Here is a 57,671-nt window from a genome sequence, read left to right on the forward strand (position 1 = left end):
GTTCGACTCCGTACTTATGAAGCACGCCGCTCTCAGCTAAGGCCACGGCGGTGTTCAGGCCGGTCTGACCACCAATGGTGGGAAGCAAAGCATCCGGTCGCTCTTTTGCGATTATCTTCTCGATGATAGCAGGGGTTATCGGCTCAATATATGTCTTATCCGCAAATTCTGGATCCGTCATGATGGTCGCCGGGTTGGAGTTGATCAGGACCACCTCGTATCCCTCCTCCTTTAGTGCCCGGCAAGCCTGAGCTCCGGAGTAATCAAATTCACAGGCTTGGCCGATTATAATGGGGCCCGAGCCTATTATGAGCACTTTTTTTATGTCATCTCTCTTCGCCATTAAACCCCTCTGGATGTTATCAAGTTTTTTGTCTCTTAAATTCTCTCATCTCTTTCATGAAATCATCAAAGAGGTATTTTGAGTCATGGGGACCAGGAGCAGCTTCGGGATGATACTGAACGGAAAAGGCATGGGCTCCATTGCACCTTATGCCCTCAACCGTCTGATCGTTCAGATTTATGTGAGTTATCTCAACCGGTCCATGGGAGCTGGTTGATCCATCTCCCCCTTTGCTAAAACTATCTTTATCGACCACAAATCCGTGATTCTGTGAGGTAATCTCAACGCGTCCGGTTTCAAGGAATTTCACCGGGTGATTCCCCCCCCGGTGACCGAACTTCAACTTAAAAGTATCTCCGCCGAGCGCTAAGGATAGAAGTTGGTGGCCGAGGCAGATCCCGAAAATTGGCCTCTTGCCTATCAATGATTTTAGAGTCTCTATCGCATAAGTAACTCCCTTGGGGTCGCCCGGCCCATTAGAAAGGAAGATGCCGTCATATGAACCCCTTAAAACCTCATCGCTGGTGGTGGTCGGAGGAAGGACGTCGACCGAACAGCCAGCCTGGACCAAGTAATCCAGAATGCTCCTTTTCATTCCAAAATCTATGGCGGCAACCTTAAAGAGTGAATCGACGCCCTCATGATAGGTATACCTATTCTTTGTGGCTACATTTTTGATCAGATCTTTTCCCACGAAACTTGGGTGGGCCTTGACCATTTCGGTCAATTCTTTTAAATCAGACGATTCGGTTGATATAACACCGCGCATGGCCCCAGCGCTTCTGATGTGTCTTGTCAGTGCCCGGGTGTCGACACCCTCGATACCTACGACACCGAATCGAGTTAAAAAATCTTGGAGTGAAGCAGTCGCCCGCCAGTTGCTGTAATATTTGGAATACTCACGAACGATGAGCCCTCCGGTCGACGGTTTCGGCGACTCCATGTCTTCGTCGTTTATTCCGTAATTTCCAATCAGGGGATAGGTCATGGTTATGAGTTGCCCGAAATATGACGGGTCGGTCAATATCTCTTGATACCCCATCATGCTCGTGTTGAAGACAACTTCGCCGAAGGCTTCTCCCGGATAGCCAAACGAGCTTCCGAAAAAATGCTTGCCATCCTCTAAGACCAGAATTGCTCTACTTTTCATATGAGACCCTCTTTAAAAACTCCGGATAAAAGTCACACTATCTCTCTCCCGCCGATAATGACTTTTATGATTTTGCCATTTAATGACCAGCCGGCGAAAGGAGTATTTCTGCTCTTAGATATGAACTTATGTGGCTCAACCTTCACCTTAGCCCTAGGGTCAAAAATTACTACATCGGCATCGGCCGATATCGATAGGCTGCCTTTATCGATCGATAGGATCCGCGCCGGAGCGCTGGCCATCTTCTCTATCAGCTCGGCCATCGTAAGAATCCCTTCACCCACTATCTTCGTCACCATCAAGGGCAGCGTGGTCTCTAGGCCGACAAGTCCAAAGGGAGCGTTTTCGAATTCGACTTCTTTTTCGTAATCCGCATGGGGAGCGTGGTCGCTTGCAATGGCGTCAATGGTGCCGTCTGTCAAACCTTCTTTTAGTGCTTCAAGATCGGCTCCCGACCTTAAGGGCGGATTGACTTTAAAGTTTGGATCATAACCCTTCATGTCCTCATCGCTCAAAATCAGGTGGTGCGGAGTGACGTCGCAGGTGACCTTAGCGCCGTCGGCTTTGGCTCGTCTTATGAGTTCAACCGAACCTCGGGTCGAGATATGTGTAAAGTGAATATTGGCCGCCGCCTCCCTTGCCAAGATGATATCCCTTGCGACCATCACCTCTTCGGAGAGACTTGGGATCCCTTTTAAACCCAGGCGAGTCGAGACTATACCTTCGTTGATTTGACCGCCAAGAGATAAGGATGAGTCCTCCGGGTGGACTATGAGAAGCGCATTAAGCATCTTGGCGTATTGCAGAGCCCTTCGCATCACCGAAGCTTCCTTCACTGAACGACCATCGTCGCTAAAGGCTACAGCCCCGGCTTCTAGGAGGAGGGCCATATCCGACAGTTCGACGCCTTCAAGTGATTTTGTGATTGCGGCAACTGGAAGTACGTTTGAAAAACAGGCCTCTCTTGCCTTTGAGAGTATCGCTTGGGTTACCGTTGGAGAGTCATTTACTGGAGCCGTGTTGGGCATGCATGCAATGGAGGTGAAGCCGGAAAAAGCAGCCGCCTTGGAGCCAGTCTCAATCGTCTCTTCATCTTCTCTGCCCGGCTCCCTTAGATGAACGTGCATATCGATAAGGCCGGGAAGAACCACGAGCCCCTTTGCGTCGATGACTCTTGCCTGACCTTGGCTAATGCCTTTTTTGAGGTCAGATATCTTGCCCTCTTTGACCAGTAGATCCAATTCCTCATCTATACCGTTAGCGGAGTCTATCACATGGCCGCCCTTGATCAGTGTTTCAGACAAGCATCTCTCCTCCCCCCAAAGCGTAATAGAGAACAGCCATTCTGACGGCCACACCATTTGAGACTTGACTCCAGACAGTGCTTAGGCGCTCATTAAGCGCGTCCAAGGATATCTCGACGCCGGCGTTCATGGGGCCGGGATGCATTATCACGGCCCCCTTCTTCATCGAGCTAACCCTTCTCTGATCCAAGGCGAACATTTTTGAATACTCCTTGATTGAGGGCATGAGGGCGAAGGTCTCTCTCTCTCTCTCGCTCTGGATTCTTAGCATATAGACTACGTCTAAACCCGCAATCATCGAGTCGAAATCGTGGCTTACCGTGACTCCGAGTTCTTCGATTCTTGGAGGCATCATGATCGAGGGACCAATTGCTACCACATCTGCACCCATCATCTTGAAGGCAAGGATGTTGGATCTAGCAACCCGGCTGTGAGCGATATCTCCGACAATGCCGACCTTGAGGCCAGAAAGGGAGCCAAATTTTTTCTTTAGTGTATAAAGATCAATGAGAGCTTGGGTCGGATGTTCATGGGCGCCGTCTCCAGCGTTGATGATGGCGGGCGTAATCTTTCCCGCAAAAAGCTCGGCCGATCCGGCAAGCGGATGCCGGATAACAATGGCGTCAGCCCCCAAAGCTTCTATCGTCTTGGCCGTGTCAATCAGCGACTCGCCCTTAGCCAAGCTGCTGGACTTGGCAGTCATATTTATCACATCTGCGCTGAGTCGTTTTGCGGCAAGTTCGAACGAGGTCCTGGTGCGTGTGCTCGGTTCCACAAAAAAGTTTATCACGGTCCTACCTCTGAGGACGGGAACCTTTTTGATCTCCCTGGTAATTACCTCTTTGAAAGATTCGCTAAGCATAAGGATCTTCTCTATTCCATCCCTATCGAATTGAGCTATGCTGAGAACATCTTTCAACCTATTTTTCCACCTCTTCTTCTGGATGGCCCTCGCCCCTTATCTCGACTGAGTCGACACCGTCCTCTTCTAAGAGGTTGACCCAGACCCGTTCCCGTCTAGATGTTGGGATATTCTTGCCAACGAAATCAGCCTTTATTGGAAGTTCCCTATGGCCGCGATCAACCAGAATAACTAGCTGTATGCTCGTTGGTCTACCAAAATCCATGATCGCATCCATGGCCGAGCGGACCGTCCGGCCGGTATATAAGACATCATCTACCAATATGATATTTATGTTGGAGGCATCAAAAGCAATCTCGGTTTTATTCGCTTTGCTTAGCGAGAGATTTGCGGCCACATCGTCTCTATAGAAGGTCACATCCAGAGTGCCGTAAAGGACCGCTCCCCCCTCAATCGACTCTATCTTCTTTGCCAGCCTCTTGGCCAGATGAACGCCGCGTTTGCGTATGCCGACTAGAGCTATCTCCTTGGCTCCGCGATTCTTCTCGACGATCTCATGGGCGATCCGCTTAAGTGACCTCTCGATCGCCTCTGCGTCCATTATCAGCTTCTTCTCGATATCATTCACAATGGCTCCCTGTTGGCATAAAAAAACACCTAAGCTACGCGCTTTAGGCGTCTTGGTTCAAATATTGATCTTTTGACCATCTCGATCTTCTCCTTACCGACTTCACTGAGTCGATTTAAAGGTTTATTAATATTAGCAAGCCGCTCCTTTAATGTCAATAAAGTGTAAGCGTCCATAACATATTGGACTTTTGGGCTGGTATAAAGTTGTTAACATAATAAGCGAGTGGGGAGAGCTTGATCCCATGGTCCCTTTCCAGGATGACCGCCAGCCTGTATTTGCTCCAAGCGGGATAGGAAGACGATCCCTTCCAGCCTTTTCTGATGAGGAAGCCTGGTTGTATGGACCGACAAAGAAGTAGCTGTTGACCCCTTCATGGACACCTCCTTTGTTATTCCTCCATATTATATCGAGGTGTCCACCATGTGTCTGAACCTAGGCATAAACGATCCTGAAGCCTTCCTCCATCCTAGCTTCCTCCATCCATTCTATGGAGACTTGATCGACTCGAGCCTGTTTGGGTCCCTTTCTGGCCCAGGCTATAACGGTTTCGACGTCTGGACGCTCTCCTTGCAATATCGCTTCAACCGAACCATCAGAGGCGTTCTTCACCCAACCTCTAAGACCGCTCGCCTTTGCCACCTCGGCTAGAGAAGCTCTGAAGAAGACCCCTTGGACTTTGCCAAAAACCTTAATCTTAGCCTGTAAATTTGAGGACTTGCCGTTCACCTCGGATATCTCTCTACGGTAAACGATAGCAATTCAAACTGGTCATCCTCCGATATATTCCCCTTCGATTTTGCGATCAAAATCTGTTTTTCTACCGTATCGACGCCTTCCAAGTCAGGCAAGAGGAGCCCCCTCCTCTTGCCTGACACAATAACGATCCCAAAGATCTTGGGATCGAGTTCATTTATATCTTTAACCGGGAGCGGCTCGGTCAAGATATCGACCGAATACTCAAGCCCGTATAGATCGGTCTCCTTTACGGACAGAAACCTCGGATCACCGGTTGCAGCCAAGATGGCATTCTCGATTATCTCCTCGGCCACGTTTCGTTTGGTTGCAAGAAACGTCCCCATGCACCCCCTGAGGCCGCCCTCCTGCTTGATGCAGACGAAAACGCCAGCCTGCTTGGTCATAAGGGAATCACCATCAGCAAGCTCAGCCCCTATAATCCAGCCTTCTTTTATGTATGTCTCTACCGCCCGTTTGGCCAGGTCTTTCGGATTGGATCGCCGGCCGGCCTTATCTAAAGGACCCTCACTTTCAAGCGGGGTCAAGGAGGCTACCAGATATCCGACGCCAAACGGCCCTTCGTATGAAAGAAAGTGGGATTTGAATAAGAGACCGCTGAAGACTCCCGCCAGGACCGCAAAGGATCTTAGTCCGCACTCGCCGGCCGCTTCAATCAAATCATCATCCAAACTCAACAACCCCTCAATATCTCCAGAGGCCACCAAGTCTCTTACTTTAAGGTCAAATTCCTTGCCCCTGGGATCGAATGATGCTGGGGCGCCGGGGATCAACCTGTGTGAGAGATCTCCGCTGGCGATGAAGGCGATCCGTTTATCTGGATCATGACAGACGTCGGCTATCACCTTGCCGAGGTCGAAATGGGAATCGAGGTCACCGTCGGATATCGAGAGAGAAACGATGGGAAGATCTTCTGAGCCTGCCAAAAAGTGGAGGGGAACCATGACGCCGTGATCTAGCAGCCCTAAGTGAGAATAACCCGCGTCCTCCAAAGAGTAGAGACCTATTCCCAGCCCTTTGGCTCTGGCGATGATGGACGTGGCAAGGGAAGTGTCGTTGTTTACCTTAAAAGAGATATCGGGGTAGCCGAAATCCGCAAACGAGCCCTTCAGCACCTTATCCGTCTTGATGGCAAAGGCATTATGGATAATTGGGCTATGTGGTGAAACGAAGAGAAGCGTGTCGGGTTTGGCATCAGCCACATCCTTTGCCAGCTCCTTCATGGCCTTCTCCGTATTTCTGACATGCCTTAAATTGCCCTTGCCTATTTCGGGCAGGAGCAGTGGCGGATGGGGTACTATGGCTCCGATGACGACTGGCATATCTCATCTCACCTTGTCTCGATGACCCTTCCCTTTAGCGACCACGATCTCGCTTCTTCAATCTTTACACGGGTGAATTGATTTATCAAGTCACTTGGGCCAGGGAAATTGACGACCCTATTGCAAGCTGTCCTCCCGGTCAGGATCGCTCCATCTTTCTTGCTAAATCCATCGACCAGAACCTCGAAGCTGTCACCGACCATCATTTCGTTTAGTTGTAACCCCATGTCATTCTGAAGATTAAGCAGCCTGTTGAAACGATCCAATACCACCTCATCGGTAGAATTTACCTCCATATCAAAAGCTTTGGTCCCCTTGCGAGGCGAATAGATAAATGTGAAGGCATTACCAAATCTAGCCCTCTCAACGAGTTCCAAAGTCTCAAGAAAGTCATCCTCGCCCTCGCCAGGAAAACCGACCATTATGTCGGTGGTTATATTGCAGCCTGGAAGATTGGAATTGATGCTCTCGATTATCTTTAGGTAATCGCCCCGCAGATATCTCCTTCCCATCATCATTAAAATTCTGTCTGAGCCGGATTGTAGGGGGAGGTGGATGTGCTTGCAGATCTTCTTCGAGCCACTCATCGCCTTGATTATGTGGTCATCGAAGTCTTTAGGGTGGGAGGTGGTAAACCTTATCCTTCTTATGCCGCTTATGACGTCCAATCTCTCTAAAAGCTCGTGAAATCGGGGCCCGTCATACAAGTCGCTTCCATAGGAGTTGACATTCTGGCCGAGGAGGGTTATCTCAAGTACCCCCTCCTCGGCCAGCCGTTTTACTTCTGAAATGATCTCATCCATCGGCCGGCTGATTTCAGGCCCCCTAACATAAGGGACTATGCAGTAAGTGCAGAAATTATTACAACCGGTCGAGATGGTAACCCAAGATTTTTTCTGATTTTCGCGATCGGTCGCAAGAACATCGCTCTGAGCAGATGAGACATCCGTCTTAGCCAGACCTTGGCCGAGATGTTCGACTTCGCTTAAGAGGCTCAGAATATCCATATAATTACCTGTGCCAAAGACCAGATCCACGTGATCAAATTTTGATAAGATACGCTCACCCTCGCTTTGGGCTAAACACCCGCCTATGGCGATTTTAAGCCCCGGACGAGACTCTTTGAGCATCTTTAGGGTTTGGACTTGACCATAGAATTTATTTTCGGCATTCTCCCTTACGCAACAGGTATTATAGATGATGAGGTCCGCATGGGAGGGTCTATTGGTTCTGGTGAATCCGCTTAAGCTTAAGATGGTCGATATCTTCTCGGAATCATGTAGATTCATCTGGCAACCGAAAGTTTTAATGTAAAATGTCTTATATCCCTTGTTGATCAAAGAGGTCCTATTCTGGCTCAAACTCCGCTCCCATTTTTGTAGTAGATTATATCCTAAAAATTTTGGCCCAAAAGTCCTTTGTGCTTAAACCTGATAAATGCTAAGATTTTTCCATGATCGAGCAGACGAAGCGCCGAATCGACCTAGAAATATCCTCCTTTATCGAATACATCGATGAAAAGTACGATCTTAAAAACCTTTCTCCTCTGATGTTTGAGAGCATACGCGAATACCTCTTAAGAGAAGGAAAGAGGGTACGACCTCTCCTCTTCATCTTTGCTCATATGGGCTATTCAACCAGACAAGATGAGCCTAAAAATCTATTTAGGGCAGCAATATCCACCGAGCTCCTCCACGACTTTCTCCTCGTTCATGACGATATAGTCGATCGCTCCGACACCAGACGCGGGCTTCCATCCATGCACAAAATGCTGGGAAAAGAGATCGAGGGGCATCCTTTCGTAAGTTTTAGTGGAGAAGATTTGGCCATAATCATCGGCGATGTAATCTACTCCATGGCCCTCGAGGCTTTCCTCTCGGTTGAGGAAGAGCCAGAGCGAAAAGAGGCAGCCTTCTTAAAGTTCATAGAGTCGGCCTTCTATACCGGTTGTGGAGAGTTTATAGAGATCTTGACCGGCTCAAAGAAGCTCCTCGAGATATCTAAGGAGCTCATATATAAAATCTATGACTACAAAACAGCTCACTACACATTCGTCTCCCCGCTTCTGGCTGGAGCTATGCTTGCCGGCGCCCAGGGCGAGGATCTGGCCCATTTGAAGCAATTTGGCATCTCGCTCGGCCGGGCCTTTCAGATCAATGATGACATCTTGGGCGTCTTTGGGGATGAGAAGTCTACCGGCAAATCATCCTTGACCGATCTTACCGAGAAGAAGAAGACCCTGCTCCTCTGGCATGCTTATGAGAATGCCGGGGCCGAAGCGAAAAGAGACATTCAGCACATACTTTCAAAAGATCTGGTCACCAAGACAGATCTGGATAAAGCAAGGAAGATAATGACCGAAGCCGGCTCCCTGGGATATGCTAAGTCCGAGATTTTAGCCCTTTCTGAGCGGGCTGCCTTCTCCCTCAAATCTACCACCATGAAAGATGAATATAAGGCCGAGATCGCCACCCTAATGAAGATGATTTTAGGAGCTTAGCCTATCCCCCCCTTCCTGTCCTTGAAAAATTCGAAAAAATTTATCGCACAGAGTGTCATGCTGAAGCCGAATAAGAAATCCTCTATCGGAATCCTTCCAAGCCTTACCCCCATAAAGAACTTGGGATCATACATCACTATGTAACTGGTCAAATAGCCGTTTAAGATGAGCATGAAGACGAATAGGATCAGGAGGAGCAAGTGAAATTCGCCCTTCTTGATGAGTTTGGCCCCGAATTTGAGATCGAGGTAAGACGATAGAACGACCGAAAGGATGGCAAGGATGGTATATTCTTTCACCCTCCCCTCCTCGCCTTTATAAAGTTTATCGCTTCCCAAGTAAATATCGAACAAAAGGGAACGACTACAAAAAAGAGCACCTCTTCAAAGGGCAAGTTTATCAGTCTTAAGCTCCAGACGAAATCCGGCTCGAACCCCCAGTGCCCCCTTGCCGTCGCAAGGATATCCCAGAGACCGAATATTAAGATCGTCATTAGGGTGGATTTTGCCAGAGCCTTTCGGCTTCTGTAGAATTTTAGGGGGATAGAAGCTTAGGATGAGTGGTATTATTATGGTCAATATCAAAACCAGCATATACTTAGACATAACAAAATTCTATCTTTTTTGTTGGCCGGTTTCAATCGAGGCCATAAACGGGAGACCACTATGACCGATCATTTGCCAAGAGCTGGCTATAATATGGCTAAGGCTATTACCAAGGAACACGCAAAGACCTTCTACTTCGCCTCACTTTTTCTAGACAAACCAAAAAGAAGGGCCGCTTATAGCGTCTATGCTTTCTGCCGCCTGGTCGATGATGCGGTCGATGAGAGTCAAAACGGCGTTGACCGACTGTGTCAAATGGAGTCCTTCCTCGATATGGCTTATGAAAATACGCCCACCTTAGACCCCCTGCTTTGCGCCATCCGAAAAAGCATACTCGACTACAAAATAGACCGTTCCTATTTCGATGACCTTATAAGCGGCGTTAGAATGGACCTTGAAAAGAATAGATTCCTCAACTTTAATGAGATAAGAGATTATTCACACTACGTTGCTGGAGTGATTGGGCTGATAATGCTTCAAATTTTTGGTTTTTCAGATGAAAAAGCTAAAGATTGCGCAGTTGATATGGGAATTGCCATGCAACTGACTAACATACTTAGAGATATCCACGAAGACTTCTTGATGGATAGGATATATCTTCCAAAAGATGAGATGGAGATGTTTGGGCTTACAGAGAGCGACATCAGGGATTCTAAAATGACTCCCAAGATCATCCAGTTTCTTCAGTTTCAGATCGAAAGAGCGAGATCGATCTATGTTGTCTCTGAGAAAGGAGTCTGGCTTATCGACGGCAAAAGATCGAGGTTGGTGGCCCTTGCCATGTCACGGATATACGCTCAAATACTCGGAGCCATAGAAGATAATGATTACAACATCTTCGAAAAAAGAGTCTCCGTCGGATCGGTCAAGAAGTTGATAATTTTGACAAATGTTCTTCGTGAGGTAATGCTGTCATCAAAAAAGCCAAAATAGCCATTTATTTCAAAATTGTGTCCGAGGCTATCCTTAAGGAGGCAATGACGGGCGGAAGTCCCCCACCGGGTTGGGTGCTGGCTCCAACATAATAGATGCCCCTTCTCTTCGAATCGATATTGGCCGGCCGGAAAAAAGCACTCTGCATAAAATTATGAGCAAGACCAAAGGTTGCACCGTACTTGATGTTATAGCGATCTTCAAAATCACTCGGATAAAAACTATGTTCAACTTCTATCAGGCTCTCAATATCGACCCCGCTAATCCGGCCAAGCTGGTCCAACGCTAACCTTCTAATGGTCTCTTTTGACTCTCTAAAGTCTGTTCTGGAAATCTTTAGGTTCGGAACCGGTATTAAAAGGTAATATACGTCTTTCCCCTCCGGCGCAAGCCCCTCATCAGTGACGGTTGGAACGTGAAGATAGAAGGAGAAGTCGTTGCTGGTAATTCCCGATTTAAAAATATTATTCAAATTCTTCTTCAAATCCTTGGCGAAAAAGAGGTTATGATGCTCAAAGCACCCCAGTTTTTTGCTCATGCCAAGATAGATTAGGTATACGGAACAGGAGTATCGATAATCTGGGATCTTATCTCCAAGAAGCTCGGTCTTTGCGTAAGGATAATCGGCATTTATCACCAAACTGTCAAACCTCTCTTCTCCCTCATCAAAAGATATGACTAACTCACCACTAGAGCTCTTGACCGATGAGACTTCACATCCATAGTTGAAGGAGGCGCCAGACTCCCTTGCCAGCCTTTCAAGTGCTTTTGGGACTTCATAGATGCCGCCGATGGGGTGAGAAATCTTTTGAATGTGATCGCTGTAGGTGATTATGCTGTAAAACCCAGGGGTGTTAAAGGGAGAGACGCCCATAAACATCGCCTCGAAGGTGAAGGCGTAGGCAAGTTTATCCGTTTTGAAGTGCCGCTTTGCTAGCTGCCAGTAGCTCTTTCCAACTTTTAGATCGAAGAGGAGATTGAAAAGATCTGATTTTTTAAACGATTTATAGAGTAGCGAGCGGCTCGACTGCCTTGTAGATTTTTTCCGTCTCTAAGATAAAGGCTCGATAGCCAGACGAGCTGCCGTCGCAAGACCCCCAACCCCAGCGCCGACGATTCCGACTCTCTCCACTTGATCCTCCGATCTATAGAAATTATCCGAATGCCACATCGAGTATCATCATGATGATGAATCCGAATAGAAGCCCGATGGTGGCCAGATCTGGATAGCCTCCCGATTGGGCTTCTGGAATAAGCTCTTCGGCAACGACGTATATCATGGCGCCGGCCGCAAAAGATAGCGCGTAAGGCAGAACGGGTCTGGCCAATAGTACCGCAGCCGCCCCGAGTAGCGAGGCAACAGGCTCTACCATCGCAGAGAGCTGTCCATACCAGAAGCTTTTAAGGGCGCTCATACCCTCGCGCCTTAAGGGGGCGGCAACGGCCAAGCCCTCCGGAATGTTCTGTATCCCTATGCCAAGGGCCAAGGCCGTTGCCGCCATCAAGGAAGCAGAACTATCCCCCAGAGCATAGGCGCCGAAGGCGACACCTATGGCCAGCCCTTCCGGTATGTTGTGTATAGTTATGGCCAAGATTAGCAGGGTCGATCTCCGCCAAGAGGTCTCTGGCCCCTCAGACATCTCCATGGGAAAGTTGATGTGGAGGTGGGGTAGTATCTTATCTATCAAGCCGATGAATAGCCCGCCCGTCATGAAACCGACAGTGGCTGGAAGCCAGGCCGGGACGCCTCTGCCTTCACTCATCTCGATGGCCGGAGCAAGAAGTGACCAGTAGCTTGCGGCCAGCATAATTCCGGAGGCCAGACCGAGCATGAAACCAAAAGACCTCTTGCTAAATTCCCTCTTGATGAATATCGCGCTTGCTCCCGCGGCCGTCAAAAACCAAGTGAAGATTCCGGCAAGGAGAGCCTGAGCTAAAGGATTAAGAGTCAAGAAGTAGTTCAAACGATAAGCCTCCTAGGCTCGACCAGAAAACCTCTGACGCTGTTGCCACTCTTCTTTCAACTCAAAATAGAGTTCATCTGGAACCTCGATTGAGCCGAGCGAGAAATTCTTTGTTTCTCCGTGGTAATCCGAGCCACCAGTCTTCAAGATGCCAAGCTCGTCGGCAACCCTTCTATATTTTCCAACGTCAGCTTTTGTGTGTTCACTGTGATATATTTCAATTCCAGCAAGACCGACGTCAACAAAATCTGGTAGATCTTTATCTACTTTGGTTATGGCCGGATGGGCTAAGACGGGAAGGCCGCCGATATTGAGGACCATCTCTATGACCTCGGCAGGAGAGTATATGTACCTCTCAACATAGCAAGGAGCGTTTCTGCCGATGTACCTATCGAAAGCCTCTTGAATGGATGAGACATATCCCTTGGCCAGCATTACTCTGGATATATGAGCCCTGCCCCAAGATGATTCGTTGGTGACCACCTTGGACAAATCTTCGAGCGAAACATCCACCCCCCTCTTATTAAGGGCCTTTATCATTTTGATCGCCCGGTCTCTTCTCGTCCTCCTTAGAAGCTTGAGATGGGAAAGAAATGAGCGATCTCTGTGATCGATATAATAGCCGAGGATGTGAACGTCTCGTCCATTTAAGTCTGAGCTGAGCTCGATTGATGGCACTACGTCCAAACCGATTTTTGCCCCATAACTTAATGCCTCATCAACGGAATCGACACTATCGTGATCGGTTATAGCGACCGCCTTAAGCGAGGCTTGTTTGCACTTATCCAAGAGCGTCTTTGGACCATAAAAACCATCCGATGCGGTGGTATGAATGTGTAGATCTATCAACTTGCCAACCCCAAGCTATTCATCATCCTGGTCGATCAGCTCCAACACGAAGTTTAACCTATTCTTTTCCCTGCGGACCTTGGGGGTGCCAAGCGACTTTACAAAGTATTTTTCGGAGATACTCTCAAACTCCGCTTCAAGCGCCCGCGCCAGTTTGTCTAAATCATCCCTTTCTATATAACTAGCAAGATTTCTGTTGTTGAATAAAATTGTATCGGTTCCCAACTCGGGCAGCCTTCTTCTGTGCCTTTTGAAGAGAGAGGATCGAATATCGGACAAGGGCTCTATTTCGCCCGCAAAGACTCGGTGGATGTTTCGCAAGGAGACGCTTAAGCCGTAGGAGTTGAGAGCGGCGTCCATCAGGCTCTTTGAGTCTCCAATCATTCCAAGACATTGCCACAGGGGAAGCTCGCCCTTTGAGAAGGAGTCATAAAAGATTGACTCACCGCACTTTTGATGGGTCAGAAGATTTTGGCTCAAATCATAAATGGTGGCCAATATTTGCGACGCGGTTCCAAAAAAGAGGTTTATCTCTTGATGCTCCAGCGCAAACTCGATGACCGTCCTTGAGATATTGCGCGGGCCCTTGACCACTACAACTTGTCCATTTTTTAGCCGGGTTAAGGGTAGTGTGGATTGATCCTTCTTTTCGGGCAATTTCTTAATATCGTTAACCACCCTAAAGAAGGTGCCCCTGCCTAAACCTGAGGCCAGGATGTCAATTTCGCTTACATTGTTTCTGATCGAATAAAGGGCCATTCCACGGCCGTGAATACCGTACTTGTCCTCTACTATAGTATCCAGCTTCGAAGTGACCCTGGGCTCGAAGACGAGGTTTAAAAGATCAGGGGGGATACCGCAGCCGTCATCTATTATGACGAGTCTTCTTTCATTTCCCTCCCGGTTAGAGGAGATGAAGATGTTTTTGCTTCCCGAATCTCGAGAGTTCCTTATGAGCTCTATCACCACATCCTCGAAACAACGGATGTCATGTTTGGCCTGACGCTTCTCTGCTTCAGATACGTTGAGGCGGACAAAGCCGCTTCCCAAATCCTCCTCTATCTTGAAGCGGCCGTCTGCGGATACATCCTCTACAAACTCCAAAAGATCGTCGTCATTCACGAAAGTCGCCTCGCCATCAATAACCTATTTTGCGTACTCTATCGACCTTTGTTCCCTTATCACTGTGACCTTTATCTGGCCGGGATAATCCATTTCGGCCTCTATTTTTTTGGCCATATCTCTGGCTAATATCGAGACCTCGTCATCTTTGAGTTCTTCTGGTTTGACCATAACCCTAACCTCGCGGCCGGCCTGCATGACGAAGGTCTTCTCAACGCCTTTATAAGAATCTGCGATCTTCTCCAGATTTTCGAGCCTCTTTATGTAACTTTCCAAGGTCTCTCGCCTTGCGCCTGGCCTTGCCGCCGAAATCGCATCGGCCGACTGGACTAGGACCGCTTCGATGGTCTTTGGTTCGACGTCCAAATGGTGCGCCTCGATCGCATGACATATTGCAGGCGACTCTTGAAACCTCTTAACCAGATCGGCTCCAATGACGGCGTGCGAGCCCTCTACTTCATGATCGATTGCTTTACCTATATCGTGCAATAGGCCAGCCCTTTTTGCAAGTTTGATGTCAGAGCCAAGCTCAGCAGCCATTACCCCGGCAAGATGAGACACCTCTATCGAGTGGAGAAGGACGTTCTGTCCATAGCTTGTCCTATACTTAAGCCTTCCAAGAACTCGCACTAGTTCGGGATGCAGGTTTTGGACGTTGGTATCGAAGGCCGCCTGCTCTCCCCGTTCCCTAATCTCAGCCTCCACTTCTTGCTTGGCCTTCTCATACATCTCTTCTATCCTAGCAGGATGTATCCTTCCATCGGCGATCAGTTTTTCTAGGGCGATTCTTGCGATTTCACGCCTTACCGGATCGAAGCACGATAAAACCACAGCTTCTGGTGTATCATCGATGATTAGATTTACCCCAGAGACATTTTCAAAAGCGCGGATATTCCTTCCCTCCCGACCGATGATCCTTCCCTTCATCTCATCGCTTGGGAGTGCCACCGTAGAGACAGTGGTCTCGGCGACATGTTCGGCCGCGCAGCGCTGAATGGCAAGTGATACTATGTTTCTAGCCCTCTTAGACGATTCTTCCCTGGCTTCATTCTCTATTGTCTTAACCAAGACGGCCATATCGTGACGGGCTTCATCCTCTACCTTCTTGAGCAATAGGTCCTTGGCCTCTACTACAGTCATTTTAGCGACCTCTTGGAGGACCTCTTTCTGTTTACCTATTATTCCTTGCAGTTCCTCCTCGCTCTTCTCAAGCTTCTTTTTTGCCTCAAAAAGATTCTTCTCTTCGTGGGCCAAGTTTTCCCTTTTAACATCCAGAGCTTCTTCTTTTTGAACTAGCCTGCTTTCAATCTTTTGTATCTCAAGCCTACGATCTTTTGTTTCCTTTTCCGACTCCACCCTAAGAGAGTGAATGCTCTCTTTGGCCTCGAGCATCGCTTCTTTTTTGATGGTATCAGCCTCTTTGGCCGCATCGCTGATTATCCTCCTTGCTTCGGTTTCTGCGGAATCTATCTTCGTTTCAGCCAAATATCGCCTGATGAAATAACCTACTACGCCTGCCAGAGAGATTGTCAAGATCGCTGTAATAACATTGCCAGCTTGCATTGTCCGATCCTCCTTAAAATAAAATAAAATAAGCTGAGCATTGCTCAGCTTATAAATATTACTTAAATAAACTCAAAAACGCCTAACTTAAACCCCTGCGTTCATGAGGTCAATTTTTCTAAACTATATAGATACTTGGCCAGATGACCTTAAATCTATAGATAAAAAAATAATTTAAGTAAATTTAAAGCATAAGCAACTTTAATACATCTTTTTTCAGTTATGTAAAACAAAATCTAACTAATGATGAGTATACTATTTGAAAACGGGTTAGGTCAATCCGAGCCATGATCGAATTCGTAAATTTCTTTTGAGACTCTACTAGCCACTTCCAGTGAGAAGCCTCTTGAGATTAGGTAATCTCCCAGCCTCTTTCTTTGTCTGATCGGATCCTTGGCCGTTTTGTCGAATCGTTTAGCAAGAGAGGCTGCAAGAACCCCCTCCTCATCTGCCGAATAGAATTCATCAAGGCAACCATCAATCATCTCTCTTGATATGCCCTTTTTCGTCAACTCAAACCTTATCCGGTTGGGACCGACGGGCCGGCCACGCTTCTTAGACTCTATCCAATCACGACAAAATGTCCTATCGTCTACTAGGGCTGACCCTGCAAGTCTGACCAGAATATCAGATATGGTATCTTCATCGTGCCCCTTCTTTGCCAAATAGTCTGATATCTCTCTTCGGCTTCTATTCCTGAAAGATAGATATTTAAGAGCCTGACCCATTGGCTTGGACAGATTATCATTATCCAAAAGAGCCTACTCTTCTTCGACTAAGGATCCGGCTTCGGTCCCTACCTCTTTCTTGCCAATGCCCAACGACTCTTTTATCTTGGATTCGATTTCATCGGCGAGCGCTGGGTTGTCTTCGAGAAACTGTTTTGCGTTCTCGCGCCCTTGACCCAACCTCTCCTCGCCGTATGTGTACCAAGATCCACTCTTTCCGATTATGGCGGTCTCGACGCCCATATCAACGATACCGCCTTCTCTGGATATCCCCTTGCCATAGACGATATCGAATTCTGCCTGCCTAAAGGGTGGTGCAACTTTATTCTTGACTATCTTTGCCCTAACCCGGTTACCGACGACATCTACGCCCTGTTTGATCGACTCTACCTTGCGTATGTCTATCCTTACTGAGGAGTAGAACTTAAGTGCTCTACCGCCCGGAGTTACCTCTGGATTTCCAAACATGATGCCTATCTTCTCGCGAAGTTGATTGATGAATATCATGACCGTCTTCGATTTATTTATTGATCCTGAGAGTTTTCGCAAAGCTTGGGACATCAGTCTGGCCTGGAGTCCAACGTGAGAGTCGCCCATCTCCCCTTCTATTTCGGCTCTTGGAACCAGCGCTGCGACAGAATCGACGACTATTATGTCAATGGTGCCGCTTCTGATCAGCATCTCAGATATCTCAAGAGCCTGCTCCCCGGTATCAGGCTGAGATACGAGAAGATCCTCGACGTTTACGCCTAGATTCTTTGCATAATCGGAGTCAAGGACATGCTCGGCATCTATGAAGGCGGCCAAGCCCCCCATCTTTTGGGCTTCAGCAATTATCTGAAGGGCTAGCGTAGTTTTGCCCGATGATTCGGGGCCAAAGACCTCGATTATCCTACCCCTTGGAACGCCCCCAACGCCGAGCGCTATATCCAGGGCCAGCGAACCGGTTGGTATGGTTGAAAAGTTCAATTTGGTCGGCTGATCGCCCAATCTCATTATGGCACCCTTGCCGTATTTTCTCTCGATCTGCTCCCTGGTCAACTCCAAAACTTTATCCCGTTCCATACACCCTCCTCATGTCTGTTCGCTAAATCTTATACGAACCTATGTTCGATTGTCAATCGTCAATCCGACTTCAAATATTTTCTCATAAACGGGGCCGTTTGGCATCAATTTACTTTCATAAATATTTACCGATCGCACCGTTTCGGTCGCCCCGAGTCTATTTAGCGAGCTTGTCTTGGCTATAATCTGAGATAAATCGACTTTTTCCTTGGTGCGACAGATTGTAATGTGTGGTTTAAGTGGCGGTATATCTTCATCGTTTTTATGCGAGAGAGCCGCATTTATAATATCGCCTATTTTAATAAGCTCATCAAGTCCCTTATCGATTCCCATCCAAATGACGTGGACTCGCTTAGTGCTGGGAAAAGCTCCAAGACTCTTAAGCGATAGGTCAAAGACGGTCTGCCCCATCAAGACGGTTGAGAGCGCCTTAGAAATATCATCGACCTCACTTGGATTTATTTCGCCCAAGAATTTCAGGGTTATATGAAGGTTTTGATTTTTGACCCATCTGGCAGATGGTAGGCTTGGTAATAGCTTTTGCTTTAAATCCGCAAGATCATCCTTTAGACTATCTGGAAGATCCGCCCCAATGAATACCCGCATATGTCGAATCAGCCCCCAAGGAGAAAGTCTCTTAGCATCCTAAGGGCCGCCTCTGATGATTTGAGTCTTATCTCGCCTCGGCTGCCGGAAAAATGGTGCCTATCCGTTAAATAACCGTTAAGGTGCCAGAGGGCGATATCGACCGTGCCGACCGGTTTGTATTCGCTGCCTCCCGATGGTCCAGCGATACCGGTTACCGATAAACCGATATCTGAGGAGATGGCTTTGGCCACCCCCTTTGCCATATCCAACGCCACCTCTGGGCTTACGGCGCCAAGCTCTTCAATATGGCGCTTGGAGACCTTCAATACTCTCTCCTTTGCCTCATTAGCGTAGGAGACAACAGCGCCTAAAAAATATTTTGAACTCCCGGATACATCCGTAATCCTTTTTGAGATCAGGCCGCCCGTGCATGATTCGGCGACAGCTAGGGTGAGCTTCCTCGCTTCAAGAAGCATTCCAATCGACTCCTCCAAAGAGACCCCGTCGAAACCTATGAGGTGTTCGCCGAGCATTTCTTGAAGACGACGGGAGGCCTCGTCAAGGATCGTCCTTCCACCGTCGCCATCGGCCATAAGGGAGAGGTGTATCTCTACGCTCTCTGGATGAGGTATCAAGGAGATATCAAGCATGAACTCCTCTTCAAGTCCTCGTATCCTCTCTTCGACCTCTACTTCGTTTATTCCGCTCACTCTGGCCGTTTTAACCAAAAACCTCTTAGAAAGGGAGAACCTCTTCTCGATAAAGGGAATAACTTGGTCTTGAAGCATCTCTTTCATTTCCGAAGGAACTCCAGGCAGAGCTATTACTACCTTGCCATCTTTATCGATACAAAGACCGGGAGCAGTTCCAGTGCTTGGCAGGATAGGCTGAGCGCCTGGAAATATTTCGGCCTGTCTTTTGATGACCTCCTTGGTCTCCCTCCTCAAGAGGTTATACCGATCTTCAATTAACCCCAAGAGTTTGGGGTCAATCTTAAGGTCTTCGCCAAAGTAGTGGGCGAGTGCTTCCCTGGTCAAATCATCCATGGTTGGGCCCAGCCCGCCTGTTATTATGAGAAGATCGCTCGATTTTAGAGATACCCCAATCTCATCTTCGATTACATCCAAGGAATCCGATACTATCGATACCTTATTCACCACCAGCCCCATCTTTGCTAAGCTTAAGGCTATCTCCCTTGAGTTGGTATCGACGGCAAGCCCTTTGGTGAGCTCGCTTCCGATTATAAGAATGTTGAATTTCAAAGTCCCTCGCTCTCCTCATTAAGCCAGATATCTCGAGTCTTTAAAAAATAGTCTATTCCGGAAAATACCGTAAGGGAGAGGGCAAGAGCCATTGATGCGTTTGCCAGGTGAGTATTTGGAAAGATTATCCAAAAAATTACCGCAATTATTTGGCTTACCGTCTTCACTTTGCCCCAGATGCTGGCCTCGATAACTCTCTTTTCGGCTATGGCCATTATCCTTAGACCTGAGACTGCGAACTCGCGAGCTATTATGGTCATTGCTATCCACGAAGATATTAGACTCAGCTCAACCAGGGAGATAAGAGCCGCAGAGATCAATAGCTTATCGGCCAAGGGATCGAGAAATTTTCCAAAGATGGTGACCATATTTTTTGAGCGAGCCACATACCCGTCGAGACCATCAGTGGCAGCCGCTATGACAAAAATAGAGACGGCAACAAAGTTGCCGTATTTGAGCGGAGAGAGCAAAAAGGCCATGAATGCAGGGATTAAGAGTATCCTAATGATGGTTATCCGGTTCGCTATATTTGCCATCAACGACTCCTCTCTGCGATCAGGTCGTGGGCAAGTGCGCCGGTAATTTTGGCCCAGGCAAATTGGCCGGGCGCTATCTCTCCTTTGCGTGATGTGATTTTGACCATGCCGTCCACCTCTGGAGCCTGGTGTCTGCTCGTTCCCCAGATTCCTCCTTCAAGATAATCTGCCCCGGTCAAAACCTCTATCCTTTTACCAATAAATGCATCGTTCTTTCGAAAAGATATTTCATCTTGAAGGGTAACAAGCTGATGGTAACGCTCCTCTTTGACCCTTTCTGAAACCTTTGGTAGAAGGGTAGACGCCTTTGTCCCCTCTTCCGGCGAATACTTGAAGAAACCGGCATGGTCGAACTCAGCCTCTTTCAAAAAGCGAACCATCTCTTCAAAATCCTTCTTCGTCTCCGATGGAAATCCCGTAATGAATGACGACCTTATGCTGACATCGGGCAATGCGCCTCTTACCCTCTTAATTATACCCATATTCGTCTTAAAAGAGCCGCCCCTACCCATAATTTTTAGGATCCTTTCGTTAGCATGTTGAAAGGGGAGATCTATGTAAGGGCAGATCTTATCGCTCGCCGCCATGGCATGTAGAATCTCGCCCGTCAAATTGAAGGGTTGAAGATAGAGAAGCCTGATTCGAAAATCTCCTTTTATCTCTGCGAGCCTCATCAAGAGCTCGGGCAAGGTAGGGCTGCCATAAAGATCGGTCCCGTAGAGAGCCAGATCCTGAGCAACCAAAATCAACTCTTTAACCCCGGAATCGAGCAAAAATTCTGCTTCGGCTTCGAGATTTTCGATTGGAATGCTCTTATAGGGCCCCTTTATCGATGGAATGGCGCAATAGGAACAGCCCGTATCGCAGCCATCTGCGATCTTGAGATAGGCATAGGGTAAATCCGGTCTTTTTCGAACGGAAGGGGTGGGTGGTTTTTTTGGTAGCGAGGTCGGCTCGATGACCCTGTCGCCATCTGTAAAATCAAATAATTTGTTGGGTAAATCAAGAACATTATGGGTGCCAAGGATTATATCTATCTCGGGTATCTCGTCTGCGAGCTCTTGGCCATAGCGTTGGCTCAAGCAGCCCGTAAGAACCAAAACACTACAACTGCCTTCAGTTTTTTGCCGGGCCAATTCAAAAATTGCCTCTATGGACTCCTCTTTGGCGCTTTGAATAAAACCGCAACTATTTAAGATCAAGATATCGGCATCCTCGAAGGCATCGGACGGGATGTACCCCTTTTCCAACAGGAGGCCCGATAGATGATCGGAATCGCACTCGTTTTTTGGACAACCCAGAGTAAGGATGGCAAATTTCTGATTCAAGGCTGCCGCCTACCTGTAGTTGGTAAATTGGAGAGGTATATTAAGATCGTATTCCTTAAGAAGTGAGATAACCTCCTGCAGTTCGTCTTTGCTCTTACCGGTAACCCTCAGCTTGTCACCATCTATGGTCACTTTGACCTTTATCTTACTATCTTTGATGAGCTTATTAATGTCTTTGGCCTGATCTTTCGAGACGCCCTGAACCACATCTATCTTCTGTCTTACCCGGCCTCCTGCTGCGGGCTCGACCGCGCCCAATGAGAGTGCCTTTAGGGAAATGCCCCTCTTTATTACCTTGGTATTCAATACATCAATGACGCTCTTTAAGGTAAAGTCGTTCTCCGACTCAATGAATATTCTGCTTTCACCCTTATTTAAGGTCAGACTGCTCCTGCTCTTTTTTAGATCGTACCTGTTCTCAATCTCCTTGGTCGCTTGATTTACAGCGTTATCGATCTCTTGTAGATCGACCTCGGAGACGATATCAAATGAAGATTCCTTAGACATTTCTGATCACCGTCATTTAGTAAAAGTCTTCTCTTCTAGCCCTATTCCGAGCTTTCCGATGTCTACGCCGTCCTTCTTGATCAAGACCAATTCACCGTTACCGCTTCTGATCTTGGCGTTTAGCTTAGCTTCCCAGAGTTTGGAGGCTCCTTTTTCCATAACATCCTCATAGACCACTTCACCATCTAGGGTTACTTTGAGCCACACTCGCTCAACGGCCTGAACCTCTATGTTAAAGCCGGCGGCCGGAAGGGCGCCTTCTTCGCCGAGACTCTCATCTACGACGGTCTCTTCCTCTGGAGTTTCAAGACTCTCCCGATCTTCTATATTGAATGACTTCGATGAAGTTTCTCTTGTAATATCAGCCGTATCACCATTTCTATTTCCAGCGAAAAAACGGGTGACAATATAGAGAGATATCAAAATTGCCCCAATAACCAGAATTACAAGAGCCGCCCTTCTTTTGAAATAGACTCCCTTTTCGGAGGTCCTTCTTCTCATCCTCGTTTCACGCTGATCAACATGACGCCTCTCCTCCGCGTGAGGCCTTTCGTAGTGCTCCTCGGTCTCGTGTTCGTGCTCGTGGTCATCATACGGCAGGATCTCTTCCCCTTGACTTTTGCTATACATCTCCATTATTTGCTTGGGATCGATACCGAGGGTTCTCGCGTAAACGCGGATGAATCCCCTTGCATAGACGGGGCCGGGCAAAACTGAGTAATCATCATTCTCGATGGCCTGAAGATAGCGGACCCTTATCTTGGTGCTTTTTTCAATATCTTTGAGGCTCAGGTTTAATGACTGGCGCCTATTTCTAAAAATTTGCCCTATTGATTGCATAAATCCTTTGCTTCCTTTTTAAGATTCCTTTGCATTAGTTAATTCACCAAAGAGACCCTTTGTCCTTGTTTTTTAGGCTGCTTCATCTTCATTTATCTCCTTTGAGTCTCTCCAAATCGTCTTCAGTAAACAAAACAGGGCGGGGACGGCTTCCCTCGGTGACTCCGACTATCCCCTTCTCCTCCAAAATATCCATCAGGCGAGCCGCTCTGGTATAGCCGATCCTAAGGCGTCTCTGAAGCATCGAGACCGAGGCCATTCCGGTTGAGACGACTAGCTCCAGGGCATCGTCGAATAGATCATCATCGTAATCATCCAGAGCAAACTTGGATTTCTGCCTTTTTAGTATTTCCGACTTGTAGTCTGGCTTTGCCTGTCCTTTGACGAAATTGGTCACTAACTCGACCTCCTCCTCGGTAACGAAGGCGCACTGAAGCCTTTTTAGCCTATGGGTTTTTGGCGACAAGAAGAGCATGTCGCCCTTGCCGACCAGTTTCTCAGCTCCTGGGGAATCGAGTATAACCCTGGAATCTATTTGAGAGGAGACGGCAAAGGCAATCCTCGAGGTGATGTTAGCTTTGATGAGTCCGGTTATGACATCGACCGAGGGCCGCTGAGTTGCGATTATGAGATGAATGCCGACTGCCCTTGCAAGTTGGGCCAACCGGCAGATCGAATCCTCCACCTCGCCGGGAGCGACCATCATAAGATCGGCCAACTCGTCCACGACGATAACGATATAGGGCATGAAGTCCTCAAACCTACTCTCTTTGGCCAGGTAGGCGTTGTAGCCATCAATGTTTCTCGTGCCGGCATCGGCCAATAGATCCAGACGACTCTCCATCTCCTTGACCGTCCAGAGAAGGGCCGAGGACGCCTCTTTGGGGTTGACGACGACGGGAGTGATGAGATGGGGCAAACCATCATACAAATTTAGCTCTATTCTTTTCGGATCGATGAGAATCATCTTTAACTGGTTGGGTTTGGCTCTCATCAAAAACGAGATCAAAATATCGTTTATGCAGACGCTCTTACCGCTTCCGGTCGCTCCAGCAATCATCAAGTGGGGCATGTCGGCAAGATCGGCTATGATCGATTGGCCAGCTATATCCTTGCCAAGACCCAGTTGGAGTACGCTCCCGGTTGCAAACTCCTCGCTCGAAAGGATGTCGCCGATGGTTACAAGCTCCCTCTGCTTGTTTGGAACCTCGATACCAATGGCCGATTTCCCTGGAATTGGGGCAAGTATTCTTATATCGGATGTGGCCAGAGCAAGCGCTATGTCATCCGATAGGTTGAGGATGCGGTTGACCTTGACCCCGGAAGCCAACTGTATCTCATAGCGGGTTACAGTCGGCCCCTTGGTCACTTTATCTATCCTGGCATCGACGTCGAAGTTCTTTAAGACCTGCTCCAAGATGACGAGGTTTGCTTGAACATCCCTCTTGTGCTCCTGACTCCTAGGGACAGACAGTTTTAAGAGCGAAAGGGGCGGCAGCTCATAATCTGCAAACTCTCCGCCATGTGTGTCCATTTTAATCTGAATCGTATTTTTTGCGGCCGCCTCACTCGATTTCTGCCGGACGGTCCTTGTGGTAAACTCCGCTTCGAGCACCTCGTCATCGAATCCGCTGATGATCTCGCCTTGATCGTTAATGAGCCTGGTTTTATTATTTAACGTTTCTCTCTCTTTTATCCCTTTCCCGACGTGAAACAGCCTGTTGAGTCCACCTCTTATGATGACAAACAGCTCACTTACCATAAATCCCGTCGAGATCAATATGCCGATGCTAAGCGCAGCCAAGAAAGCGACGTAAGAGCCGATGTTTCCGATCAGAAAGCGAGAAGCATAGACCAAGACGCCGCCAAGATAGCCGCCGTAGGAGTCTATCTGCGAGGCTAGGAGTTCTTCGCCGTATGGGGTGCCGAGATGAATCAGGGCGATCAGACTCAAGAATGAGATGGTGAGACCAATTGAGACCATCTCTCTGCGAAGATCGGCCCAGTCGGTTACGAATAGAAGGCCGGCAAAGAATAGAAAGAAGGGAAAGATATATCGTCCAATTCCGATAAAATCTTTTAAAAAGTCACTCACCAGCCTGCCGAGTACTCCATTGTCCGAGGCGAACAGACCCAAAAAGATTATTATCGAAAGGGCGAATAGGGCAATCCCGTATATCTCGTTTGGTCCGCCCTTAACCTTGGAGCTCTTGCGGGGGCCGCTTTTCTTGTCGGTCAATTTATAACTCCTGTGTGCTTCAGATCGCTTTGGAAAGCAAAAAGAGGGCTCCGGCCATTATGCAATAGTATGAAAAGACATAAAGCCCCCTGCTCTTTAAGAAGCTTAATAAGAATTTAATACAAAGGTATCCACTTAGCAACGCGGAGGCAAAGCCAAAAGCGAGAAGTGAGATCTGTCCGGGGATAAATAATTTTAAAAAATCGGGAATCTTGCTTGCGGCCGCCCCTAAAATTATCGGGATGGAGAGCAAAAAGGAAAACCTTGCAGAGGAGGTCCGGTCCAGCCCGAGAAAGAGCCCGGTTGATATGGTCGCCCCCGAACGGGATATGCCGGGGGCGACCGCAAGACCTTGGGCGAGACCGATTAAGATGGAGTCTTTAGCCTGCATGCTGGTTAGACCTCTCTCTCTCTTGCCCAGCCTTTCAGCGAAGGAGAGGGTGACTCCTGTCAGAATGAGCAGAACCGAAACCGAGATTGGGCTCGCAAAGAGTCTTTCGAAAAAATCGTTGAACAAGATGGCTATGATGACTGTTGGGATGGTTGAAACCACTATCAAAAAGGAGAGTCTAAACCCCGCATCTTTCCTGTTATTTTTATCAAAAATCCCCCTGAAAAAGGATTGGATGAGGATTGGAAGATCATCCCTAAAATAGACCAAGACGGCAAGCAGACTTCCAAGGTGAAGCATGACATCAAAGGCTAGGCTGGGCTGGGGCCAACCCAAAACCTCAGGCAGGATCACCAAGTGAGCGGAGCTGCTTATGGGCACAAATTCGGTAACGCCTTGAACGACTCCCAAAATTATCGCTTGAAGTATGCTCAAATTATCCCACTCAGCCTTCTGTGATGAAGGGTACGACCATCGGCCGTCTCTTCGTCTTGGAATAGAGAAACTGCATCATCCTCTTCTTTATGACGCTATTTATGGAGCTCATATCGATCACTCCTTCAAGCCTCGCTTCCTCCAAGATCTCGGCCACAAGCTCTATCGACTCATCGATCAATTCTTTGGCCTCCTTGACGTAAACGAAGCCCCGTGAAATTACTTCGGGTCCGATTTTTGTCTCACCGGAAGCCGGGTCGATTGCCGCGAGGACGATGAATATCCCGTCGCTTGATAGTATCTGGCGATCGCGCAGTACGACGTCCCCGATATCACCGACCCCAAGGCCGTCAACGAAGACCTCTCCTACTTCGATGCTCCCGCTTATCCCGGCTCCCTCCTCATTGAGTTCGAGTATGTCGCCATCCTCGCAAAGAAATATATTCTCCCTCGGTATTCCGACCGAAACAGCGAGATCGGCGTGGTGTTTGAGATGGCGGTATTCGCCATGGATCGGAACAAAGAATCTCGGTTTGACCAGGTTCATCAAAATCTTTAGTTCCTCTTGAGCCGGGTGGCCGGAAGCGTGGACTCCGGATATCTGCTCATAATAGACATCGGCTCCATAGCGGAAGATCTGGTTTATTATCCTTGTTATCGCCCTCTCATTTCCCGGGATGGGAGATGCCGAGACAACAACTGTGTCGGTATCAGCAAGCTTCACCCTTTTATGCTCCTTCGCTGCGATTCTGGAGAGGGCTGAGAGCGGTTCGCCCTGGCTTCCCGTACAGAGGACGACCATCTTAGATGGATGAAAATTATTTATCTCACCTATATCAACCAGAGAGCCGGATGGTATTTCCAAGTAACCCGTTTCCGAAGCGATCTTAACGTTGTTTATGATGCTCCGCCCAGAAACGGCAACCCTCCTGCCAGAGGCTTTGGCCGCATCGAAGATCTGTTGTATACGATGAAGATGGGAGGCGAAGGTGGCAACGATTATCCTGTTCTCGGCCTCCTCGAATATCTTCAACAAATTGGCGCCGATCATCTTTTCGGGAGAGGTATAGCCCGGCACCTCGGCGTTGGTGCTGTCGGATAGTAGCAACAGGACATCTTTATCTTTTAAGCAAGCTAGCTTATCAAGCTCGGTCGTCCGGCCATCGACCGGAGTCTGATCCAGCTTGAAGTCACCGGTATGGACGATGTAGCCGAGCGACGTCCCGATGATGATTCCGACCCCATCCGGGATGCTATGGCAGACGCTGAAGAAGCTTAGATCGAAATTGCCAAGTTTCAGCGTTGAGTCTGAGGAGATCTCAAATAGATCCGCTTCAATATCGTACTCTTTGAGTTTCTCCTTTATCAGCCCGAGGGTTAGCTTAGTGCCGTAGACTCTCGCGCCAACCTCCCTCAAGAGGTAAGGCAACGCTCCCGTGTGATCCTCATGACCATGAGTAATTATTATGCCCTTTAGGCGCTCTTGATTCTTGACGACGTAGGAATAGTCCGGAAGGACTATGTCTATGCCGAGCAGCTCTTCTCCAGGGAACTTGAGTCCGGCATCTATTAATATCATCCCCTCTTCGTCTTCGACGACCATCATATTTTTTCCGATCTCTCCAAGGCCGCCAAGGGGAATGACCCTTAAGGTATTCTTCTTTTTCTCATTCACTTATCTTTCCTCTTTATTAAATTAATTTTAATCCTCTCATCTTATCTTCAAGGATTCTCTCCTGATCCTTGGTCGACTCTATCAAAGGTGGTCTCAGGCCACCTGTATTTAATCCAATGGACCTAAGTGCGGCTTTTACCATGATAGGATTGGTGGTCATAAACATCGACTCGAAAAGGGGAAGCAGCTCAAGATGGATCCTTCTTGCCTCCTCGTGCTTTCCATCCTTATATGAGGTAACCATCGACTTCATCTTATCTCCGGCCACATGTGAGATCACGCTTATAGCGCCATCCCCTCCAAGAGTCATGATGGGATAGGTCATGGCGTCGTCGCCGCTGTAGAGCATAAATTCACTCGTGGTCGAATCGATTATCTTGGCTATCTGCTCCAAGTTGCCGCTTGCCTCTTTTATCGCAACCACGTTTTCTATCTTTGAGAGCTCTATCGTCGTATCCGCTTCGATGTTGGTTATCGTCCTGCTTGGAACGTTATAGAGTATTAAGGGAAGCTTGGTGCTCTCTGCGACCATCCTGAAGTGGTTGTATAGACCCTTTTGGGGAGGCTTATTATAATACGGTGTAACCACCATTGCCGCATCTACCCCTACCGATTCGGCCATTTTCGTCAGATTGATCGTCTCTCTGGTGCAGTTGTAGCCCGTTCCCGCAATCACCTTTACCCGGCCGGACGCCACCTCTTTGGCCACCTTGAAGAGTTCAACTTTCTCTTCATCACTAAGGGTCGGAGATTCGCCCGTTGTGCCTGATACCACGAGCCCATCTGTGCCCGTCTTGATAAGATGCTCGATCAGCTTCTCAAAAGCATCAAGATCGAGGCTTAAATCCTCCTTAAACGGAGTTACTATCGCCGTTAAAAGATCGCCAAACATTTAAGTCACCTGCCTTATATCTCCATGAGCTTATCTAGCCCAACCGTGACTCCCCTGTTTTCTTTGTGCTTCTTTATGGCCATTAAAACGCCCGGCATAAATGAAGACCTGTCTAGGGTATCATGGCGAATGGTCAAAAGCTGTCCATCGAGGCCGAAAAGTACCTCTTGATGACCTATGAGACCCGGCAAACGGATGCTATGAATGCGGATATTCTTATAGTTTCCACCCCTTGAGCCGGGCAGTATCTCCTTTTCGTTAGGCCCAAGGTCTTCAAAGGTCTTGATCGACGAGAGCATCTCGGCGGTCTTCATTGCTGTACCCGATGGTGCATCATACTTCTCATTATGATGAAGTTCGATTATTTCAGCGTCATTAAAGTATTTTGCGGCCTTTTCTGCGAACTTCATCATCAAAACAGCCCCGATGGCAAAATTTGGCGCAATGAAGATGCCCACATCTTGGCCGTCTATTATCCTCTCAACTTCGCCCAGTTTATCTGACGTAAAGCCCGTCGTTCCGATGACCATGTCCACTTCAAGCTCGACTGCTATCTTGATATTGTTCATAACTACATCGGGGTTGGTGAAATCGACCACCACGTCTGGCTTAAGCTCTTTGATGGCTGCGCTCAAGCTTGAATCCAAATAGACTTTATTCTCTCCCATCTCACTTAGATCTTGGATGCCGCTCGCCTCATAATCCTTATCTACCGCACCGACCAAGGAGAGCTCGGGATCGGAATGAACCGCCTTACAAACCGTCCTTCCCATCTTGCCGCTTGCCCCGCATACAACCACTCTAATCATATGATTCCTCCTTGATTAGGTATCAAATCTATCTTTATCAAAGGGGCCTATGACGGAGAGTGCCCGTTTTCCCGGTTTGAACACTCTCTCGCATACCCTTGCGATATCATTTGCAGTTACGGAATCAACCCTTTCTATTATCTCGTCTAAACTTAACACTTCGCTGTGGAGCAGATAAGATCTGCCAAGCCGAGACATCCTGCTTGAAGTGCTCTCCATGCTCAACACCAGACACCCCTTCGTTTGATTCTTGACCCTGTTAAGTTCAGCCTCGTTTACGCCCTTTGTCAGCAAACTATCGACCTCTTTTTCAATTAACGAAATTACTTCATCTATATTTTTGGGTCGCGTCCCGACATATACTGCCAAGGACCCTGTGTCTCTGTAAAAAGAATGATAGGAGAAGACGGAATAGGCCAAGCCCTTCTCCTCGCGAATCTTCTGAAATAATCTTGAGCTCATACCGCCAGCAAGGATACCATCCAATATATTCACGGCAAATCTGTCGCCATCGCCACCGCCAAGTCCCTCATATCCGAAGCACATGTGAGCTTGCTCGGTGTCTTTCTTCATCACCCGGTTTCTCCTCTCGACCTTGACGGCCACCTCGGGATGCGGGCTAGACTTAAATTCAGACATTTTGAGTCCACCCTCTAAGAGGCCGAAAAGATTATCCTTATCGAAACTTCCGGACACCGTGACCAAGGTCTTTTCAAAAGTATAGTGCCGACTAAAAAAATTGGATATATCTTCGGCCTTAAACCCTGAGACCGTATGGTTGCATCCGATTATAGATTGACCGAGCGGGTGATTGTCCCAGAGGGTCTCGGCAAATAGGTCGTGAATTAGTTCATCTGGAGTATCTTCGTAATGATGGATCTCTTCAAGTACCACTTCCTTTTCTGAAGAGAGATCGCTCTCTCTAAAAGCTGGCGCACTCAGCATCTCCGAAAGCAGGTTTACTACCTCACCCAGGTTTTCATCGATCACTCTGGCATAATAACAAGTATGTTCCTTGCTGGTAAACGCATTTACTTCAGCCCCTAGGCCCTCGAATATATCCGATATCTCTTTGGCGCCTCTCTTCTTGGTTCCCTTGAAGATCAGATGCTCTATGAGGTGGGAGATTCCCATGGCTTCTCTAGGTTCATTTCTGGAGCCGACCCGTATCCAAAAACCGATAGCTACCGATCTTAAATTGGGGGCCGGTTCCATTAAGACCTCGACCCCGCTATTTAAGAATCCGCGCTCAAAGCTCACTTGTCCTCTTCCACATCTATCGCTGTTAAGTTGATCCTACCCTTTTCGTCTATCTCAACGACCTTTACCTTGATCTTGTCGCCGACATTTACGACGTCCTCAACAGTGGGTATCCTTTTTTTGGCGAGTTTTGAGATGTGAACCAGGCCGTCCTTGCCCGGAAGAAGTTCGACAAAGGCTCCAAAGGTCGTCGTCTTGACGACGGTTCCCAGGTAGATTTCGCCAGGCATTACCTCCTTGACTAGGGCCTCGATCATCTCCTTAGCTTTCTCTCCGCCCTCGCCGTCAAGGGAAGAGACATAGATGGTTCCGTCCGGTTTGACATCAATGGTGGCTCCGGTAGCCTCTATTATTCCCCTGATGACCTTTCCTCCCGGTCCAATGACCTCACCGATCTTCTCCGGATTGATGCTCATCGCAATGATCCTTGGAGCATAGGCGGAGAGACTGCTTCTGGGCTCGCTTATTGCGGAGAGCATCTTATCCAGAATGAAGAGTCTGCCATCTTTAGCCTGTTTGAGGGCCGATTTTAAAACATCGATGTGTACCCCCGTAGCCTTCATATCCATTTGAAGAGCGGTAATCCCCTTCGTGGTACCGGCCACCTTAAAGTCCATATCGCCAAGGGCATCTTCGACGCCTTGGATATCGGAGAGAACGGCTGCCTTATCTCCGTCCTTGACCAGACCCATCGCAATTCCCGCAACCGGGGCCTTGATGGGAACTCCGGCGTCCATCAGAGATAGGGTGCTACCGCATACGCTGGCCATAGAGGATGAGCCGTTAGACTCCAAAACCTCGGATACAATCCTGATCGTATAGGGGAAATCTATCTCATCCGGTATGACCGAAAGCAGAGCCCTTTCGGCCAGCGCCCCGTGACCGACCTCGCGTCTTTTGGGCGTACCGAGTCTCCAGACCTCTCCCGTTGAAAAAGGCGGAAAGTTATAGTGGTGGAGATACCTCTTCGATTCTTTGTTATCAAGACCATCGAGCCTCTGGACCTCGCTTGCAGTTCCCAGCGTCAAGACGGATAGGACTTGAGTCTGACCCCTGGTGAAGAGCCCAGAGCCGTGGGCTCTGGGCAGAAAGGCCACCTCGCAGTCGATCGGTCTGATTTCACCTAATGTCCGTCCATCCGGGCGGATTCCTTCATCTACTATCATCTTGCGAACCACAGACTTCTCAGCCGAGTATAGAAGCTTTTTGATCTCACCCTCGGATTCGGGATACTCTAACAGCAATTCTTCCATTATCGCTTTTTTGGCCACCGAAACGGCTTCCTCTCTTGCGAGTTTGTCTGAGCCGCCCATCGCCTCTCTTATACGTGAAGTCGCAATGGAGATGACCTTCTCCTTTAGTTCAGAATCGGGCTCTGCAAGAATGATCTCCCTTTTGGGTTTGCCGATTTCTTTTGCGATCTCTTCCATAGAAGCTATCATCGATCTAATTGCCTCATGAGCTCTAGAGAGGGCTTCGATCATCAGCTCCTCATCGACCTCATTCGCCCCAGCTTCGACCATGATTATGGAGTCACTGCTGCCTGCCACGATCAGATCGAGATCTGAGAGCAAAGAATCCTGAAGCGTAGGATTTATGATCCACTCTCCATCAAGACGGCCCATCCGCACGGCGGCAACCATCTTTTCAACCGGAATGTCCGATATGGCCAGAGCCATAGAGGCGGCATTCAGCGCCAAAATATCGGAAGGATTTACCATGTCGACCGAGAGGGTACTCACAATTATTTGAATCTCGTTCCTGAAACCGTCTGGAAATAGCGGTCTTATTGGACGATCTATGAGCCTGGCCGTAAGGATCGACTTCTCGCTCGGCCTGCCTTCTCTCTTTATGAAGCCACCCGGAATCTTGCCGGCGGCATACATCTTATCTACAACTTCGACCGTAAGCGGAAAGAAGTCGAGCCCAAGCATGGGCTCCTTAGAACCAGCGACCGTCACAAGCACAATGCTATCGCCCATTCGAGCATAAACGGCTCCGTCGGCTTGGCGGGCAATCTTACCGAACTGAAACTCTATACTCTTATCGCCTGATGAAATCTCTCGTGAAATTAAATCCATTAAATTGTAAACCTCCTAAACTTTTAAAAGGGGCTAACCGCGCAGCTCGAGCTTCTTGATTATCAAACGATACTTATCGACATCTACCTCTTTTAGGTAGTTTAGAAGCCTTCTTCGTTGACCGACCAGTTTCAGTAGACCGCGGCGGGAGTGGAAATCTTTCTTATGCAGCTTCAAGTGCTCGGTTAGATCCTTTATCCTCTTGGAAAGGATGGCCACTTGAACTTCCGGGGATCCGGTATCGTGCTCATGAGAGCCGAATTCCTTGACGATGCCGGCTTTCTCCTGACTAGAAATGGTCATACTATCATCACCTCCTTTATTTATACCCCTCAAACCAAGTTAGACGTCGGTGAGTCATCTCCCTAGTATGAGGCAAAACCCTTAGAGCTCGATTTTTCTTGCTTATACTACCATAGTTAAATATTTCCGTAAACTTTTTATGCTAATAAACTGGCCGCTTTTCGAACGTCTCGTTCGATCTGACGTGCCAACTCCTCTTTGCTTGAGAATTTCTCTTGAGACCTCAACTTTGCAAACAGATCTAAATATATCTTCTTATCATAGAGGTCGGAATCAAAATCTAATATATAAGCCTCAATCCGCCTATCTTGAAGACCGAAGGTGGGCGATGAGCCAATATTTATAACGCACTTCATAGAGCGGCCATCGAAGTGAGCGGTGCCGGCATAGACCCCGTCCTGAGGCAACTGTATCTCCTCGGCGAGCTCGACGTTGGCCGTGGAATAACCCATGCTCCTTCCGCGACCAAACCCGCTGACCACGGTCCCGCTCAAACTGGGATAACGTCCAAGGATCTTCCCCGCCCTCTCAATCTCACCGTCCATAAGAAGCTTTCTGATTCTGGTGCTGCTTATCGGCTTACCTTCAAAGTTCTCCAAAGGTAGGGCCTTAACCTTAAATCCCTTCTCTTCGCCCAACCTCTTCAAGAGAAGGGCGTCGCCTCTAGCCTTATGACCGAATCTAAAGCCATCGCCGACGATCACCTCGACGGCGCTTAATCGCTTCAACAAAACCTCGTCTACAAATTCTTCGGGAGTCAGCTTTGAAAACTTGAGCGTAAATTGGATAAAAAGGAGTAGATCCACCCCAAGTTCCGATATGAGTCTCTCTTTGGAATCGAAATCGGTAAGTATAGGAGGATGCTCATTCGGCGATAAGACCGCTTCAGGATGGGGCAAGAAGGTCAGAACGACGCTTTTTGCACCGAGGGTTTTAGCATCGGTCACGCAGGTCATTATCGTCTTCTTGTGACCCCGATGGACGCCGTCAAAAAAGCCCAGAGCGACCACGGTATCTCCCTTTAAATCACCCAGCGATTCCAGACCGATTATCGTTTCCATTTAAGTTAACTCCTCAAGAACTATATGAGGTTTTAGCAGATTGACCCCCGACTCGTCCTTAATCAGGCTTCCAACCGCAACAGCCCGATTCTCCTCATTTAAGACCAAGATATCCTGGCTCGGCTCGACCCCATTTAGGCTCGGGTCGCTGACCGGATTTCCGGCCGTTACCCTCTTTTCGACGTGACTTGGAACGGAGATTTTGGGCATATTCAAGTGGGCCGCTTCTATTGGAATTACCGCATCATCAGCGCTGGCCTTCCTTGCCAGTTCTTCGAGCTTAGTCATAGTGATGGCCTCCTCCAATGAGTAGCGACCTGACCTCAGCCTTACAAGACTTGAAAGGTGAGCTCCGACGCCGAGAGCGTCTCCGATGTCGGAGACGAGCGATCTTATGTACGTTCCCTTGGAGGAGCCGACCTTGAGGGTTGCCTTGGGATATTTACCCGGCTCAAAGGAGATCAGTTTGAGCAGGGATATCTCAACCTCTCTTGTCGGCCTCGGCTCATCTCTCCCCAGCCTTGCCAGGCTGTATAAGGGTTTGCCGTTCACCTTTACAGCAGAGAACATAGGCACCTTCTGAGTTATTCTTCCGCGAAAGGCCGAGAGCGTTTTTTCCAAATCTTCTCTCGTTATCGAAGGTGGAGACTTTGATAAGACCTTGCCTGAGGCGTCCAGAGTATCTGTGCTGATGCCGATGGTCATCTCTGCAAGATAGGTCTTTGAGTCGCCTTCAAAAAACTTAGCTAACCTGGTCGCCTTGCCGACCAGAATTATCATAAGACCGGTGGCATCGGGGTCCAAAGTGCCGGTATGGCCCGCCTTTTTAGCCTTTAACAACTTTTTTACCTGGGCAACCAGATCATGTGAGGTAATTCCCTTTGGTTTATCTATGAGTAGGATTCCATTCAATTGGCTGCTTTCAATGTATCAATCAGTTTTTGGGTTGTCTCAACTCTCTCTTTGGCGGAAACGTAACCGGCTGCCGCTTTGTGGCCGCCTCCGCCAAAGAAACTTGCTACTCGGGCAACGTCGATTTCACCTTTGGAACGAAGCGACACCTTCCATCTGCCCTCAACTGTCTCCTTGAGAACGAAGGCTACCTTGGCCTCTTTGACGACCCTGAGCATGTTTATTAGGCTCTCCGTCTCATCCAGTTTTACGCCCAAAACGGTGAGGTCCTCCTGATTTATGAAGGAGTGGATTATCGCGCCATCCAAGACGGCTCTGGAGAGAAAGCGCTCGATAAGCTTTAAGTAGCTTAGGCTCTCGTTCTCGTAAACATTTCTGAAAATATTGGCAGGCTCGACGCCGTAGGCGAGAAGGTCTTTGGCCATAGCGAATGTGGACTCATCCGTATTGGAATATTGAAAACGTCCAGTATCGGTAACCAGACCGACATAGAGCGAAGAGGCGATATTGAAATCAAGCTCTCCATCGAGTTCTTTTATGATCCTATAGACCATCTCTGCTGTTGCCGGGGAATTTACGTCAATGAAGTTGATCTTGGCAAAACCTAGGTTGCCCTGGTGATGATCGATGTTTATCGAAACGGGGGAGATATCGATAAAGGCGTTCAGGGAGCCAAGCCGACTTAAGCTAGCACAGTCTAGAGCGATAAAGCAATCGAGGTGATCGCTGCTTACGGACAGGTTGGCGAGCAGATCATCAGTTGAAAGGAAGTCATAGATCGAAGGTATCTCTGGCTTTAAGTCGACGTCGCTCTCGATTCTTCGGTCATCCCAACCGAGGCGTACATCCTTTCCGATCTTTTTCAAAAAGAGACCAAGACCGATAAGTGAGCCGATTGCATCACCGTCTGGATCACGGTGGGTGGCGAGGACGAACCTTTGGTTAGATTCAATTTCTCGGACTACAGCTCGAATTTCCTCATCCTTGGCTTTGACGCCCATCGACTCCTTGGATGAGAGACCGTATCTATTCACTGACCTTCCTCTTCGCCTAAGCTTGAGCTGTAAATGATCTTGGATATCCTGGATGCTCTCTCGATAGATAAGTCCCACTTAAAGATCAATTCCGGCGTATATTTCAGATGGAGGGACTTTGACATCTCCCTCTTGATGAAGCCCTTGGCTCCATTTAGTACCTCGACGAGTTCGGCTTGTCTCTCCTCTTCTATCGAGCTTATATATATGTAGGCGGTTTTTAGATCCGGAGTGACATCGACATCGGTCACGGTAACCATTTCGATCCTAGGATCTTTTAGCTTGACTATCGCCTGGCTTATCTCCTCTTTAAGAGCCTCTTTGACCCTATTCTGCCGGGAGAATTCCATCTAATCCCCCTATTCATCATCATTTGAGTGAAATATATGAATCTTGGAACCAACCAATTCCGCCTCACTAATCTCGATCGTAAGGTCTATTATCCTCTCCAAAAAGTCCCTCATCTCGGATTCAGAGGAGGAGACAGCGCTAACTCCGATAAGGCTCCTCTGGATGAGGTCTTGACCGGATATCTCCTTGACTGAGAGGTTGTACCTACTCTTAAGTCTTTGGGTTAGACTCTTTATGACGCGACGCTTACTTTTGAGCGAGTCCGATGCAGTTACGATGAGATCCAGTTCAAGAAGTCCAACAACTGTGCCCATTCAAATGCTCTTTCCTCTACTTAAAGGGCAGCTTTTTCCACAATCTTATAGAACTCTAAGACATCTCCGAGCTGAATATCGGAGAACTTGTCTATGACTATTCCGCATTCAAGACCGCTTTTGACCGAATTGACATCGTCCTTAAATCTCCTCAAGGACTTGACATTGCCTTCGAATACGACCGTTCCGTCTCGAATCACCCTCAAGCTATCCTTTCTGTTGACCTCTCCTTGGGTAACGAAACATCCAGCTATGGTTCCAAGTTTCGAAGCCTTGAAGATATCCTTAACCTCAACTGTCGCGGTCTCAACCTCCTCAAGGGTGGGTTTTAAGAGACCCTTCCTGGCGGCCTCGATGTCCTCGATAACCTTATATATAACCCGATACATCCTGACATCTACGTTCTCCCTATCGGAAAGCTCCTTGGCTTTGACGTCGGGCCGGACATTGAATCCGATAACTACAGCATTGGAGGCTGAAGCGAGCATTATGTCTGTCTCCGTGATTGCCCCAACGCCCTTGTGTATCACCCTCACCTTGACCTCTGTCTGGTCGATTTCACCAAGAGCCCCGCAGAGGGCTTCGATCGAGCCTTGGGTATCCGCTTTAACGACAAGATTTAAATCTCGAATATCGCCCTTTTTGATCTGGTTAAAGAGGTCTTCTAGAGCAATGTGTCTGTGTGAATCTTTCTCCAAGACCCTCCTTTTCAAGAGCCTCTCCTCGGAGATCTGCCTCGCCCTCTTTTCATCCGAGACCTCTTTCAAGGTGTCTCCGGCGTTTGGCGTCTGCGACCAACCGGTCAGCTCAACCGGTTGACCGGGCTTGGCTACATTGACTTTCTTTCCTTTGTCGTCCCTCATGGCCCGGATCTTGCCGCTTGCGTAGCCGGCTACAACCGCGTCGCCCACCTTAAGAGAGCCGCCCTGGATGAGGACGGTAGCAACCGGACCCTTGCCCTTGTCTAAGAAGGCCTCGATGACCGTGCCATATCCAGGTCCTTTATCAGGCGCTTTTATATCGGCCATCTCTGCCAAGAGCAGCAGCATATCTAGGAGTTCATCTATATTGATCTTATTCTTGGCGGAAACATTTACAAAGATGGTGTCTCCACCCCACTCCTCCGGCACAAGGCCATACTCGGTCAATTGCTGTTTGACTTTGTCCGGATTGGCCTCTTCCTTGTCAATCTTATTCACGGCAACAAGGATCGGCACTCCAGCGGCCTTTACGTGGTCTATGGCCTCTACCGTCTGAGGCATGACACCGTCGTCGGCCGCAACGACCAAGACGGCTATGTCGGTAATCTTAGCTCCCCTTGCCCGCATGGCGGTAAAGGCTTCGTGACCCGGGGTGTCGATGAAGGTTATCTTCTTTTCGTTTCTCTCGACTTGGTAGGCCCCTATATGCTGAGTTATCCCCCCCGCCTCTGTCGAGACCACATCGGTCTTTTGTATGGCGTCCAAAAGAAGCGTTTTGCCGTGATCCACATGACCCATTACGGTAACGACCGGCGGACGTGGCTTTAAGTCCTTTACGTCAACCTGAAGGGGTTCCTCCTCTTCCATCTCCTCCTCCAAGGTTACGATATGGATTTTGAGCCCAAATTCGTCGGCCAAAATCTCAATGGCTTCGCGGCTTACAGGCTGATTAATGGTCGCCATTTCTCCCATGTTCATTAGGGTTTTTATGATCTCCGTCGGATTCTTTGAGAAGATATTGGCTATCTCGCTTACCGTCGAGCCTTCCATGACCCTTATGCCCTCTTCGGCTTGTTTGGTAAAAGCGTCCGCTTTTGGCTCCGTCTTTAAGTGTTTATTCCCCGCTGGCTTAGGAGCGGGAGCCTCTTCTCTTGGCTTCTCCTCAACTTTGGGTTTGGAATCACTCTTCTTATCTTTACTCATCATCTCCGGCTTAGATGGGGTTTTCAGCCTCTCCTTGAGAGCCGCTTCCGTTTTATCGTCGAGACTTGCAAAGTGATTTTTGACAGAGACCTTCATCTCTTTAAGCTCGTCCATCAACTTTGAGCTGTTTATATCGAGTTCGCTTGCAAGTTCATAAATCCGTTTTGACAATCAAATCACCCTTAATTAAGTTTAGCTCTCTTGAGCAAATATCTCGGCCAGACTAAGGCCCAAGCTTTCTATCAAATCTCTATCGACGGCTGTCTTTAGGGCTGCCCCTATCCTCTTTTTTTTGGCCGCCTCTTCGAAACATTTCATGCTGCAAAAATAGGCGCCCCGGCCAGCTTCTCTTCCCGTCGGGTCAACCCTTATATCGCCATCTTTGGTGCATACCACTCGTTTGAGATCGCGCTTTGGAAAGGACTTATAGCAAGCAATGCATCTCCTAAGCGGCTGTTTCTTTAAAGACACTTCTATTCCAGCCTTTTATGGACTCCGCAATAATCGCTACCCGGCCGACTCTTGTTTGCGCACCTTTCACCAGATTTCTTGACGGCTTTGCACCTGTCGCCTGGGTCTGCTTCTTCGGTTTCCGGCATGGGGGCGAGCGCCCTCTCTGCTGCCTCCCTCGCAGCTCGAGAGTCGCTTTTGATGTCGATCCTCCAGCCAGTGATCTTTGCTGCAAGCCTTGCGTTCTGCCCCTCTTTGCCGATGGCCAGTGAGAGCTGGTCATCTGGGACAACGACTTCGGCCGTCTTTTCCTCTTCGTTTATTTTAACCGACTTCACCTTGGCCGGACTCAAAGCATTCCCCACGAATTCGGCAGCGTCGTCGCTCCATCTTATCACGTCAATTTTCTCGTCTCTAAGCTCTGAAACGACCATGCGAACCCTGGAACCCTTGGGACCCACACAGGCTCCGACTGGGTCTATGCTCTCATCTCTGGAAGATACGGCTATCTTGGAACGATAGCCAGGCTCCCTTGAGACGGCCTTGATCTCAACATAGCCATCGAGAATCTCGGGGACCTCGAGCTCAAAGAGGCGTTTGATCAAACCAGGATGGGTCCTCGAGAGGATTATCTGCGGCTCTTTTGAGGTCCGTCTCACCTCGATGATATAGGCTTTCACTCTCATGCCGTGTTCATATCTCTCCCCTGGTACCTGCTCTGAGGGGGGCAGAAGGGCCTCAACCCGGCCCAGATTGACGAGCGTATATCTCTGGTCGCTCTGTTGAATGATACCGGTGACGATATCACCTTCTCGATCTATGTACTCCTCATACATGAGAGACCTTTCGGCCTCCCTGATCTTTTGTAGGATGACCTGTTTAGCCGTCTGAGCCGCTATTCTCCCGAAGTCTTTCGGCGTTATCTCTTCTTCAACCATTTCGATCCCGGAATCGGTCTTGAGCTCAGTCTGAGATAACACCTTTATCTCCCCCGTCTGCCTGTCTATATCGACATAGACGTTGGGGGCAAGACCACAATCCTTTTTGTAGGCAGAATTGAGCGCATCGCTGAGCGCTTCAAATATCGCATCGGCGTCTATCTTCTTCTCTCGCTCTATCTGTCTTATGGCCTCGATAAGATCAAGGTTCACTCGAAAACTCCTTTCAAAAACCGACAAGGTTTAGAATTCTGCTATCAAGTTAGCTTTCGAAATTTCATCGTAGTCAACATTCAATGTTTGACCATCCAGATCTAGAGTCAAACCAGAATCACTTGCGTCTTTAATAATCCCTTCAAATTTTTTTCTGCCTTCCATACTACTTTTGGTCTTTAGGCTCACCCTGCAATTGATGCTATCCATAAAGTGCTTCGGACGCCTTAGCCTTCTTTCAATTCCAGGCGAAGATACCTCCAGAAAATACTTTGCATCTATCGCCTCCGACTCGTCAAGGCTTTTAGAGAGCTTCTGGCTTGCCTTTGAGCAATCGTCAACTCCCACACCGCCCTCTTTATCTATGTAAACTCTCAATATGTTGCCAGCCGGTTCTTTCGTGTATTCGATATCGTAAAGATTCAAGCCGAGCTTATTTAAGTCATCCATCAAGATGTTTTCTAAGTCGTCCAGATTGATCTTGCCCATTGAACCTCTAGTTCTCTGTCCCCAATATATTAAAAAAAGTGGGCTCTGTACCCACTCAAAATTACAACCTTTAAGCTTTTTAGATATTAACATAATATTTTTTTTAGCGCAATCGACCTGCTAACATCCTAGCTGGCTTTTAATCCCACTTCCTGTTGTCTAGATGAAGAAGGTGAAGGAGGAGATCTTTATACATCTTTAAGCGCTCGGAAAATCCCTTGTGAATCCCGAGCTTCTCCTCTTTCATAACGTGAGTTACGCTGGCCATCGGAACCTCGATAACCTTAGCAGAGATCTCTTTGGCCTGTTTGGTGAAGGCGATTTCCACCCCAAAGCCCGACCTGGAAAAGTCACCCATGCCAGTCAGAAACGACCGCTTAAAGGCCCTCTGACCGGAAATATTTGGAACAAGAGCTTGTGAAAAATTGGTCGCTGCCCTACCTTTGGTGAATTTTCCGACGGTCATATCTATTCCGTCCCCTTTAAGTAAAGGGTCAACTAGATCTCTGATGTGCTGGGGTTTGAGACCAACCAGGTCCGCATCTACTAAAAGAAGGATGTCGGCCTCAGTCGACTTGATGCCCGTCCAAATCGCGGCGCCCTTGCCCTCGTTGGTCGGTCTGTTGATGACTTTGACCCTATCGTATAGTTGAGCCGCCTCGGCAGTCTTGTCTGTCGAACCATCGTTGACCACGATGATCTCGTCTAAGAGGTCTACCTTCATAAGCTCTTCGATCACGGCCCCGATTCTCCCAGCTTCATTGAAGGCAGGGATTATTGCAGCTACATGTCTGGCTGATCTTTCCAATTGAGAGCTCACCTCTAATATGCCTTGGCAAAATAGGCGACGATTCCGGGCCTGCCGCAGACTATGCATTTCCCGGATTCATGCTCAAAGGGAAGGCACCTGACAGTTGCGAGCGTCTTATCCTTGACCCTCTCTTCGCAATCTGAACCCTGACACCAGTAACTTCTGATGAAGCCCTGTTTATCCAGCATGATTTGTGCAAATTCATCAAATGAAGATGCTTTGAAGGTATTTGTATCCCTAAAAGATTGAGCCCTCTCAAAGAGGTTCTTTTGGATATCTTCTAGATTGGTCTCTATGGCGGCCCTTATCTCATCCATCTTTACGAATTCCTTTTTCCGGTTATCCCTTCTAACCATAACCACATGTCCCTTTTCGATGTCCTTGGGACCGATTTCGATCCTTATCGGCACGCCCCTGAGCTCCCACTCATTGAACTTCCAGCCGAGTGAATGTTCCCGCCTGCGATCGACCTTGATGCGAACATCAGACGAGAGGGCCGATTCAAGCTCAAAAACCTTCTCTTCGACAAGAACCTCTTTCTCCTGATCGCCATATACCGGGAGGATAATAACTTGGATTGGGGCGACCTTGGGCGGAAGTATCAGACCCTGATCGTCTCCATGAGTCATTATCAGAGCACCTAAAAGCCTGGTGGAAACTCCCCAACTCGTCTGCCAAGCGTATTTTCTTAACCCATCTCTATCTTGAAAGGTGATATCGAATACTTTGGCAAAATGCTGACCGAGATTGTGCGAAGTGCCGGCCTGGAGGGCTTTGCCGTCTGGCATGAGTGCTTCAATAGAGTAAGTCCTAAGAGCTCCCGCAAACTTCTCCTTTTCACTCTTTTTGCCAAAATAGACCGGTAGTGCCAGAACATCCTCGACAAAATCCTTATATACATTCAACATTTTTAACGTTTCGTCTTCGGCCTCTTCTTCATTTGAATGAGCGGTATGACCCTCTTGCCACAAGAATTCGGTCGTCCTAAGAAAGGGCCTGGTTACCTTCTCCCAGCGAACTACGTTTGCCCATTGGTTTATCATGACGGGCAAATCACGCCAGGAGTCGATCCACTTTGAATACATGCTTCCGATAATCGCTTCGGAAGTCGGCCTTATTGCAAGCCGCTCCTCGAGGGGCTCATTTCCCGCATGAGTCACCCAGGCGACCTCCGGTGCAAATCCCTCAATATGATCTGACTCTTTGGCCAAAAGACTTTCCGGAACGAATAAGGGAAAGTAAGCGTTCTCATGGCCGGTCGCCTTGATTTTGGCATCCAGGAGTCCTTTCATCAGCTCCCAGACTCCGTAGCCGTATGGCCGTATCACCATGCAGCCCTTTATCGGGGCATAATCGGCTAGTTCCGCAGCCAAAATGACTTCGGTATACCACTTTCTAAAGTCTCGGCTCTTGTCAGTTATCTCTTCGACAAAGCCCTTCTTGTCATTAGACAATCTGCTGACCCTTTCGCATCTTCATTACATATTCAACCAGGACATCGACCAGATCCGTTTCGCATACCTTTCTGACCGGTCTGCCACCTACGAATAATAAACCTTCACCGAGTCCGGCTGCAATACCAACATCGACCATCCTCGCCTCACCGGGACCATTCACCACGCAGCCCATTACGGCAACCTTTAGAGGACCTCTCACGGTGGATAGCCTATCCTCCACCTCTTGGGTTAGAGTTATCAAATCGACCCCACAACGACCGCAGGTTGGGCAGGATATAACCTCAATAAAGTCCCTCCTTATATCGAGAGCCGATAGTATCTTGTACCCTACCTCCACTTCACGTACCGGATCATCGGTCAAAGAGACCCTAAGCGTGTCACCGATGCCCTCGGCAAGGAGAATTCCGAGCACAACCGATGACTTAACAGCTCCCATAAGAAGGGTTCCGGCTTCGGTCTGGCCAATATGCAAGGGAGCGTCGCTCTTTTTCGAAAGTTGCCTATAGGCCTCGACTGTCTCCATGGGCGATGCGGCCTTCACCGAGATGATGTAGTCACCAAAGCCATGCTTTTCAAAGAGATTCGTATATTCCAGAGCGCTGTCGACAAGAGCCTTACTCAAGCCCCCTTTTGCCTCCTTATATTTTTTGTGTAGCGAACCAGAATTTACCCCGATCCTGATCGGCACAGACATCTCTTTGGCCTTGTCCAAGATGGACTTAAGACCTTTTTCAGATCCGATATTGCCCGGGTTTATCCTTATCTTATCCGCACCGTTATCCATTGATAAGAGGGCCAATTTATAATCGAAGTGGATGTCGGCCACAAGTGGAATTGCGATCGAATCTTTTATCTGTCGGAGCGCCCTTGCCGATTCCTCATCGACTACGGCAACCCTAACGAGCTCACAGCCAGCAGTTTTAAGCCGCTCTATCTGCTCTATCATAGCCTTTACATCGGTGGTTCTCGTATTGGTCATGGACTGAACCGAGATTTTAGCATTACCGCCGATGAAAAGATCCCCGACTCTGATTTGCCTGCTTTCTCTCCGCTTGATCATTAAGTTCCCCTGCCAAAGATATTAAATATGTCAGAGAAGGTAACTAAGACGGTCAGAGACAGGAGAAGAACCATCCCTACCGCCTGCAGGGCCAGGATGGTTCTGGCCTTAAATGGCCGTCTCCTTGCCCCTTCCGCGCTCAAGAGAAGCAGCTTTCCTCCGTCTAGGGGAGGTATGGGAAGAAGATTTGCTACCCCAAGCCCCACGCTCATCTGCGCTAGTATCTCCAAATAAATGAGCAAGTTCTCCTTTGCGCCCCTCGAAAGCTCGCTCGTGAAGCCGACGGGACCTATGAATTTAACCTCCACACCTTTTGGAAGGGTCGATGTAAGATATTGAAATATGAACCCGATCATCGTTTTAGCATAATCAAAAACCGCCCCGGTCGCACTAATTAGCGCTTGGGCGGGCGGGAGTCTTCTTGTGGTAAGTCTCATCGTTACACCCAAAAAACCTACTCCTTCTTTCTCTCGAAGTCTCAACTCTTCGATATGGAACTCACCTGACCTGATGAACCCGATCCCTATCGTCTTGCCCGGATTTGCCCTGATTATTTCGACGGCCTGGCCCCAGTCTAAAATCTTTTCACCTGCAAGCTCTCTGATTTCATCCCCGGGTTTGAGACCTGCCGCTTCAGCTGCTGAACCCGGTGAGATGGCTTCAATCTGAGTGGAGACAACCGGTATGCCGCTGATGAAGATGATGCTAATCAAAATGATTCCAAATAGAAAATTTGTCAGAGATCCGCTCAAAAGGATCAAAAATCTCTTGAACCAGGGTTGCTCACCCATTATGGGAAGATCGGTTGTCTCCAGGGAGATATCTTCGGGTTTAAGGTCCTCTATTTTGACGTACCCACCAAAAGGGATGGCCGCCAAGGCATATATGGTGCCGCCGATTTTTTTAGAGATCACTTTGGGTCCGTAACCGATGACGAATTCGCAGACCTCTATTCTTAAGATTTTAGCCATAACGAAATGGCCCGTCTCATGGACCATGATTAAGAGGCCCAAGCCAAAGATGGCAAGTAAGACCCCGGAAAGATTGCCCTGCATTAACCAACAGCCCCCAAGCGTGAAATTTCGTCTTTAGCCCTTTTCCGAGCCCAATTATCGGCTTGGCACAAAGCCTCTAAATCCAGGTGATTCAAGGGCTTGTGCTCGGCAAGTACATTATATACTATTTTTGCTATATCGAGAAAAGCAATCTTTTTATTCAAAAAAGCGTCCACCGCTACCTCGTTAGCTCCGTTTAAAACGGCCGGAAAAGTCTTGCCGTCCATGCCCGCCCGCCTAGCATACTTCAAACAAGGAAATGTCTCTAGGTCTGGCTCTTCGAAGGTTAGGCTCTTGGATATTGTTGGGCTGAATTTTTCGACAGGGGTCTGGAAACGATTTGGATGGGTGAAGGCATATTGGATCGGTATTCTCATATCGGTTGGTCCCAGGTGGGCCTTGAGCGAGCCGTCTTTGAACTCGACCATGGAGTGAATTATGCTTTCGGGGTGCACGACGACGCCGATCCGATCGTAGGGGAGTTTAAAGAGATGATGAGCTTCTATCAACTCAAGCCCCTTGTTCATCATGGTTGCCGAATCTATCGAAATCTTGTTGCCCATATTCCACTTGGGGTGGGATAGGGCCATTTCCACCGTGACCTGTTGAAGCTCTGCCTCCTTCTTTCCTCTAAAAGGTCCACCGGAGGCGGTTATTATTACCCTCTCAACATCAGACATCTCTTCGCCAATCAAGCACTGGAATATCGCGCTATGTTCACTGTCTACGGGGATCAGTCTCTTTCTCTCCTTACCTATCAATTGATTGATGATATCACCGGCTATCACCATCGACTCTTTGTTGGCCAAAGCGACCACCCTTCCCGCCTTCAAAGCAGTAATCGTGGAATTTAGACCAGCCGAGCCAACAAGAGCATTTAGTAGAATATCTGAATCTAGGGAGGCTAGGATTGCCGGGGAGTCCGGGCCGGTGAGAAGATCTATCCCGCTCGGAATCGAATCCTTTATGGTAAGGGCTGAGGCCCGATCAGAGATCGCCACCACCTTGGGTTCAAATTCTAAGATCTGTTCCAGCAGAAGGTCGACGCTTCTGTGAGCGGAGAGACCGATAACCTTAAAATCTTCAGACTTCCTCCGAATTACATCTAAGGCCTGCCGGCCTATTGACCCAGTTGAGCCGAGTATGTTTATCTGTTTCATTTGGCCATCCAGCCACTTAAAGTGATCAGATAGAATACCGCTGGGGCTGCAAGGATCAAGCTGTCGAACCGGTCTAAGAAGCCGCCGTGACCGGGCAGAAGAGTTCCGCTATCTTTGACCTTCAGAAACCGCTTTAGCTTGGACTCGATGAGGTCGCCGGCCTGGGCCGAAACGGCCACCAAAAAGCCGATGGCCGCCCGTCTTAGCGGGCTGAGCGGAAGGGGCGTCAGGACAAGAAGAACCATGACGGCTGCGCCGAGCCCGCCGAGCATGCCTTCGAGTGTCTTGTTTGGACTAATCTTGGGCACCACCCTTATCGCGCCAAAGTTGCTCCCGATAAAATATGCAAATATATCAAAGGCCCAGGTGGCCAGGAGAACCGCCAAGGCAATGGTCGCGCTGCTTGCCCTAAGTAGGATCAAGTGACTTAAAAAGAATGAGACGTACGTGTTGATGAGGGCGGTATACATTATTTCAGGAGATCTTAAATTCCTGTAGATCATGAGCAGGATGATAAATGTAAGAACATGAGCATAAAGGATGGTCAAGAGACCCCGGTAACCATAGAAAATTGCTGCTAACGGATAGAGGGCGGCCGCGATCAGACCAGAATAACGGTGCCATTTTTTTATTCTTGAGCCATAGATTATCGCAATCTCGCCAACGCACAAGATTATCACCATCGAACAGAGCGCGGCAAATGGAAGTCTGCCCCAGAAGAGAAATATTAAAAGTATCGGGGCCCCCGATAAAGCCGTCAGAACCCTATCCTTGATTGCATACATCTTTTACTCCTAAATCTCCCCTATTCCTCCGAAGCGCCGCTCTCTCTTTTGAAATTCGACAATCGCCAAAACGAAGCCATCCCCTCTAAAATCCGGCCAAAGTTTCTTGGTCGTCCAAAATTCTGAATATGCAGCCTGCCAAATTAGAAAGTTGCTAATCCTCTCTTCGCCGCTTGTTCTTATGACCAGTTCGGGATCGGGAAGGTCCGGTAGATAGAGATTTTGAGCCAACGTCTCCTCGGATACATCTCCCGGCTTTAAAAGACCCCCGTCCACCTCTTCGGCAATCTTTTTAACAGCATCAATTATTTCGCTTCTACCGCCGTAATTTAAGGCAATTACTAAATTGAGTCCGCCGTTCTTTTCGGTGAGACTTTCAGCATCTTCGATGGCGGTCCTAACGTGGGAGGAGAGTATATCCAGCCGGCCTATTACATCCAGCTTGATATCGTTCTCATTTAAGCTAGGCGCTTCCGCCGTGATAACTTCGGCAAAGAGATCCATTAACGAGTCGACCTCATCTTTGGGTCGTTTCCAGTTTTCAGCCGAGAAGGCGTAGAGGGTGAGATGGCCTATCCCAAGGGTTTTAGCCGTCTCCACCACATCCCTTACGGCTTCGTAGCCGGCCCGATGCCCAGCCACCCGGGGCAGCCCCCTTTTCTTGGCCCAGCGACCATTGCCATCCATAATTACCGCAACATGTCTGGGTATTCGGTCTTTATCAAGACCCTTTAAAAAAAAATATTCCTTTTGATCATCTGAGCGCAGGGAATATTTTGGAGGTCGAAATTTATCTCTTATGTAGTTTAAGATGGCCAAAAAATCTCCAAAGCAGCGTTAAACTTCCATTATTTCTTCTTCTTTGTGTCTCAACATCTCATCTATCTCAGCTATGAATTTATCGGTTGATTTTTGGACTTCGGTCTGGAGCCGCCTCATCTCATCTTCGGAGATCTCGCCGGCCTTCTCCGATGATTTAAAGGCATCGTTCACGTCGCGCCTGATGTTCCTCACGGCGACCCTGGTCTCCTCGCTCATGGATTTAACCATTTTGACGAGTTCTTTTCTTCTCTCTTCGTTGAGAGGAGGGACCGGAACCCTGATAACATTCCCATCATTTGACGGGTTCAAGCCGAGACTCGATTTCATGATAGCCTTTTCGATCGGATCGATAATATTCTTGTCCCAGGGCTGAACGATAAGGAGCCTGGCTTCTGGAACGCTGACCGTGGCCAATTGGTTTACGGGGGTCTCTGTTCCATAATAATCGACTATAACCCGATCCAAAAGAGCCACCGAGGCTCGACCGGTCCTGACTGTGGTAAATTCCGATTTCAAAGCCGAAATGGCCTTTTTCATCCTCTCTTCAGTCTGCTTTATCAGCTCATTTACCATTATCTCCAACCCCCCTAACTATCGTTCCAACGTTGTTTTCGAACATGACCTTCTTTATATTTCCCGCCTCTTTGAGATTGAAGACTATTATCGGCAGCTCATTATCCATACAGAGCGAAATGGCTGTCGCATCCATAACTTTTAAACCCTTATTCAAGACATCGATATATCTGAGTTCGGAGAAGATCTTGGCATCTGGGTTCTTCTCTGGATCTGAGTCATAGACCCCTCCGACTTTTGTCGCCTTCAGGATCGCTTCGGCGCCGATCTCTAGAGCTCTCAAAGCTGCGGCTGTATCCGTGCTGAAGTAAGGATTGCCCGTCCCGGCCGCAAAAATTACGACTCGTCCCTTCTCCAGGTGACGTATCGCACGTCTCCTTATATAGGGCTCGGCTACCTCCTGCATCCAGATGGCCGTCTGAACCCTGGTCTTGGTCCCCTTCATTTCTAATGCGTCTTGAAGAGCTAAGGAGTTCATAACCGTCGCCATCATCCCGATGATATCGGCGGTCGCCCTGTCCATGCCTTGGGCACTTGCAGCGACTCCTCTAAAAATATTTCCTCCCCCAACCACTACCGCAATCTCTATTCCAAGCTCGTGAACCTCTTTGATCTGATCGGCAATCGATAGTATTATTTCGGGATCGATGCCATAGCCAAGCTTATTGGTTAGGGCCTCTCCGCTTATCTTAAGAAGAACTCGTTTAAAAAGGGGGCGCTTCAAGTTAGGTCTCGCTTTCATCCATGTTCTATGGCCCGCCGCTTAAGCGGCGGGCCATATTCGTTAATTGCTCTATTGTTCTTTAAAGGTCCTCACCGAGAGCGAATCTTACGAACCTTCTTATCACAATATTCTCACCGATCTTAGCCACCATCTCGGAGAGGTATTCGGCGATATTGATATCGGGATTTTTTACGAAGGGTTGCTCCATCAAGCAGTTTGCCTCAAAGAACTTGTCCATTTTACCCTCGATTATCCTATCCACTATCTTCTCGGGCTTGCCTTCGGCAAGTGCTTGCTCTTTGAAGATGGCCCCTTCCCTCTCGATGACTTCCTTTGGAACCTGATCGCGGCTGACCCAGAGGGGAGCGGCTGCTGCGATATGCATCGCAACGTCGTGTGAGAAGTTTTGAAAATCCTCGTTTCTGGCAACGAAATCGGTCTCGCAGTTCACCTCGACCATGACTCCGAGCCTGCTGCCAGGATGGATATAAGACTTTATCATCCCCTCGTTGGCCGCCCTGGATGACTTCTTGCTGAGGACACTCGCTCCCTTTTTGCGCAGGTAATCTAGGGCTTTTTCCGTATCACCACCGGTTGCGCCGAGCGCCTCTTTGCAGTCCATCATTCCGGCTCCGGTCATCTCTCTAAGCTGCTTTACTTGAGCAGCACTAACTGTCATAAAGATCCTCCATTCGTACAATGTGACTCAAATAGTCTTTCGCTAAACCGAAACCAGATCCTCTTCGGCCTTGTCGGGCGCTCTGCGCCCCATCCCTTCGAGAGCGGCGTCCGCCATCACCCTGCTCAAAAGGGCAACCGCCCGGATGGCATCGTCATTGGCTGGAATCGGATAATCTACCTCATCGGGATCGGCGTTGGTGTCGATAACGCCGATTATCGGTATCTCAAGCCTTCTCGCCTCCTTGATGGCGATATGCTCTCTCTTGGTATCGATGACAAAGATGGCATTGGGAACACCTCTCATGTCGCGTATGCCGTCGAGATTGCGAAAAAGGGTCTCCATCTCTGCAGTCAATTTCATGGCCTCCTTTTTGGGAAGCTTCTCCATCTGACCATTCTCCTTCATGGCTTCCAACTCTTTGAGCCTTGTGACCCTCTGATTGATGGTGGAGAAGTTGGTAAGCATGCCGCCAAGCCAACGATAATTGACATAGGGCATCTTGGCCCTTTCAGCCTCCTGCTTTACCGATTCCTGCGCCTGCTTCTTGGTTCCGACAAATAGGATATTGCCACCGTCAGCTACAGTATCCTTAGCGAATTTGTAAGCCTGTTCGATGAGGGTCAATGTCTTCTGCAGATCGATGATGTAGATTTCGTTCCTCTCGGTGAAGATATATGGCTTCATCTTCGGGTTCCATCTTCTAGCCTGGTGACCGAAGTGCACCCCTGCCTCAAGCAGATTCTTCATTGAGACTATAGCCATAATTTCACCTCCTCTCCAATAAGGTTTCTCCTCCGCCGGTTTCTACCTCTCCTAAACCCCAAAAAGGGGACCTTAAGGATGAATCCACCAGCGTGTGTTCTAAAGCGTGAACAGTTTAACATAAGAGTCTTTTTTAGACAACAAGCTCATAAAAGCAGGTATCGCTACCAAAAACTGCTCATTTCTTCCTTGACAAATAGAACACATGTTCGTAATATCACAGAAAGAAAGGGGTAAGATTTGAGACTTAGCTACTCTTCCATCTCGACCTATAAAAAATGTCCGCTATCGTACAAATTCGCCTATATCGATAGGTTGCCACGAAAAAAGAGCGCCGCCTTGAGCTTTGGAGGTTCCATACATCGGGCCCTCTATTTCTTCTTTTCCAGCCCCACCCTGAAACCACCTAGCTTGGATGAGCTCCTTGAAAACCTGAGCGCCAACTGGATAAGCGATGGTTACGCAAGCGAATCGGAGGAGGAGTCCTACAAGGAGCTAGCCAAAAAAACCGTCAGCCGCTTCTACGAAAAGAATGCCACAAACTTTATCCCTCCCCTCGCCCTGGAACATAAATTTCAAATCGAGATCGACGGCGAAGGGAGCCCCCACGAAAAGTACTTTCTGACCGGCGTGATCGATAGGGTGCAGAAGGGGCCCGACGGCGAGATCGAGGTGATCGATTACAAGACTAGCAAAAGGCTTCCCCCATTAGCTCAGGTTGAAAATGATCTTCAGCTCTCGATCTATCACTATGCCGTCAAGGAGATTTGGGGTGTCGAGCCAAAGAGACTAACCCTCTGTTTCGTATTGCCCGAGATGGAGATGACCACCTCAAGAGGCGATGATGACATCAGACTTCTAAAAGAGGAGATCCTGAAGACGGCCTCCTTGATTGATGAGAAAAATTTTGAGCCCGTCGAGAACCCCCTCTGTCACTGGTGCGATTTTCAAGAGCACTGCCCCCTATTTAAACACAAGTTTCAAACCGTGACCGACGATTCTAAGATCGAGGATAAGGTAGAGGAGTATGTGAGGCTGAGGGAAGAGATTTACGTTAAAAAAGTCCAGATCGACGCCTTAAGGGAGGACATTCTTGGCTACTTGCTCGAAAATGATCTTAAGCGCGTCTTCTCCAAATCACACGCTCTCACCTTGAGCGAATATCAAGATTATGAATATGACCTTGGATCCGTAAGAAAAGTCTTAGAGCCCCTTGGCCTCTTGGATGAGGCCGTTGAGGTCAGAAAAAACCTCTTGAGCGAATTAATTGCCAGCGGAAGGCTGAGCAAAGAGCAGATAAAAGATATCGAAGCAGCCAAAGTAATCAAAAGGATGACAAGAAGACTTTCTTCAAAGAAGTTGGAAGATTAAGAAATCTCTCGGTCTTGCCTAAGCTTTGAGAGAGCTTCGTTTAGATCATCTGGCAGATCATCCTGAATCATCATCCTTTCTCCTGTAACGGGGTGATGGAACTCGAGCTTTGAGGCGTGAAGAAACTGCCTTTTTAGTCCAAAATTCCTCTCGTTGGACCCCACTCCGTACTCCATATCACCTACGATCGGGTGACCTATGTATCTCATGTGAACCCTTATCTGATGGGTCCGTCCGGTCTCAAGGGTCACCAACAGCAAGGTGTGACCCTTGAGCCTCTCGATGACCTCAAAATTGGTTACAGCCTCTTTCGAATGGGTTCCGGTTACAGACATCCTCTTGCGGCTCTGAACGCTTCGGCCTATCGGGGCGTCTATCTTGCCTGCTGCCGTTTCGATTTCGCCGTGAACCAGGGCGACGTAAGACCGCTTTATCCGTCTCTCCTTAAGTGCTTTTACGAGCTCTGTGTGGGTCAAATCATCCTTCGCGATGATCATCAAGCCCGAGGTATCCTTATCCAAACGATGAACTATACCGGGACGCAGGGGCCTGCCGATATCCGAGAGTTTTTTGTTCTGGTACATCAATGCGTTTATGAGGGTGTCCTCCTCCTTTGGGCCGGTTGGATGAACGACGAGACCGGCTTGTTTGGAGATGACCATAAGATGATCATCCTCGTATTTAACATTGAGTTCGATCTCTGTGGGAACTGGCTCATCTTCGCGGGCCTTCTCCAATAAGACTGATACCACGTCGCCCAGTTTGAGCTTGCTATTCTTCTGGGCAATTTTATCGTTTATCGTGACAAGACCGTCATTGATGAGCCTTTGAGCGTGAGATCTTGACATTACTCGCTCATCTCTGGAGAGGAGCGCATCGACCCTCTCGCCCACATCCTCTTGCTTGACAACGAAGCTGACCCGCTCGCTACTTGCCACTCTTCTTGCCCTCTTTTAATGCGCGCTGGCCCATTAAGAGAAAGTTCAAAGAGATGAGGAATAAGACCAGACTAATGAGTTGGGCGCCGGTCAGTCCCAAAAAGACGACCTTTGAGACGCGAAAGAATTCGACCAAGAATCGGCCGATTGAATAGAGCAGGACAAACAGAGAGAAGCGGCTTCCGGTGGGTAGCTCGGTCTTGAAAAAGAAGAAAAGGTAGATGAATATGGCAAGGTTATAAGCAAGATCATAGAGTTGGGTCGGGTGTCTGAAATCTAACAGCCTTGGCAGAATCGAGGCGAAAGCGGGGCTGAGAAGCTTTCCGTAGCAGCAACCATTAAAGAAACAGCCAATCCTGCCTATCGCACCGCCAAGGGCAAGTGAAGGAGCCAGGGCGTCTGCAACTTTGAGGATTGGAAGACCCCTCCTTTTAAGAAACCAGTAGACAGCAAATGACCCTCCGGCCAAGCCGCCATAGAAGATGAGACCCTCCTGGATCGATAGAAGCCGCAGCGGGCTTGCCAGATAAAACCCAGGGTGAGTTGCGATGTATAGAAGCCTTGCCCCCAATATGCCGCCTATGGCGGCATAAATGATAAGATCGTAAGTTAGGCTGGGGTCTAGGCCCCTCTCTTTCAAATCGTGCGCAATTAGAAAGAACGAGATGAGAAAGGCTAGGGCGAGAAAAAATCCATATGAATATACTGATATCGGACCGAGTTGAATCAGAATCGGTCTCATGTTAAGCATCCCCTCTTTTTGGGCTAAAGTTGGGCTCTTTAGATAAAATCATGATGAGAAGCATGGCGACGCCGATTGAAATGGCTGCGTCGCCTAGGTTGAAAACGGGCCAGAAACGAAAGTCCAAAAAATCTGTCACCCTACCTGACGCAAGCCTTTCGACAAGATTGCCCAAGGCCCCCCCAATCAAAAGGCCGATGGCGATTCTTTGAAACCTGCTAAGAAGCCTGCTCGTATGATTGTAGAAGATTAAAAGAGATATTGCGATAAGAGATATTGCGATAAGGACATCACTTCTTCCGGCAAAAATCCCGAAGGCAGCACCACTATTTTGGATATGAGTCAGATGAAATACTTTATCTATAACCGGAACGCTAACTCCTTCTTGCAGGCACCTCTTGACCGCAAACTTTGCCGCCTGATCGATGGCGAAAATTGGTAGAGCGACCAAATAGACCAGATAGGTTCCGGTTGGATGGTTGAAAACTTTCTTTACCAGTTCTTCTCTTCTTTCTTCTTGCAATCCAAGCAGAGGTCGACGTAGGGGAGAGCTTTGAGCCTAGCAGGATCTATCTCATTGCCACAGACTACGCATTTTCCGTAGACCCCCTTGCCCAGGCGGATCAAAGACTCTTCGACCCTGGACAAGAGGTCCCTTATGTTTCTCTCCAACGAGAGATCCTTCTCCCTCTCGAACGTCGCTGTGCCACAGTCAGCAAAGTTATCTTCATACGAGTTCTCGCCGGTCATTTCCGACTGTGTCTGCTTCATGTTATCTTCCTCGATCACCTTAAGATCGGCCTCAAGACGGACCTTCTCTTCTTTGAGCCTCTCCTTCAAAACCTCAAGTCTTTTCTCGTCCACTTCAGGCCTCCCTTGTTTTTTTCTAGCTAACTGATAGCATCCAAACAACGCGAGCATATGCCAAGATGGTTTTGATCCTCGCCGACGTTCTTTCTGAAATTCCAGCACCTCTCACACTTCTGACCAAATGCCTTAGTCACCAATATATAGGCGCCGGAGGTCTCTTCGCTTAGTTTGGCTTCGCTTGGAATATCGTCAGTGCTTGAGTGAATCTTTACAGATGATACTATGAAAATCATTGCAAGGATATCTTCGTAGGCGATAAGGAAATCCTTCATATTTGGATTTACGTAGAGGCTCACCTCGGCCTCTAGAGAGTTTCCTATCAGCTTGGCCGTCCTTGCAGCCTCAAGACTGCGAAGGACGTCGCTCCTTAGTTTCAAGAGCTTTTCGAATCTCTCCTCGATCCCTTTGTCTACGAGATCATCTTGGCACGAGGGCCAATCGGTAAGTTGCGGGCTTATCGAGTCCTTGAATGATTCGGGTAAACATGCCCAGGCATCCTCGGCTGTGAAGGATAGGATGGGCGCAAGCAGTTCTATCAGGGTCATTAGGATCTTGTATAGAGCCGTCTGGGATGAACGACGCGCCATCGAGCCGGCCTTATAAGTGTAGAGACCGTCCTTTAAGACGTCTAGATAGAAAGAACTCAACTCCAGTACGCAGAAATTATAGATGGAGTGGAAGACGAGATGGAACTTAAACTCGTCATAGGCCTGAGTTACCGTATTTATCAACCCCTGAAGTCGGCTTAGGGCCCATCTATCAATTTCGCTTAAATCATTCCTCTCCAAAAAGTCGATCTTTGGGTTGAAGTCATAGAGATTTCCCATCAAGAACCTTAAGGTATTTCTGATGCGCCTGTATGCCTCCGAGATCCTGTCCAATATCTCGCTCGATATGGCGATATCCGAGCCATAATCGGCGGAGCTTACCCAGAGGCGCAAGATGTCCGCCCCAGACTCCCTGGTCACTTCCAGCGGGTCTACGACGTTGCCAAGAGACTTGGACATCTTGCGCCCCTGTCCGTCAACCAGAAAACCGTGAGTTAAGACCGTCTTAAAGGGTGCCCTATCGAAAGCTCCAAGCGATGTTAAAAGAGATGACTGAAACCAACCTCTGTGTTGATCGCTTCCCTCCAAATAAAGCTCTGCGGGCCAACTTAAGTCATCTCGCTTCTTAAGGACTGCCACGTGACTTACGCCAGACTCAAACCAGACGTCTAAGATATCTTCTTCTTTTTTGAATTCAGATTTGCCGCATTTTGGACATATGGTACCCTTGGGCAAGATCTCGCTTTCCGGCCGCTCAAACCAGGAATCTGCGCCCTCTCGCTCAAAGAGATCCTTGACAGCTCCAATGGTCTCCTTGGTTATAAGTTCTTCATTGCATTCTTGGCAGAAGAAGGCTGGTATCGGTACCCCCCACGACCGCTGACGTGATATACACCAATCGGGCCTCTCCTCAATCATCGAGAGGATCCTCTTCTTGCTCCAAGCGGGCACCCAATCGACCAGCTCAATCTCTTTTAGGGCTTTTTGCCTGAGGTTTGCATCATCCATTGAAACAAACCACTGTTCGGTGGCCCTGAAGATAACAGGTTTCTTGCACCGCCAACAATGGGGATATGAATGAGTTATCGAGCTCGATGAGAGGAGCAGCCCCTTCTCTTCCAAGTCGGAAATTATTTCGCCATTCGCTTCCTTGATATGTTTTCCGGAGTACTTGCCCCCCTCCTTTGTGAAGAAACCGTCATCATCGACCGGCATAACTATATCAAGCTGATTATTGAGACCGATCAGGTAATCGTCTTGACCATGACCCGGAGCGATATGGACGCAGCCGCTACCGGTATCCAAGCTGACGAAATCGGCAAGGACTACTCTGGAATGCCTTGACATAAACGGGTGATTGAAGCTCGCGCTCAAGAGATCCCTGCCGCTGAAGGTAGCGACAATTTCATGATCATTTTCATCAAGAACCGACTCGATTAGTTCCTTGGCCATTATCAAGATTTCGCCGCCCAATTTGGCGGCTACATATAGCGATTTAGGATGAACGGCGATGGCCATGTTGGCCGGAAGAGTCCAAGGGGTGGTCGTCCATATGACGATATAAGCAGGAAGACCCCCACGATTAAGTTTTTCAAATTCGCCCTCCATGGGAAACTTCACAAAGATGGAGGTGGAGACTTCGTCAGAGTACTCTATCTCGGCCTCTGCGAGTGCGGTCTTGCAATTATAACACCAGTGAATCGGCTTTCTGCCCTTATAAATATGACCCCGCTCATAGAGCTCTCCAAATACCTCTATGTTGGTCGCTTCGTATTTCTTGTCCAAGGTGAGATAGGGATGGTCGAAATCGCCCCTGACGCCCAGCCTCTTAAATTGATCGGCCTGTTTTTGGACGAAATCCATGGCGTAATCTCTGCATAGCCTTCTCAAAGTAAGCTTGTCGATTGTCGATTTCTTTTCACCAAGAGATTTTTCCACGTTGTGTTCGATCGGTTGGCCATGGCAATCCCAACCTGGAACATAGGGACTGCTGAAGCCATTCATGCTCTTGTATTTTACTATTATGTCTTTTAAGACCTTGTTTAAGGTATGACCCAGATGAATGTTGCCATTGGCATATGGCGGGCCGTCATGAAGTATGTACTCCTTAGCCCCGGCCCTCTTCTCGGCCACCAGGCGATAGATGTCGATCTCATCCCAGAATTTCATAATCTCCGGTTCTCTGGTTGCCAGATTGGCCTTCATTGAGAATTCGGTTTTGGGAAGATTTAAAGTATTCTTATAATCCATCAAGAACTCCGTTCGAAAGCGATTGGTTGTAAAAAAATGCCTTTTTAACTTAGGTTTTACAAAAATTATCACAGCTTAAATCGAAAGTCAAACGACCGAAAAGGGATTTAAGAAAGGATGCCGTCCTCACCGACCCTAGCCAGAAATAGCTCTTTCAGCTCCGCAAGACTAAGTCCAAATAGGGCGACTTTTTTGCTTTTGGAGCTGCACCCCGATTCGATCAAGACGCTAGACTTTGGGATCTTAAGCATTTTGGAGAGGGTGGCTATCAGCTCTTGGTTGGCCTTGTCATCAACAGCGGGGGATATTAGCTTTGCGCGAAGCTCTCCCTCATCGGTCAGAGAGAACGATCTTTTAGCCGAAGAGGGTCTTACAAGCACCTTGAGGAGCAAGGAATCTTCTCGCTCGGTAACCTTTAGCCCCTTGAATTTTTTGATATCCATGATGGTTTAGGAATCTTTGAGGAAGTCTATTCTTGGTCCATCAGCCAGGAAGTTGGGGAGGATCTCCCCATTTTGAGAAGGGGGGGGGGTTGCGTTCTTGTCGGTCGCATTC

59 protein-coding genes and 2 pseudogenes (2 of these 61 running past the window's edge) are annotated in these 57,671 nt (G+C 48.4%); 3 read left to right on the forward strand and 58 right to left on the reverse strand.

Features of this window, described 5'->3' with window-relative positions; translation table 11 throughout:
• From carB to miaB, 8 genes and pseudogenes are all read right to left on the reverse strand, one after another.
• A pseudogene (carB, locus tag QMD53_00950) lies at positions 1-343 on the reverse strand (carbamoyl-phosphate synthase large subunit) (it extends 2,938 nt beyond the left edge of the window).
• A gap of 19 nt (positions 344-362) precedes the next feature.
• Positions 363-1,493 (reverse strand): glutamine-hydrolyzing carbamoyl-phosphate synthase small subunit, encoded by a 1,131-nt coding sequence (carA, locus tag QMD53_00955; protein MDI6799247.1) that lies wholly within the window; start codon positions 1,491-1,493, stop codon positions 363-365.
• A gap of 32 nt (positions 1,494-1,525) precedes the next feature.
• Positions 1,526-2,797, reverse strand: a complete 1,272-nt coding sequence (locus QMD53_00960) for a dihydroorotase (GenBank protein MDI6799248.1) — start codon at positions 2,795-2,797, stop codon at positions 1,526-1,528.
• A complete protein-coding gene (locus QMD53_00965) occupies positions 2,790-3,716 on the reverse strand; it encodes an aspartate carbamoyltransferase catalytic subunit (protein ID MDI6799249.1) in 927 nt (308 codons plus the stop codon). Before QMD53_00965 ends, QMD53_00960 begins: the two co-directional genes overlap by 8 nt.
• Before the next feature lies 1 nt (position 3,717).
• Complete coding sequence (gene pyrR / locus QMD53_00970; protein MDI6799250.1) at positions 3,718-4,287, reverse strand: bifunctional pyr operon transcriptional regulator/uracil phosphoribosyltransferase PyrR; 570 nt, start codon at positions 4,285-4,287, stop codon at positions 3,718-3,720.
• Positions 4,288-4,722: 435 nt separating this feature from the next.
• Entirely contained in the window at positions 4,723-5,016 is a 294-nt protein-coding gene (locus QMD53_00975; GenBank protein ID MDI6799251.1) for an acylphosphatase, read from the reverse strand.
• A complete protein-coding gene (gene amrA / locus QMD53_00980; protein MDI6799252.1) occupies positions 5,013-6,365 on the reverse strand; it encodes an AmmeMemoRadiSam system protein A in 1,353 nt (450 codons plus the stop codon). The genes QMD53_00975 and amrA overlap by 4 nt, the downstream gene beginning before the upstream one ends.
• Positions 6,366-6,373: 8 nt before the next feature.
• Positions 6,374-7,705 carry a tRNA (N6-isopentenyl adenosine(37)-C2)-methylthiotransferase MiaB gene (gene miaB / locus QMD53_00985; GenBank protein MDI6799253.1) on the reverse strand — a complete coding sequence of 444 codons (1,332 nt, stop codon included), beginning with the start codon at positions 7,703-7,705 and terminating at the stop codon, positions 6,374-6,376.
• 113 nt (positions 7,706-7,818) lie between these two features.
• Here miaB and QMD53_00990 point away from each other — a divergent pair, with 113 nt between their 5' ends.
• A complete protein-coding gene (locus QMD53_00990) occupies positions 7,819-8,865 on the forward strand; it encodes a polyprenyl synthetase family protein (protein ID MDI6799254.1) in 1,047 nt (348 codons plus the stop codon).
• Here the strand turns inward: QMD53_00990 and QMD53_00995 are convergent.
• Positions 8,862-9,164 carry a lycopene cyclase domain-containing protein gene (locus tag QMD53_00995; GenBank protein MDI6799255.1) on the reverse strand — a complete coding sequence of 101 codons (303 nt, stop codon included), beginning with the start codon at positions 9,162-9,164 and terminating at the stop codon, positions 8,862-8,864. The genes QMD53_00990 and QMD53_00995 overlap by 4 nt on opposite strands.
• The gene (locus QMD53_01000; GenBank protein MDI6799256.1) at positions 9,161-9,409 is read right to left on the reverse strand and encodes a lycopene cyclase domain-containing protein; all 249 of its coding nucleotides are present in this window, start codon (positions 9,407-9,409) and stop codon (positions 9,161-9,163) included. Before QMD53_01000 ends, QMD53_00995 begins: the two co-directional genes overlap by 4 nt.
• Before the next feature lie 154 nt (positions 9,410-9,563).
• On the opposite strand from QMD53_01000, the gene QMD53_01005 reads away from it, so the two are divergent.
• Positions 9,564-10,403, forward strand: coding sequence for a phytoene/squalene synthase family protein (locus tag QMD53_01005; protein MDI6799257.1), 840 nt, complete (start codon positions 9,564-9,566; stop codon positions 10,401-10,403).
• A 4-nt stretch (positions 10,404-10,407) separates the two neighbouring features.
• Here QMD53_01005 and crtI read toward each other — a convergent pair.
• The 41 genes and pseudogenes from crtI to rpsB all read right to left on the reverse strand — a co-directional run bounded on the left by crtI (position 10,408) and on the right by rpsB (position 50,397).
• Positions 10,408-11,349 (reverse strand): annotated as a pseudogene (gene crtI, locus QMD53_01010) (phytoene desaturase family protein).
• 208 nt (positions 11,350-11,557) lie between these two features.
• Positions 11,558-12,367, reverse strand: coding sequence for a ZIP family metal transporter (locus QMD53_01015; protein MDI6799258.1), 810 nt, complete (start codon positions 12,365-12,367; stop codon positions 11,558-11,560).
• A 12-nt stretch (positions 12,368-12,379) separates the two neighbouring features.
• Positions 12,380-13,216: a PHP domain-containing protein gene (locus tag QMD53_01020; GenBank protein MDI6799259.1), complete on the reverse strand. Its 837-nt coding sequence runs from the start codon at positions 13,214-13,216 to the stop codon at positions 12,380-12,382.
• A 15-nt stretch (positions 13,217-13,231) separates the two neighbouring features.
• Complete coding sequence (locus QMD53_01025) at positions 13,232-14,338, reverse strand: ATP-binding protein (protein MDI6799260.1); 1,107 nt, start codon at positions 14,336-14,338, stop codon at positions 13,232-13,234.
• Positions 14,339-14,362: 24 nt separating this feature from the next.
• Positions 14,363-15,901: a ribonuclease Y gene (gene rny / locus QMD53_01030; protein MDI6799261.1), complete on the reverse strand. Its 1,539-nt coding sequence runs from the start codon at positions 15,899-15,901 to the stop codon at positions 14,363-14,365.
• Between the two features lie 275 nt (positions 15,902-16,176).
• Positions 16,177-16,656: a regulatory protein RecX gene (locus QMD53_01035; protein MDI6799262.1), complete on the reverse strand. Its 480-nt coding sequence runs from the start codon at positions 16,654-16,656 to the stop codon at positions 16,177-16,179.
• Positions 16,657-16,662: 6 nt separating this feature from the next.
• Positions 16,663-17,694, reverse strand: a complete 1,032-nt coding sequence (recA, locus tag QMD53_01040; GenBank protein ID MDI6799263.1) for a recombinase RecA — start codon at positions 17,692-17,694, stop codon at positions 16,663-16,665.
• Positions 17,695-17,733: 39 nt separating this feature from the next.
• Positions 17,734-18,300: an RNA 2',3'-cyclic phosphodiesterase gene (gene thpR / locus QMD53_01045; GenBank protein ID MDI6799264.1), complete on the reverse strand. Its 567-nt coding sequence runs from the start codon at positions 18,298-18,300 to the stop codon at positions 17,734-17,736.
• Between the two features lie 8 nt (positions 18,301-18,308).
• Positions 18,309-19,544 (reverse strand): CinA family nicotinamide mononucleotide deamidase-related protein, encoded by a 1,236-nt coding sequence (locus tag QMD53_01050; GenBank protein MDI6799265.1) that lies wholly within the window; start codon positions 19,542-19,544, stop codon positions 18,309-18,311.
• On the reverse strand, positions 19,541-20,080 hold the full coding sequence (gene pgsA, locus QMD53_01055; GenBank protein MDI6799266.1) for a CDP-diacylglycerol--glycerol-3-phosphate 3-phosphatidyltransferase: 540 nt from the start codon (positions 20,078-20,080) through the stop codon (positions 19,541-19,543). Before pgsA ends, QMD53_01050 begins: the two co-directional genes overlap by 4 nt.
• Positions 20,080-21,408, reverse strand: coding sequence for a 30S ribosomal protein S12 methylthiotransferase RimO (rimO, locus tag QMD53_01060; GenBank protein ID MDI6799267.1), 1,329 nt, complete (start codon positions 21,406-21,408; stop codon positions 20,080-20,082). The genes pgsA and rimO overlap by 1 nt, the downstream gene beginning before the upstream one ends.
• Before the next feature lie 9 nt (positions 21,409-21,417).
• Positions 21,418-21,915, reverse strand: coding sequence for a YajQ family cyclic di-GMP-binding protein (locus tag QMD53_01065; protein ID MDI6799268.1), 498 nt, complete (start codon positions 21,913-21,915; stop codon positions 21,418-21,420).
• Between the two features lie 12 nt (positions 21,916-21,927).
• Complete coding sequence (locus QMD53_01070) at positions 21,928-22,755, reverse strand: DUF4115 domain-containing protein (protein MDI6799269.1); 828 nt, start codon at positions 22,753-22,755, stop codon at positions 21,928-21,930.
• 88 nt (positions 22,756-22,843) lie between these two features.
• Entirely contained in the window at positions 22,844-24,994 is a 2,151-nt protein-coding gene (locus QMD53_01075) for a DNA translocase FtsK 4TM domain-containing protein (protein MDI6799270.1), read from the reverse strand.
• Between the two features lie 19 nt (positions 24,995-25,013).
• Complete coding sequence (gene uppP, locus QMD53_01080; protein MDI6799271.1) at positions 25,014-25,820, reverse strand: undecaprenyl-diphosphatase UppP; 807 nt, start codon at positions 25,818-25,820, stop codon at positions 25,014-25,016.
• Positions 25,821-25,830: 10 nt separating this feature from the next.
• The gene (locus tag QMD53_01085) at positions 25,831-27,495 is read right to left on the reverse strand and encodes a ribonuclease J (protein ID MDI6799272.1); all 1,665 of its coding nucleotides are present in this window, start codon (positions 27,493-27,495) and stop codon (positions 25,831-25,833) included.
• 16 nt (positions 27,496-27,511) lie between these two features.
• A complete protein-coding gene (dapA, locus tag QMD53_01090) occupies positions 27,512-28,387 on the reverse strand; it encodes a 4-hydroxy-tetrahydrodipicolinate synthase (GenBank protein ID MDI6799273.1) in 876 nt (291 codons plus the stop codon).
• Positions 28,388-28,401: 14 nt separating this feature from the next.
• Positions 28,402-29,196, reverse strand: a complete 795-nt coding sequence (gene dapB, locus QMD53_01095) for a 4-hydroxy-tetrahydrodipicolinate reductase (GenBank protein ID MDI6799274.1) — start codon at positions 29,194-29,196, stop codon at positions 28,402-28,404.
• Positions 29,197-29,211: 15 nt separating this feature from the next.
• The gene (locus QMD53_01100; GenBank protein ID MDI6799275.1) at positions 29,212-30,456 is read right to left on the reverse strand and encodes a pitrilysin family protein; all 1,245 of its coding nucleotides are present in this window, start codon (positions 30,454-30,456) and stop codon (positions 29,212-29,214) included.
• Complete coding sequence (locus tag QMD53_01105) at positions 30,453-32,537, reverse strand: polyribonucleotide nucleotidyltransferase (protein ID MDI6799276.1); 2,085 nt, start codon at positions 32,535-32,537, stop codon at positions 30,453-30,455. The genes QMD53_01100 and QMD53_01105 overlap by 4 nt, the downstream gene beginning before the upstream one ends.
• Before the next feature lie 33 nt (positions 32,538-32,570).
• Positions 32,571-32,840 (reverse strand): 30S ribosomal protein S15, encoded by a 270-nt coding sequence (rpsO, locus tag QMD53_01110; GenBank protein ID MDI6799277.1) that lies wholly within the window; start codon positions 32,838-32,840, stop codon positions 32,571-32,573.
• 137 nt (positions 32,841-32,977) lie between these two features.
• Positions 32,978-33,901: a bifunctional riboflavin kinase/FAD synthetase gene (locus tag QMD53_01115; GenBank protein ID MDI6799278.1), complete on the reverse strand. Its 924-nt coding sequence runs from the start codon at positions 33,899-33,901 to the stop codon at positions 32,978-32,980.
• Entirely contained in the window at positions 33,902-34,813 is a 912-nt protein-coding gene (truB, locus tag QMD53_01120; GenBank protein MDI6799279.1) for a tRNA pseudouridine(55) synthase TruB, read from the reverse strand. It lies immediately after the preceding gene.
• A complete protein-coding gene (locus QMD53_01125; GenBank protein MDI6799280.1) occupies positions 34,810-35,847 on the reverse strand; it encodes a bifunctional oligoribonuclease/PAP phosphatase NrnA in 1,038 nt (345 codons plus the stop codon). The genes truB and QMD53_01125 overlap by 4 nt, the downstream gene beginning before the upstream one ends.
• A complete protein-coding gene (gene rbfA, locus QMD53_01130; protein MDI6799281.1) occupies positions 35,844-36,197 on the reverse strand; it encodes a 30S ribosome-binding factor RbfA in 354 nt (117 codons plus the stop codon). The genes QMD53_01125 and rbfA overlap by 4 nt, the downstream gene beginning before the upstream one ends.
• A gap of 9 nt (positions 36,198-36,206) precedes the next feature.
• Positions 36,207-36,512, reverse strand: a complete 306-nt coding sequence (locus QMD53_01135) for a DUF503 domain-containing protein (GenBank protein ID MDI6799282.1) — start codon at positions 36,510-36,512, stop codon at positions 36,207-36,209.
• Between the two features lie 20 nt (positions 36,513-36,532).
• Positions 36,533-38,587, reverse strand: coding sequence for a translation initiation factor IF-2 (infB, locus tag QMD53_01140; protein MDI6799283.1), 2,055 nt, complete (start codon positions 38,585-38,587; stop codon positions 36,533-36,535).
• A 21-nt stretch (positions 38,588-38,608) separates the two neighbouring features.
• Positions 38,609-38,887, reverse strand: a complete 279-nt coding sequence (locus tag QMD53_01145) for a YlxR family protein (protein ID MDI6799284.1) — start codon at positions 38,885-38,887, stop codon at positions 38,609-38,611.
• A gap of 2 nt (positions 38,888-38,889) precedes the next feature.
• A complete protein-coding gene (gene nusA / locus QMD53_01150; protein ID MDI6799285.1) occupies positions 38,890-40,017 on the reverse strand; it encodes a transcription termination factor NusA in 1,128 nt (375 codons plus the stop codon).
• 30 nt (positions 40,018-40,047) lie between these two features.
• A complete protein-coding gene (gene rimP, locus QMD53_01155) occupies positions 40,048-40,506 on the reverse strand; it encodes a ribosome maturation factor RimP (protein ID MDI6799286.1) in 459 nt (152 codons plus the stop codon).
• Positions 40,507-40,645: 139 nt separating this feature from the next.
• Positions 40,646-41,314 carry a glycosyltransferase family 2 protein gene (locus QMD53_01160; GenBank protein MDI6799287.1) on the reverse strand — a complete coding sequence of 223 codons (669 nt, stop codon included), beginning with the start codon at positions 41,312-41,314 and terminating at the stop codon, positions 40,646-40,648.
• A gap of 14 nt (positions 41,315-41,328) precedes the next feature.
• On the reverse strand, positions 41,329-42,771 hold the full coding sequence (gene proS / locus QMD53_01165) for a proline--tRNA ligase (protein ID MDI6799288.1): 1,443 nt from the start codon (positions 42,769-42,771) through the stop codon (positions 41,329-41,331).
• Entirely contained in the window at positions 42,764-43,834 is a 1,071-nt protein-coding gene (gene ispG / locus QMD53_01170) for a flavodoxin-dependent (E)-4-hydroxy-3-methylbut-2-enyl-diphosphate synthase (protein ID MDI6799289.1), read from the reverse strand. The genes proS and ispG overlap by 8 nt, the downstream gene beginning before the upstream one ends.
• Positions 43,834-44,889, reverse strand: coding sequence for a M50 family metallopeptidase (locus QMD53_01175; protein ID MDI6799290.1), 1,056 nt, complete (start codon positions 44,887-44,889; stop codon positions 43,834-43,836). Before QMD53_01175 ends, ispG begins: the two co-directional genes overlap by 1 nt.
• On the reverse strand, positions 44,889-46,049 hold the full coding sequence (locus QMD53_01180; GenBank protein ID MDI6799291.1) for a 1-deoxy-D-xylulose-5-phosphate reductoisomerase: 1,161 nt from the start codon (positions 46,047-46,049) through the stop codon (positions 44,889-44,891). The genes QMD53_01175 and QMD53_01180 overlap by 1 nt, the downstream gene beginning before the upstream one ends.
• Complete coding sequence (locus tag QMD53_01185) at positions 46,046-46,834, reverse strand: phosphatidate cytidylyltransferase (GenBank protein ID MDI6799292.1); 789 nt, start codon at positions 46,832-46,834, stop codon at positions 46,046-46,048. The genes QMD53_01180 and QMD53_01185 overlap by 4 nt, the downstream gene beginning before the upstream one ends.
• Before the next feature lie 9 nt (positions 46,835-46,843).
• Positions 46,844-47,602, reverse strand: coding sequence for an isoprenyl transferase (locus QMD53_01190; protein ID MDI6799293.1), 759 nt, complete (start codon positions 47,600-47,602; stop codon positions 46,844-46,846).
• Positions 47,603-47,671: 69 nt separating this feature from the next.
• On the reverse strand, positions 47,672-48,229 hold the full coding sequence (gene frr, locus QMD53_01195; GenBank protein MDI6799294.1) for a ribosome recycling factor: 558 nt from the start codon (positions 48,227-48,229) through the stop codon (positions 47,672-47,674).
• Positions 48,219-48,971 carry a UMP kinase gene (gene pyrH / locus QMD53_01200; protein MDI6799295.1) on the reverse strand — a complete coding sequence of 251 codons (753 nt, stop codon included), beginning with the start codon at positions 48,969-48,971 and terminating at the stop codon, positions 48,219-48,221. The genes frr and pyrH overlap by 11 nt, the downstream gene beginning before the upstream one ends.
• 61 nt (positions 48,972-49,032) lie before the next feature.
• Positions 49,033-49,632 carry a translation elongation factor Ts gene (gene tsf, locus QMD53_01205; GenBank protein MDI6799296.1) on the reverse strand — a complete coding sequence of 200 codons (600 nt, stop codon included), beginning with the start codon at positions 49,630-49,632 and terminating at the stop codon, positions 49,033-49,035.
• A 42-nt stretch (positions 49,633-49,674) separates the two neighbouring features.
• On the reverse strand, positions 49,675-50,397 hold the full coding sequence (rpsB, locus tag QMD53_01210; protein ID MDI6799297.1) for a 30S ribosomal protein S2: 723 nt from the start codon (positions 50,395-50,397) through the stop codon (positions 49,675-49,677).
• Positions 50,398-50,637: 240 nt separating this feature from the next.
• Between rpsB and QMD53_01215 the strand changes: the two genes are divergently transcribed.
• Complete coding sequence (locus tag QMD53_01215) at positions 50,638-51,768, forward strand: PD-(D/E)XK nuclease family protein (GenBank protein ID MDI6799298.1); 1,131 nt, start codon at positions 50,638-50,640, stop codon at positions 51,766-51,768.
• Here the strand turns inward: QMD53_01215 and QMD53_01220 are convergent.
• The 7 genes from QMD53_01220 to QMD53_01250 all read right to left on the reverse strand — a co-directional run.
• A complete protein-coding gene (locus QMD53_01220) occupies positions 51,765-52,706 on the reverse strand; it encodes an RluA family pseudouridine synthase (protein ID MDI6799299.1) in 942 nt (313 codons plus the stop codon). The two genes, QMD53_01215 and QMD53_01220, sit on opposite strands and share 4 nt — an antisense overlap.
• The gene (lgt, locus tag QMD53_01225) at positions 52,696-53,448 is read right to left on the reverse strand and encodes a prolipoprotein diacylglyceryl transferase (GenBank protein MDI6799300.1); all 753 of its coding nucleotides are present in this window, start codon (positions 53,446-53,448) and stop codon (positions 52,696-52,698) included. Before lgt ends, QMD53_01220 begins: the two co-directional genes overlap by 11 nt.
• 1 nt (position 53,449) lies before the next feature.
• Positions 53,450-53,971: a signal peptidase II gene (lspA, locus tag QMD53_01230; GenBank protein ID MDI6799301.1), complete on the reverse strand. Its 522-nt coding sequence runs from the start codon at positions 53,969-53,971 to the stop codon at positions 53,450-53,452.
• Complete coding sequence (locus QMD53_01235; protein MDI6799302.1) at positions 53,941-54,312, reverse strand: TraR/DksA C4-type zinc finger protein; 372 nt, start codon at positions 54,310-54,312, stop codon at positions 53,941-53,943. Before QMD53_01235 ends, lspA begins: the two co-directional genes overlap by 31 nt.
• A 26-nt stretch (positions 54,313-54,338) precedes the next feature.
• Complete coding sequence (ileS, locus tag QMD53_01240; protein ID MDI6799303.1) at positions 54,339-57,116, reverse strand: isoleucine--tRNA ligase; 2,778 nt, start codon at positions 57,114-57,116, stop codon at positions 54,339-54,341.
• A 107-nt stretch (positions 57,117-57,223) separates the two neighbouring features.
• On the reverse strand, positions 57,224-57,559 hold the full coding sequence (locus QMD53_01245; protein MDI6799304.1) for a DUF167 family protein: 336 nt from the start codon (positions 57,557-57,559) through the stop codon (positions 57,224-57,226).
• A gap of 6 nt (positions 57,560-57,565) precedes the next feature.
• Positions 57,566-57,671, reverse strand: the end of a protein-coding gene (locus QMD53_01250; protein ID MDI6799305.1) for a DivIVA domain-containing protein. Its footprint extends 524 nt past the window's final position; 106 of the gene's 630 nt are visible here — the last part of the coding sequence; its start codon lies beyond the right edge, outside the window; it ends in the stop codon at positions 57,566-57,568.

The organism is Actinomycetota bacterium (assembly GCA_030017835.1).
Taxonomy (GTDB): domain Bacteria; phylum Actinomycetota; class Aquicultoria; order UBA3085; family Oleimmundimicrobiaceae; genus Yes70-04.

Coding starts and splice junctions, on each gene's coding strand:
- carA (MDI6799247.1), bottom strand. CDS start 1,493: ATGAAAAGTAGAGCAATTCTGGTCTTAGAGGATGGCAAGCATTTTTTC.
- amrA (MDI6799252.1), bottom strand. CDS start 6,365: ATGCCAGTCGTCATCGGAGCCATAGTACCCCATCCGCCACTGCTCCTG.
- QMD53_00990 (MDI6799254.1), top strand. CDS start 7,819: ATGATCGAGCAGACGAAGCGCCGAATCGACCTAGAAATATCCTCCTTT.
- QMD53_01005 (MDI6799257.1), top strand. CDS start 9,564: ATGGCTAAGGCTATTACCAAGGAACACGCAAAGACCTTCTACTTCGCC.
- rny (MDI6799261.1), bottom strand. CDS start 15,901: ATGCAAGCTGGCAATGTTATTACAGCGATCTTGACAATCTCTCTGGCA.
- recA (MDI6799263.1), bottom strand. CDS start 17,694: ATGGAACGGGATAAAGTTTTGGAGTTGACCAGGGAGCAGATCGAGAGA.
- thpR (MDI6799264.1), bottom strand. CDS start 18,300: ATGCGGGTATTCATTGGGGCGGATCTTCCAGATAGTCTAAAGGATGAT.
- pgsA (MDI6799266.1), bottom strand. CDS start 20,080: ATGGCAAATATAGCGAACCGGATAACCATCATTAGGATACTCTTAATC.
- QMD53_01065 (MDI6799268.1), bottom strand. CDS start 21,915: ATGTCTAAGGAATCTTCATTTGATATCGTCTCCGAGGTCGATCTACAA.
- QMD53_01070 (MDI6799269.1), bottom strand. CDS start 22,755: ATGCAATCAATAGGGCAAATTTTTAGAAATAGGCGCCAGTCATTAAAC.
- dapA (MDI6799273.1), bottom strand. CDS start 28,387: ATGTTTGGCGATCTTTTAACGGCGATAGTAACTCCGTTTAAGGAGGAT.
- dapB (MDI6799274.1), bottom strand. CDS start 29,196: ATGATTAGAGTGGTTGTATGCGGGGCAAGCGGCAAGATGGGAAGGACG.
- QMD53_01105 (MDI6799276.1), bottom strand. CDS start 32,537: ATGGATTTAATTTCACGAGAGATTTCATCAGGCGATAAGAGTATAGAG.
- rpsO (MDI6799277.1), bottom strand. CDS start 32,840: ATGACCATTTCTAGTCAGGAGAAAGCCGGCATCGTCAAGGAATTCGGC.
- QMD53_01115 (MDI6799278.1), bottom strand. CDS start 33,901: ATGGAAACGATAATCGGTCTGGAATCGCTGGGTGATTTAAAGGGAGAT.
- rbfA (MDI6799281.1), bottom strand. CDS start 36,197: ATGGAATTCTCCCGGCAGAATAGGGTCAAAGAGGCTCTTAAAGAGGAG.
- QMD53_01135 (MDI6799282.1), bottom strand. CDS start 36,512: ATGGGCACAGTTGTTGGACTTCTTGAACTGGATCTCATCGTAACTGCA.
- rimP (MDI6799286.1), bottom strand. CDS start 40,506: ATGGGCAAGATCAATCTGGACGACTTAGAAAACATCTTGATGGATGAC.
- ispG (MDI6799289.1), bottom strand. CDS start 43,834: ATGATCAAGCGGAGAGAAAGCAGGCAAATCAGAGTCGGGGATCTTTTC.
- QMD53_01175 (MDI6799290.1), bottom strand. CDS start 44,889: ATGCAGGGCAATCTTTCCGGGGTCTTACTTGCCATCTTTGGCTTGGGC.
- QMD53_01180 (MDI6799291.1), bottom strand. CDS start 46,049: ATGAAACAGATAAACATACTCGGCTCAACTGGGTCAATAGGCCGGCAG.
- QMD53_01185 (MDI6799292.1), bottom strand. CDS start 46,834: ATGTATGCAATCAAGGATAGGGTTCTGACGGCTTTATCGGGGGCCCCG.
- frr (MDI6799294.1), bottom strand. CDS start 48,229: ATGGTAAATGAGCTGATAAAGCAGACTGAAGAGAGGATGAAAAAGGCC.
- pyrH (MDI6799295.1), bottom strand. CDS start 48,971: ATGAAAGCGAGACCTAACTTGAAGCGCCCCCTTTTTAAACGAGTTCTT.
- tsf (MDI6799296.1), bottom strand. CDS start 49,632: ATGACAGTTAGTGCTGCTCAAGTAAAGCAGCTTAGAGAGATGACCGGA.
- rpsB (MDI6799297.1), bottom strand. CDS start 50,397: ATGGCTATAGTCTCAATGAAGAATCTGCTTGAGGCAGGGGTGCACTTC.
- lgt (MDI6799300.1), bottom strand. CDS start 53,448: ATGAGACCGATTCTGATTCAACTCGGTCCGATATCAGTATATTCATAT.
- ileS (MDI6799303.1), bottom strand. CDS start 57,116: ATGGATTATAAGAATACTTTAAATCTTCCCAAAACCGAATTCTCAATG.
- QMD53_01245 (MDI6799304.1), bottom strand. CDS start 57,559: ATGGATATCAAAAAATTCAAGGGGCTAAAGGTTACCGAGCGAGAAGAT.